Origin of the sequence: Novosphingobium lindaniclasticum LE124 (assembly GCF_000445125.1) — a bacterium.
In the GTDB taxonomy this organism is placed as follows: domain Bacteria; phylum Pseudomonadota; class Alphaproteobacteria; order Sphingomonadales; family Sphingomonadaceae; genus Novosphingobium; species Novosphingobium lindaniclasticum.
Genome location: NZ_ATHL01000087.1, coordinates 1 through 56,114 on the forward strand (window position 1 = coordinate 1; position 56,114 = coordinate 56,114).

58 protein-coding genes (1 of these 58 running past the window's edge) are annotated in these 56,114 nt (G+C 64.5%); 22 read left to right on the top strand and 36 right to left on the bottom strand.

Features of this window, described 5'->3' with window-relative positions; translation table 11 throughout:
• The first annotated feature begins 79 nt into the window (after positions 1-79).
• Together L284_RS37930 and L284_RS47980 are read left to right on the top strand one after the other, a co-directional pair.
• Positions 80-1,159: an IS5/IS1182 family transposase gene (locus L284_RS37930; protein WP_021233694.1), complete on the top strand. Its 1,080-nt coding sequence runs from the start codon at positions 80-82 to the stop codon at positions 1,157-1,159.
• A gap of 308 nt (positions 1,160-1,467) precedes the next feature.
• On the top strand, positions 1,468-1,722 hold the full coding sequence (locus L284_RS47980) for a hypothetical protein (RefSeq protein WP_152524685.1): 255 nt from the start codon (positions 1,468-1,470) through the stop codon (positions 1,720-1,722).
• A gap of 260 nt (positions 1,723-1,982) precedes the next feature.
• Here the strand turns inward: L284_RS47980 and L284_RS37935 are convergent, their stop codons facing one another.
• From L284_RS37935 to L284_RS38025, 19 genes are read right to left on the bottom strand one after another with little or no spacing between them, the layout of a single operon-like run.
• Positions 1,983-3,530 carry a FadD3 family acyl-CoA ligase gene (locus tag L284_RS37935; RefSeq protein ID WP_021234597.1) on the bottom strand — a complete coding sequence of 516 codons (1,548 nt, stop codon included), beginning with the start codon at positions 3,528-3,530 and terminating at the stop codon, positions 1,983-1,985.
• Positions 3,531-3,544: 14 nt separating this feature from the next.
• The gene (locus tag L284_RS37940) at positions 3,545-4,747 is read right to left on the bottom strand and encodes an acetyl-CoA C-acyltransferase (RefSeq protein WP_021234598.1); all 1,203 of its coding nucleotides are present in this window, start codon (positions 4,745-4,747) and stop codon (positions 3,545-3,547) included.
• Positions 4,748-4,762: 15 nt separating this feature from the next.
• Positions 4,763-5,140 (bottom strand): nuclear transport factor 2 family protein, encoded by a 378-nt coding sequence (locus L284_RS37945; RefSeq protein WP_031342471.1) that lies wholly within the window; start codon positions 5,138-5,140, stop codon positions 4,763-4,765.
• Positions 5,141-5,150: 10 nt separating this feature from the next.
• Positions 5,151-5,612, bottom strand: coding sequence for a MaoC family dehydratase (locus L284_RS37950; protein WP_021234600.1), 462 nt, complete (start codon positions 5,610-5,612; stop codon positions 5,151-5,153).
• Positions 5,609-6,394 (bottom strand): SDR family oxidoreductase, encoded by a 786-nt coding sequence (locus L284_RS37955; protein ID WP_021234601.1) that lies wholly within the window; start codon positions 6,392-6,394, stop codon positions 5,609-5,611. The genes L284_RS37950 and L284_RS37955 overlap by 4 nt, the downstream gene beginning before the upstream one ends.
• Entirely contained in the window at positions 6,391-7,569 is a 1,179-nt protein-coding gene (locus tag L284_RS37960; protein WP_021234602.1) for an acyl-CoA dehydrogenase family protein, read from the bottom strand. Before L284_RS37960 ends, L284_RS37955 begins: the two co-directional genes overlap by 4 nt.
• Positions 7,566-8,621, bottom strand: coding sequence for an acyl-CoA dehydrogenase family protein (locus tag L284_RS37965; RefSeq protein WP_021234603.1), 1,056 nt, complete (start codon positions 8,619-8,621; stop codon positions 7,566-7,568). Before L284_RS37965 ends, L284_RS37960 begins: the two co-directional genes overlap by 4 nt.
• A gap of 13 nt (positions 8,622-8,634) precedes the next feature.
• A complete protein-coding gene (locus tag L284_RS37970) occupies positions 8,635-9,549 on the bottom strand; it encodes an SDR family oxidoreductase (protein ID WP_235054399.1) in 915 nt (304 codons plus the stop codon).
• Positions 9,546-10,121, bottom strand: a complete 576-nt coding sequence (locus L284_RS37975; RefSeq protein ID WP_021234605.1) for a hypothetical protein — start codon at positions 10,119-10,121, stop codon at positions 9,546-9,548. The genes L284_RS37970 and L284_RS37975 overlap by 4 nt, the downstream gene beginning before the upstream one ends.
• A gap of 2 nt (positions 10,122-10,123) precedes the next feature.
• Positions 10,124-11,275, bottom strand: coding sequence for an acetyl-CoA C-acetyltransferase (locus L284_RS37980; RefSeq protein ID WP_021234606.1), 1,152 nt, complete (start codon positions 11,273-11,275; stop codon positions 10,124-10,126).
• On the bottom strand, positions 11,268-12,326 hold the full coding sequence (locus tag L284_RS37985; RefSeq protein ID WP_031342472.1) for an acyl-CoA dehydrogenase family protein: 1,059 nt from the start codon (positions 12,324-12,326) through the stop codon (positions 11,268-11,270). The genes L284_RS37980 and L284_RS37985 overlap by 8 nt, the downstream gene beginning before the upstream one ends.
• A 14-nt stretch (positions 12,327-12,340) precedes the next feature.
• Entirely contained in the window at positions 12,341-13,486 is a 1,146-nt protein-coding gene (locus tag L284_RS37990) for an acyl-CoA dehydrogenase (RefSeq protein ID WP_021234608.1), read from the bottom strand.
• Entirely contained in the window at positions 13,486-14,235 is a 750-nt protein-coding gene (locus L284_RS37995; RefSeq protein ID WP_021234609.1) for an enoyl-CoA hydratase family protein, read from the bottom strand. Before L284_RS37995 ends, L284_RS37990 begins: the two co-directional genes overlap by 1 nt.
• A 17-nt stretch (positions 14,236-14,252) precedes the next feature.
• Positions 14,253-15,338, bottom strand: coding sequence for an NAD(P)H-dependent flavin oxidoreductase (locus L284_RS38000; RefSeq protein ID WP_021234610.1), 1,086 nt, complete (start codon positions 15,336-15,338; stop codon positions 14,253-14,255).
• Positions 15,335-16,237, bottom strand: a complete 903-nt coding sequence (locus tag L284_RS38005) for an enoyl-CoA hydratase (protein WP_021234611.1) — start codon at positions 16,235-16,237, stop codon at positions 15,335-15,337. The genes L284_RS38000 and L284_RS38005 overlap by 4 nt, the downstream gene beginning before the upstream one ends.
• A gap of 20 nt (positions 16,238-16,257) precedes the next feature.
• Positions 16,258-17,067, bottom strand: coding sequence for a CoA-transferase subunit beta (locus L284_RS38010; RefSeq protein WP_021234612.1), 810 nt, complete (start codon positions 17,065-17,067; stop codon positions 16,258-16,260).
• The gene (locus L284_RS38015) at positions 17,067-17,948 is read right to left on the bottom strand and encodes a CoA transferase subunit A (protein WP_021234613.1); all 882 of its coding nucleotides are present in this window, start codon (positions 17,946-17,948) and stop codon (positions 17,067-17,069) included. The genes L284_RS38010 and L284_RS38015 overlap by 1 nt, the downstream gene beginning before the upstream one ends.
• A complete protein-coding gene (locus L284_RS38020) occupies positions 17,945-18,877 on the bottom strand; it encodes a VOC family protein (protein WP_021234614.1) in 933 nt (310 codons plus the stop codon). Before L284_RS38020 ends, L284_RS38015 begins: the two co-directional genes overlap by 4 nt.
• Positions 18,878-18,882: 5 nt before the next feature.
• Entirely contained in the window at positions 18,883-19,650 is a 768-nt protein-coding gene (locus L284_RS38025) for an SDR family oxidoreductase (RefSeq protein ID WP_021234615.1), read from the bottom strand.
• Between the two features lie 180 nt (positions 19,651-19,830).
• On the opposite strand from L284_RS38025, the gene L284_RS38030 reads away from it, so the two are divergent.
• The 7 genes from L284_RS38030 (at position 19,831) to L284_RS38060 (ending at position 26,856) form a co-directional block, all read left to right on the top strand.
• Complete coding sequence (locus L284_RS38030) at positions 19,831-21,042, top strand: acyl-CoA dehydrogenase family protein (protein WP_031342475.1); 1,212 nt, start codon at positions 19,831-19,833, stop codon at positions 21,040-21,042.
• Positions 21,043-21,056: 14 nt separating this feature from the next.
• A complete protein-coding gene (locus L284_RS38035; RefSeq protein WP_021234617.1) occupies positions 21,057-21,872 on the top strand; it encodes an alpha/beta fold hydrolase in 816 nt (271 codons plus the stop codon).
• On the top strand, positions 21,869-22,672 hold the full coding sequence (locus tag L284_RS38040; RefSeq protein ID WP_021234618.1) for a fumarylacetoacetate hydrolase family protein: 804 nt from the start codon (positions 21,869-21,871) through the stop codon (positions 22,670-22,672). The genes L284_RS38035 and L284_RS38040 overlap by 4 nt, the downstream gene beginning before the upstream one ends.
• Positions 22,673-22,705: 33 nt before the next feature.
• The gene (locus tag L284_RS38045; protein ID WP_021234619.1) at positions 22,706-23,647 is read left to right on the top strand and encodes an acetaldehyde dehydrogenase (acetylating); all 942 of its coding nucleotides are present in this window, start codon (positions 22,706-22,708) and stop codon (positions 23,645-23,647) included.
• A 19-nt stretch (positions 23,648-23,666) separates the two neighbouring features.
• Entirely contained in the window at positions 23,667-24,704 is a 1,038-nt protein-coding gene (dmpG, locus tag L284_RS38050; protein ID WP_021234620.1) for a 4-hydroxy-2-oxovalerate aldolase, read from the top strand.
• A 79-nt stretch (positions 24,705-24,783) separates the two neighbouring features.
• Positions 24,784-26,259, top strand: coding sequence for an FAD-dependent oxidoreductase (locus L284_RS38055; protein WP_235054400.1), 1,476 nt, complete (start codon positions 24,784-24,786; stop codon positions 26,257-26,259).
• 60 nt (positions 26,260-26,319) lie between these two features.
• Positions 26,320-26,856 carry a nuclear transport factor 2 family protein gene (locus L284_RS38060; protein WP_021234622.1) on the top strand — a complete coding sequence of 179 codons (537 nt, stop codon included), beginning with the start codon at positions 26,320-26,322 and terminating at the stop codon, positions 26,854-26,856.
• A 43-nt stretch (positions 26,857-26,899) separates the two neighbouring features.
• Here the strand turns inward: L284_RS38060 and L284_RS38065 are convergent, their stop codons facing one another.
• Entirely contained in the window at positions 26,900-27,712 is an 813-nt protein-coding gene (locus tag L284_RS38065; RefSeq protein WP_031342477.1) for a sugar phosphate isomerase/epimerase family protein, read from the bottom strand.
• A gap of 102 nt (positions 27,713-27,814) precedes the next feature.
• Here L284_RS38065 and L284_RS38070 point away from each other — a divergent pair, with 102 nt between their 5' ends.
• A complete protein-coding gene (locus L284_RS38070; protein WP_031342478.1) occupies positions 27,815-28,294 on the top strand; it encodes a nuclear transport factor 2 family protein in 480 nt (159 codons plus the stop codon).
• On the opposite strand, the gene L284_RS38075 is transcribed toward L284_RS38070, so the two are convergent.
• The 3 genes from L284_RS38075 to L284_RS38085 all read right to left on the bottom strand — a co-directional run bounded on the left by L284_RS38075 (position 28,279) and on the right by L284_RS38085 (position 33,021).
• On the bottom strand, positions 28,279-29,022 hold the full coding sequence (locus tag L284_RS38075; protein WP_021234625.1) for an SDR family NAD(P)-dependent oxidoreductase: 744 nt from the start codon (positions 29,020-29,022) through the stop codon (positions 28,279-28,281). The genes L284_RS38070 and L284_RS38075 overlap by 16 nt on opposite strands.
• Before the next feature lie 38 nt (positions 29,023-29,060).
• Positions 29,061-31,448: a TonB-dependent receptor gene (locus L284_RS38080; protein ID WP_031342479.1), complete on the bottom strand. Its 2,388-nt coding sequence runs from the start codon at positions 31,446-31,448 to the stop codon at positions 29,061-29,063.
• Between the two features lie 493 nt (positions 31,449-31,941).
• Positions 31,942-33,021, bottom strand: coding sequence for a Rieske 2Fe-2S domain-containing protein (locus tag L284_RS38085; RefSeq protein WP_031342480.1), 1,080 nt, complete (start codon positions 33,019-33,021; stop codon positions 31,942-31,944).
• A 122-nt stretch (positions 33,022-33,143) separates the two neighbouring features.
• Here L284_RS38085 and L284_RS38090 point away from each other — a divergent pair, with 122 nt between their 5' ends.
• Positions 33,144-34,010, top strand: a complete 867-nt coding sequence (locus L284_RS38090) for a LysR family transcriptional regulator (protein WP_021234628.1) — start codon at positions 33,144-33,146, stop codon at positions 34,008-34,010.
• A 75-nt stretch (positions 34,011-34,085) separates the two neighbouring features.
• On the opposite strand, the gene L284_RS38095 is transcribed toward L284_RS38090, so the two are convergent.
• Entirely contained in the window at positions 34,086-35,876 is a 1,791-nt protein-coding gene (locus L284_RS38095; protein WP_081674030.1) for an FAD-dependent oxidoreductase, read from the bottom strand.
• A 135-nt stretch (positions 35,877-36,011) separates the two neighbouring features.
• Here L284_RS38095 and L284_RS38100 point away from each other — a divergent pair, with 135 nt between their 5' ends.
• Genes L284_RS38100 through L284_RS38110 form a run of 3 tightly spaced genes read left to right on the top strand, consistent with a single transcriptional unit; the run spans position 36,012 to position 38,421 of the window.
• Positions 36,012-36,773, top strand: coding sequence for an SDR family NAD(P)-dependent oxidoreductase (locus L284_RS38100; protein ID WP_021234630.1), 762 nt, complete (start codon positions 36,012-36,014; stop codon positions 36,771-36,773).
• A gap of 15 nt (positions 36,774-36,788) precedes the next feature.
• The gene (locus L284_RS38105) at positions 36,789-37,496 is read left to right on the top strand and encodes an EthD domain-containing protein (protein WP_021234631.1); all 708 of its coding nucleotides are present in this window, start codon (positions 36,789-36,791) and stop codon (positions 37,494-37,496) included.
• A 46-nt stretch (positions 37,497-37,542) separates the two neighbouring features.
• On the top strand, positions 37,543-38,421 hold the full coding sequence (locus tag L284_RS38110; RefSeq protein WP_021234632.1) for an SDR family NAD(P)-dependent oxidoreductase: 879 nt from the start codon (positions 37,543-37,545) through the stop codon (positions 38,419-38,421).
• Between the two features lie 85 nt (positions 38,422-38,506).
• Here L284_RS38110 and L284_RS38115 read toward each other — a convergent pair whose 3' ends face one another.
• The gene (locus L284_RS38115) at positions 38,507-39,262 is read right to left on the bottom strand and encodes a glucose 1-dehydrogenase (RefSeq protein WP_021234633.1); all 756 of its coding nucleotides are present in this window, start codon (positions 39,260-39,262) and stop codon (positions 38,507-38,509) included.
• Between the two features lie 50 nt (positions 39,263-39,312).
• Positions 39,313-39,816: a nuclear transport factor 2 family protein gene (locus tag L284_RS38120; RefSeq protein WP_021234634.1), complete on the bottom strand. Its 504-nt coding sequence runs from the start codon at positions 39,814-39,816 to the stop codon at positions 39,313-39,315.
• Between the two features lie 544 nt (positions 39,817-40,360).
• On the opposite strand from L284_RS38120, the gene L284_RS38125 reads away from it, so the two are divergent.
• The 8 genes from L284_RS38125 to L284_RS38160 all read left to right on the top strand — a co-directional run bounded on the left by L284_RS38125 (position 40,361) and on the right by L284_RS38160 (position 47,796).
• A complete protein-coding gene (locus tag L284_RS38125; RefSeq protein ID WP_021234635.1) occupies positions 40,361-42,505 on the top strand; it encodes an oxidoreductase in 2,145 nt (714 codons plus the stop codon).
• A gap of 246 nt (positions 42,506-42,751) precedes the next feature.
• On the top strand, positions 42,752-43,228 hold the full coding sequence (locus L284_RS38130; protein WP_021234636.1) for an Lrp/AsnC family transcriptional regulator: 477 nt from the start codon (positions 42,752-42,754) through the stop codon (positions 43,226-43,228).
• Positions 43,229-43,231: 3 nt separating this feature from the next.
• The gene (locus L284_RS38135; RefSeq protein ID WP_021234637.1) at positions 43,232-43,720 is read left to right on the top strand and encodes an Lrp/AsnC family transcriptional regulator; all 489 of its coding nucleotides are present in this window, start codon (positions 43,232-43,234) and stop codon (positions 43,718-43,720) included.
• A gap of 145 nt (positions 43,721-43,865) precedes the next feature.
• Positions 43,866-44,399 carry a flavin reductase family protein gene (locus tag L284_RS38140; protein WP_021234638.1) on the top strand — a complete coding sequence of 178 codons (534 nt, stop codon included), beginning with the start codon at positions 43,866-43,868 and terminating at the stop codon, positions 44,397-44,399.
• Positions 44,400-44,424: 25 nt separating this feature from the next.
• Positions 44,425-45,057 carry a nuclear transport factor 2 family protein gene (locus L284_RS38145; protein ID WP_021234639.1) on the top strand — a complete coding sequence of 211 codons (633 nt, stop codon included), beginning with the start codon at positions 44,425-44,427 and terminating at the stop codon, positions 45,055-45,057.
• 8 nt (positions 45,058-45,065) lie between these two features.
• Positions 45,066-46,139: an alkene reductase gene (locus tag L284_RS38150; protein ID WP_021234640.1), complete on the top strand. Its 1,074-nt coding sequence runs from the start codon at positions 45,066-45,068 to the stop codon at positions 46,137-46,139.
• A 20-nt stretch (positions 46,140-46,159) separates the two neighbouring features.
• On the top strand, positions 46,160-46,612 hold the full coding sequence (locus L284_RS38155; protein ID WP_021234641.1) for a nuclear transport factor 2 family protein: 453 nt from the start codon (positions 46,160-46,162) through the stop codon (positions 46,610-46,612).
• Entirely contained in the window at positions 46,609-47,796 is a 1,188-nt protein-coding gene (locus tag L284_RS38160) for an MFS transporter (protein ID WP_021234642.1), read from the top strand. The genes L284_RS38155 and L284_RS38160 overlap by 4 nt, the downstream gene beginning before the upstream one ends.
• A 23-nt stretch (positions 47,797-47,819) precedes the next feature.
• Here L284_RS38160 and L284_RS38165 read toward each other — a convergent pair whose 3' ends face one another.
• The 10 genes from L284_RS38165 to L284_RS38210 all read right to left on the bottom strand — a co-directional run.
• Positions 47,820-48,206 carry a PaaI family thioesterase gene (locus L284_RS38165; protein ID WP_021234643.1) on the bottom strand — a complete coding sequence of 129 codons (387 nt, stop codon included), beginning with the start codon at positions 48,204-48,206 and terminating at the stop codon, positions 47,820-47,822.
• Positions 48,203-48,592, bottom strand: coding sequence for a PaaI family thioesterase (locus L284_RS38170; protein WP_235054401.1), 390 nt, complete (start codon positions 48,590-48,592; stop codon positions 48,203-48,205). The genes L284_RS38165 and L284_RS38170 overlap by 4 nt, the downstream gene beginning before the upstream one ends.
• A 43-nt stretch (positions 48,593-48,635) precedes the next feature.
• Positions 48,636-49,814 carry an acyl-CoA dehydrogenase family protein gene (locus L284_RS38175; protein ID WP_021234645.1) on the bottom strand — a complete coding sequence of 393 codons (1,179 nt, stop codon included), beginning with the start codon at positions 49,812-49,814 and terminating at the stop codon, positions 48,636-48,638.
• A complete protein-coding gene (locus tag L284_RS38180) occupies positions 49,811-50,869 on the bottom strand; it encodes an acyl-CoA dehydrogenase family protein (RefSeq protein WP_021234646.1) in 1,059 nt (352 codons plus the stop codon). Before L284_RS38180 ends, L284_RS38175 begins: the two co-directional genes overlap by 4 nt.
• A gap of 233 nt (positions 50,870-51,102) precedes the next feature.
• A complete protein-coding gene (locus tag L284_RS38185; RefSeq protein ID WP_021234647.1) occupies positions 51,103-51,579 on the bottom strand; it encodes an Lrp/AsnC family transcriptional regulator in 477 nt (158 codons plus the stop codon).
• The gene (locus tag L284_RS38190; RefSeq protein ID WP_040713553.1) at positions 51,576-52,043 is read right to left on the bottom strand and encodes an Lrp/AsnC family transcriptional regulator; all 468 of its coding nucleotides are present in this window, start codon (positions 52,041-52,043) and stop codon (positions 51,576-51,578) included. Before L284_RS38190 ends, L284_RS38185 begins: the two co-directional genes overlap by 4 nt.
• A gap of 108 nt (positions 52,044-52,151) precedes the next feature.
• On the bottom strand, positions 52,152-52,910 hold the full coding sequence (locus tag L284_RS38195; protein ID WP_021234649.1) for an SDR family NAD(P)-dependent oxidoreductase: 759 nt from the start codon (positions 52,908-52,910) through the stop codon (positions 52,152-52,154).
• Between the two features lie 40 nt (positions 52,911-52,950).
• Complete coding sequence (locus tag L284_RS38200; RefSeq protein ID WP_021234650.1) at positions 52,951-54,465, bottom strand: amidase; 1,515 nt, start codon at positions 54,463-54,465, stop codon at positions 52,951-52,953.
• A 32-nt stretch (positions 54,466-54,497) separates the two neighbouring features.
• Positions 54,498-55,586: a Rieske 2Fe-2S domain-containing protein gene (locus L284_RS38205; RefSeq protein ID WP_021234651.1), complete on the bottom strand. Its 1,089-nt coding sequence runs from the start codon at positions 55,584-55,586 to the stop codon at positions 54,498-54,500.
• 14 nt (positions 55,587-55,600) lie between these two features.
• Positions 55,601-56,114, bottom strand: the 3' portion of a protein-coding gene (locus tag L284_RS38210; protein WP_021234652.1) for an amidohydrolase family protein. Its footprint extends 359 nt past the window's final position; the window shows 514 of its 873 coding nt (coding positions 360-873); its start codon lies off the right edge, out of view — the gene reads right to left on this strand; the stop codon is at positions 55,601-55,603.

Consider the following 56,114-nt stretch of genomic DNA (forward strand, 5'->3'; position numbering starts at 1 on the left):
AGCTGGAGACCCGCAAAAACCGGTAGTGTTTGGACGGCTATGATGATTCATTGAGGGCGCGCGATCACGGAGGCCAGCCATGGATCCCAAGTCCCTGTTCAGTTTGAGCGATCACCTTGAGGCATTGAGCAAGGAGGGCGATCCGCTTGAGGTTTTGCAGGAGACGGTGGATTTCGAGTATTTCCGAGCGTGGCTGGTCGAAGGGCTTGGTTATGGCGATGGAGCCAAAGGCGGACGCCCACCCTTCGATCCGGTGATGATGTTCAAGGCCCTGATCCTGCAGGCGCAGCATAATCTGTCAGACGCCCGGATGGAGTTCATGATCCGCGATCGGCTGAGTTGGCTGCGGTTTCTGGGACTGTCGCTTGGGGACCGCACGCCGGATGAGAACACGATCCGGCATTTTCGCAATCGCCTGACCGAGACGGGAACGCTCAAGCGGGTGATGAAGGCCTTTGACTGGCAACTCCAGAAGAAGGGCTACATTCCAATGTCCGGGCAACTCGTGGACGCCTCGCTGGTGCCTGCACCAAGACAGCGGAACACCGAGGGCGAACGCGAAGCGATCAAGTCGGGCAAGAGCGCCAGAGATATCTGGCCGAACGAGCCGAACAAGGCAGCACAAAAGGATACCGACGCGCGCTGGACCCTCAAGATCGGCGGGAAAGTTCGGTATCGAGCGGATGGAACGCCGCTCCCCATGATCGCCCTGCCGGTCTTCGGCTACAAATCCCACATCAGCATCGATCGACGCTTCGGCTTCATCCGAGGCATGGCGGTGACTTCGGCGTCAGCGGCGGACGGGCGTCTTCTCCGGCAGGTCGTCAGCACGGACAATACCAGTTCCGAGGTCTGGGCAGACAGTGCCTATCGCTCCAGGCGCAACGAGAAGTGGTTGTCGGATCAGATGCTCACGTCCCGCATTCATCGGCGCAAACCTATGGGCAAGCCGATGTCGAAGGCCACCTCGCGGGCCAATGCAGCCAAATCCTCGATCCGGGCCCATGTCGAACATGTCTTCGCCCATCAGAAGAACCGGTTCAACCTGTTCATCCGCACCATCGGCCTCGCCCGCGCTGAGGCAAAACTGACGCTTTGCAACTTGGCCTACAACTTCAACCGCCTGATTTTCCACGAACGCCGGGAATGCAGGGGCTGACTCTGTCTGCAAGCCAGCCAAACCGGCGAAATCAACGCTAGGCATCGTGGAAATCGGTCCGAACGATGCCGTTCGTGCGCTCCGAAGCCTCGACGTCTGTCAAGCCAGGCCGAAATTACCCGGTTTTTGCGGGTCTCCAGCTCATATAAAACGTAGCCGAGACGAACAGAGCAAAATTTCTGCTCCGCGAAGACGCATAGAAGTTATTCTTTGCGATGGCGCCGACGCCCTGTTCGCTCGGGAACAACGGCGCTGGAGGGCTAGTTGCGACGATACACGGCTTCTTCGTCCTTTGAGCGCAGGGCGAAATGACCCCAAAAACTCTTGACCGCTATGAGCTAACCTTTGCCAGTCTTTCAGGAAACGGTTCATATCCGAGCCTGATTTATCGACTATCGCAGCGTCGCAATGCAAAGGCCATTGCCAAGGAACATCATGTTGCAATGCTTGCCAACGATATCACGGGAGAGCCGTTGGATACATCGACCAATTCGATGTACATCCAGCACATCGGAACGATGATGGGAGCAATCGCCGCGTTACCCGAAACGTCGCGACCTTAAGGCGTAGCGGGCGAGACGCTTGCCCGACACGCGACCTGTTCTTGCTGCGGAGGCATCGGCTTAATTGATTCCGCCATCAACCGCTGCCTAGGAGCAGGCGTCATCACGTGACATCTACCGACAAGATCGCAAAGACGAAGCCTTTCAATGAAGTCGTCAGTAGCGGCCGTGTCCCCCGACTGCCTACACTCTAAAATTCAGATCCTGCGGTCGGATCGGCAATGACGCAATATTTTGAAGCCACATGGATGGGCCCCGCGTCACGCCCGCAGGTCGGTTTTCAGTACCTTCCCCGCGGCATTGCGCGGCAAGTCCGGCACCAGCACGAAGCTGCGCGGCACTTTGTAGTTCGCCATGTTCGCCTTCGCCCATGAGGCAAGGTCGTCTGCGGTCAGCGCCGCCCCGCTGCGGGCGATCACATAGGCACGGCCCACTTCGCCCATGCGCTCGTCCGCCACACCAACGACGGCCGCCTGCGCGACTGCCGGGTGGGCGTTGAGCAGCTTCTCCACCTCGGCCGGATAGACGTTGAACCCGCCCGAGATGAACATGTCCTTCTTGCGGTCGGTGATCGCGAGATAGCCGCGCGCATCGATGGTTCCGATATCGCCGGTGTGCAGCCAACCCTCGGCATCGATGGCCTCTGCCGTGGCGGCAGGATCGTCCAGATAGCCGCGCATCACCGCATGGCCACGCACCAGAATCTCCCCCGCCTCACCCGGCGGCAGATCGCGGCCCGCGCCGTCCACGCAGCGCACTTCGATCCCCGGCAGCGGATAGCCGCAAGTGTGGGCGATCGTATCGGCATCGTCGCCCTGCCGCGTCATCGCGATGGCGCCGCACTCTGTCATGCCATAGCCGTTGACCACGTTAGACATGCCCAGTTCGCCGCGCATCCGCTCGACAAGGACCGGCGGCACCGGCGCCGCCCCAGTCACCGCCACGCGCAGCGAGCAAAAGTCGCGCGGCCTGTCACCCGCCAGTTCCTGCAGCAACGACTGGTAGATCGTCGGCGGGCCGGGAATGAAACTGATCTTCGCCGTTTCGATCAGGCGGACCATCTCACCCACGTCGAACATGGCCATCGGCACGATGGTCGCGCCGCGCAGCAGGCAGGGCACCCAGCCCGCCTTGTAGCCGAAGGTATGGAAGAACGGGTTGACGATCAGGTAGCGATCACCCTCCCGCAGATCGACGCGGACCGACCAGTCGCCGAAAATCTGGATCGCCTGCCGATGTGCGGTCAGCGCACCCTTGGGCCGCCCGGTCGTGCCGGAGGTGAAGATCACATCGCTGAGGTCGTCCCCGGTCAGGCGCGCCATGGCGGCATCGACGGCGGGATCGTCCGATCCCTTACCGCGTGCCACGAAAGCATCCCAGCCGCTGTCGATCCGGATCGTTTCGGCCAGATCGGGAAGGTCCTCCCCGGCGATCAGGTCCGCAAAGTCCTGGCCCAGGAAATCGCCCGGCGCGAACAGCATCCGCACTTTCGCGCGGCGCAGGATATCGCCCGCCTCCGCGCCCTTGAAGCGGGTGTTGAGCGGCACGACGGTCGCCCCGGCCACATGCGTGGCCAGCGCGGCAAGGATCCATTCGCGAGTATTCGGTGCCCAGATCGCCACCCGGTCGCCGTGGCCCACGCCGCTGGCCAGGATCGCCGAAGCCGCCGCCCGCGCATCGGCCCAGAGCTGGGCAAAGGTCCACTGCCTTTCGCCCACGATCAGGCCCACTCGATCCGGCCAGCGTTCGGCCGCCGCCGCCGCCGCACCGGGGATCGTCGCTGGCCAGGTTCCCATCGCTTCCGTCATGCCACTCATGCCCTTCAGGCGACTTCGAACAGGCCGGCGGCGCCCATGCCGCCCGCCACGCACATGGAGATGACGACGTACTTCACGCCGCGCCGCTTGCCCTCGATCAGCGCATGGCCGACCAGCCGCGAACCGGTCATCGCGAAAGGATGACCGATGGCGATGCCGCCGCCGTTGACGTTCAGCCTGTCAGGGTCGATGCCCAGTTCCCGCTGGCAATAGATCGCCTGGCTGGCGAAGGCCTCGTTGATTTCCCAGAGGCCGATGTCGTCGATCTTCAGTCCATTGCGCTCCAGCAGCTTGGGGATCGCGAAGACCGGGCCGATGCCCATCTCATCCGCGCCGCAGCCCGCAACCTGAAAGCCGCGATAGACGCCCAGCACCGGCAATCCTTCCTTCTGCGCGGTGGCAAGGTCCATGACCACTTGCGCTGATGCGCCGTCCGAAAGCTGGCTGGCATTGCCCGCCGTCACGTGGCGGCCTTCCTTGACGACCTGCCCGTTCTTGAACACCGGCTTCAGCTCGCTCAATTTCTCGAACGTCGTGCCCGCGCGGATGCCTTCGTCCTTGGCGAGCGTCAGGTCTTCCTTGCCGGTCTCGTTCCCTTCCTTGTCGAACAGCGCCTTGGTGAGCGCGATCGGCACGATCTCGTCATCGAAGCGGCCCGCTTCCTGTGCGGCGGCGGCACGCTGCTGGCTGAGCGCGGCGAAACGGTCCTGATCCTCGCGGCTGACGCCGTAGCGCTCGGCCACGATCTCCGCCGTCTCGATCATCGCCATATAGGCATAGGGATCGTGCTGCTTCACCCATTCCGAACGGTTGCGGAAGTTGGGATAATGCTTGTCGATCGTCAGCGAGACGTTCTCGGTCCCGCCAGAAAGCGCGACGTCGATCTCATTGGCGATGATGCCCCGCGCCGCGAACGCCAGCGCGTTCAGGCCGGAGGAACACTTGCGGTCCATCGCGAAACCGGCAGTGGTATCGGGCAAGACCGAACCGTGCACGGCAAGGCGGCCGATGTTGTAGCTTTGCGTGTTCCACTGGTTCGCGCAGCCCATGTAGACGTCGTCGACGCGGGCGGGATCGATCCCGGCGCGGGCGATGGCGGCGTCCACGACATGGGCGGCCATGCGCGGCGCCTCGGTATCGTTGAACGCGCCCCGATAGGCCTTGCCGACGCCGGTGCGGGCAGTGGAGATGATAGCGGCTTCGCGCATTTCAGGCAGTTCCTCTCAGGTAAATCCGTGCATGTTCTCAGGGCCCCAGAAGGCCCGCATTTCGGCGACATTTCCGCCCTCGTCGAAGCGGAAGCTGTCGATCACGTCGATCCGCTTGGCCCCGCCTTCCCATTGGAGGTGGACGGAAAAGGCGAAGACCGCATAGTCGGCCACCACGCGCACCGGTCCTTCCAAGGTCAGTTTCGCGCCGGTCGCCATCGATCCTTCGTAGAAGGCGCGGATCGCGGCCAATCCTTCATGGAGCGGCGATCCGACCGGGTCTTCGACAGTCGCATTCTCGCCAAAGAGGGCGGCCACGCGGTCCGCGCTGCCAGCGGAGAAGGCCGCCACGTATTCGTGCACGGCGGCTTCCATAACCTTCGGATCAGACATCCTTCTCTCCTTACGGGTAGTATCGGCTGATGGTGTCGATAACGAGCGCGGGCTTTTCACTGCCTTCGACCTCCACGGTGACGCGCACAGTCGACTGGATCGCGCCCTTGATTTCCTCGGCCGCAACGATCTCGCCGCGCGCACGCAGGCGCGATCCGACGAGCACCGGGGCAAGGAAGCGCGTGCGGTCCATCCCCACGTTCACCCCGGCCGAGAACCCGCGCACCTCGATCATCTGCGGCAGGAACATGTTGACCAGGCTGAGCGTCAGGTAGCCATGGACGATGGTGCCCCCGAACGGCCCGGCCTTCGCCCGTTCGACATCGACGTGGATCCACTGGTCGTCGCCTGTCACTTCGGCGAAGCGATCGACCCGGTCCTGATCGACGGCGAACCAGTCCGTCGGCCCCAGCTGCGTCCCTTCCGCGCCCATGAGCGCGGCGGGCGTTGCGAAGACGATCGGCCCGCTCATGCTTGCTGGCTCGATACCGGCACGATTTCTCCGGTCATGTAGGAAGACAGGTCGCTGGCCAGGAACAGCATGACATTGGCCACTTCCCACACTTCCGCCGGGCGGCCGTAGGCTTCGCGCTTCACCAGTTCGGCCAGCGTTTCCTCGGTCGTCACTTTGGCAAGGAAGGGGTGCATGGCCAGGCTGGGCGCCACGGCATTAATGCGCACGCCGTTGTCTGCCGCTTCCATCGCGGTGCAGCGGGTAAAGGCCATGACACCGGCCTTGGCGGCGGCATAGTGCGCCTGCCCCTTCTGCGCACGCCAGCCGAGCACGGAAGCGTTGTTGACCATCACGCCCCGCTTCGCCGCATACATCACCGGCAGGAAGGCGCGGGTCATGCGGAACAGCGAGGTGAGCGTGACGTCCAGCACGCGGCTCCACTGGTCGTCGGTCATGTCGACGACATCGACCTCTCCGCCCAGACCCGCGTTGTTGATCAGCACATCGACGCCGCCGAGGTGGGCCACCGCCGCATCGCGCAGCGCCTGCACCTGATCCTCGACCGTCACGTCGCAAACGAAGGTTTCCGGCCGCGCACAGCCCACTTCGGCGGCGATGCGATCGGCCGCTTCGCCCAGCCGGCGTTCATGGAAATCGCTGATCAGCAGGCGGGCGCCTTCTTCGACCGCACGCTTGGCGACGGCGAAGCCGATGCCGGTGCCGGCAGCGGCGGTAACCACCACGCTGCGGTCCTTCAGAAGGCCGAGGGGGGTGGGATAGGCGGGTACGGGAACGGTCACAGGTCACCTCTAGGTTCTTTGGGCAAGCCGAGGCCACGCTCGGCAATCAGGTTGCGCTGGATCTGGTTGGTGCCGCCGTAGATCGTGTCGGAACGGCTGAAGAGAAACAGGTTGGGCAGCATCGGCCATTCGTACTCGGCGCCCGGCGCGATCTCGCCGTCCTGCCCCAGCACGTCCATGGCGAGTTCGCCCAGATTGCGGCGCCATGTCGCCCACTGGATCTTATACGTGAGCGCGGCACCGTCGATGGCGGAATGATCGGCGTTGGACAGCATCCGCAGCGCGCCGTAGCGCATCAAGCGCAGGCCGATCTCCGCCTCCGCCACGCGCTGGCGGATCACCGGATCGCGGTCCTTCCCATTGGCGCGGGCGGCGGCGAGGATGCCGTCCAACTCGTTTCGGAACCCCATCTGCTGGGCCAGCGTCGAAACCCCGCGTTCGAAGGCGAGCAGCCCCATGGCCACGCGCCAGCCATCGCCGGGGGTGCCGATCAGACTGTCCGCCGGGCAGCGCGCATCGGTCAGGAACGTCTCGTTGAACTCCGCCTCTCCGTTCATCTGGCGGATCGGGCGGACTTCGATGCCGGGCTGGTCCATTTCCATCATCAGGAAGGTCAGCCCCTTGGGGCCCTTGGAGCCTTCCTGACTGCGGGCGATGACGAAGATCCAGTCGGAAAAGTGGGCAAGGCTGGTCCAGACCTTCTGGCCGTTGACCACCCATTCCTCCCCTTCCAGCCGCGCCTTGGTGCGCACGTTGGCAAGGTCGGACCCGGCATTGGGTTCCGAATAGCCCTGGCACCAGATCGCGGTTCCCGCCGCGATACCGGGAAGGAAGCGCGCCTTCTGCTCCTCGGTCCCGAAAGCAAGGATGGTCGGCCCGGCGAGTTCAACACCGATGTGGTTGATCCGGCCGGGAGCCCCGGCGCGGGCATATTCCTCGGCAAAGATCACCTGCTGCGCCAAGGTCGCGCCGCGTCCGCCCCATTGTTCGGGCCAGCCGATGCACGACCACTTGTGCGCGGCCAGTTCCTGTTCCCATTCCCGCCGGCGCTCGATCTTCGAGACCAGATTGGGGATGCCGCGAATATCGGCAAAAGGCCCGGCCATCTGCGCCTGCAGCCATGCGGCGCATTCGCTGCGGAAGGCCTCGTCCGCCTTCGAAAAGCCCAGTTTCATGCCGGGTCTCCCATGACGAGGCGCGCAACTTGCTCACGGTGCCACTGGCTGTCGCCATAGAGCGTCGCGATCGAGCGGGCGCGCTTGAAGAAGAGGTGCGAGTCATGCTCCCAGGTGAAGCCGATCCCGCCGTGAAGCTGGATCATGTTGCCCGCGCACATGCGATAGGTATCGGCGCAGAACGCCTTGGCGGCATGAAGCGCCAGCGCGGCCTCTTCCGCCTGTTCGTCCACCGCGCAGGCTGCCCAGTAGACGGCGGATCGGGCCTGCTCGATCTCCACCATCATGTCGGCCAGCCGGTGCTTGTAGGCCTGGAACGATCCGATCGGGCGGCCGAACTGCACGCGCTCCTTTGCGTATTCGACAGTGCGGTCGAGGCTGGCCTGCGCGCCGCCCAGCGCTTCGGCGGCAAGGCAGATCCAGCCCGCCGCGTGCAGGCCACCGATTGCGGTCGCGCCGTTTTCCAGCTTTTCGGCTGGCGTGCCATCCAGCGTGACGGTCGCCAGCGGACGGGTCTGATCCATGGTGACATGGGCCCTGCGGCGCACGCCCTCACCCGCCAGATCGACCAGCCAGGCCTGCCCGGCCGCATGAAGCAGCAGAACGTCGGCAATCGCGCCGTGTGGCAGATGGGCGATCGTGCCGCTGACCGCGCCGTCGTGCACCTCGAAAGCCGCGTTCCAGCTGACGGTCGCGATCACCTCGCCAGCGGCAAGGCGGGGCAGCCAATGCTCCTTCTGCGCCTGCGAGCCGCCGCGCGCCAGCGCCTGCGCCAGCATGGCATGGCCCAGCAACGGCAGCGCGGCAACTTGCGCGCCGGCCGCCTCTGCAACCACCGCCAGTTCCACCATGCCAAGGCCGGCACCGCCGAAATCCTCCGGGATGCCGATGCCGGCAAGGCCCAGTTCTCCGGCAAAGGCGGCCCAGAGATCGCGGTCGATCCCCGCACCTTCCATCGCCGCGCGGGTGCGCTCGCTGGTGGCGTTTTCGGCGAAGAAGGCGCGGACGGTGTCCGCGATCATCGCCTGTTCGTCGGTCAGGGCGAATTCCATCGCGCCGTCTCCCTCAGGCCGTGCCCCAGACCTTGCGCGGCGGGGCGCGCTCGGCCAGCAGGCGCTCGACTTGCGCGCCGACTTCGGCGGGCTGCCAGCGGGCCGCCTGATCGACGAACGGCCCCTCGCGCCAGCCCTGCTCCAGCATGATCTTGCCGCCTTCCAGTTCGAAGACGCAGCCGGTGACATGGGCGCTTTCGCCCGATCCCAGCCAGACCACGGTGGAGGCGACGTTGGCCGGGTCCATCACGTCGAACGCGGCTTCCTGCGTGGCCATCTTGTCGGCAAAGGCCTGCTCCGTCATGCGCGTGCGGGCCGAAGGGGCCAGCGCATTGGCGGTGATGCCATAGCGGCCGAGTTCGGCGGCCTGCACCAGGGTCAGCGCCGCAATCCCGCCTTTCGCGGTCGAATAGGCGGCCTGCGCGATGGAGCCCTGTAGCCCCGCGCCGGAGGAAGTATTGATGATCCGCGCGTCCACCGGCTTGCCTGCCTTCTGCTGCCCGCGCCAATAGTCCACCGCGTGGCGAGAGAGGCAGAAATGGCCGCGCAAGTGGACGTGCATGGTCGCGTCCCACTCTTCCAGAGTGGCCGAAACGAACATGCGATCGCGCACGATCCCGGCATTGTTGACCACGACATTAAGGTCCCCGAAAGCGTCCAGAGCGGCACCTACGATGCGCTGAGCCGCGTCCCAGTCGGTAATGTCCTCGTAATTGGCCACGGCCTTGCCGCCGGCGGCGCGAATTTCCTCCACCACGCCGTCGGCCGCGCTGGTATCACGCCCGTCACCACCCAGCGACGTGCCGATGTCGTTGACGACGACGTTGGCCCCTTCGGCCGCGAAGGCGAGTGCGTAAGCCCGGCCCAACCCGCGCGCGGCGCCGGTGATGATGACGGTACGGTTGTCGCAGATTCCCACGAAAGTCACTCCTGTTCGTTGGTTTGGGCCGCGCGGGCTTCGCGCGCGGCAGCGGTGCGGCCGGACAGGCGCACGGCAATGGCTTCCGACGCCAGTCGGCGGCGGTCGGGTTCGGGGGTGGGCAGCGGCGTTACTTCGACGATCCCGGTCAGTGCCTCTCTCGCAAGGCGCTGGTATTCGCCCTGCCCGTCGTTGCGCCATGTCACCTGATGCGGTTCGAAGCTGCGCACGACTTTGGCGGGGTTTTCCGCGCCGATCACGGCATCGTCCAGCACCACGGCGTTCATGCCGATCAGGCTGTTCTCGCCGATCTCGCAGCCGTGGATGATCGCCCCGTGCGCGATGGTCGCGCCCCGGCGGATCACCGTGTCCCGGTTGGAATTGGCGTGGACGGTGACGCTGTCCTGGATCGAGCTGTCACCCTCCACCACGATGCGCCCGAAATCGCCGCGCAGCGAAGCGCCCGGCGCGATGAAGCAGCCGGGGCCGACGATCACGTCCCCGATCAGCGAGGCCAGCGGGTGGACGTAGCTGCTCGGATCGACGACCGGCACGATCCCCTGATAGGCGTAGCAAGGCATCGTCAGAGCCGCTCGATAATCGTGACGTTGGCCTGCCCGCCGCCTTCGCACATGGTCTGCAGGCCATAGCGGCCGCCCGTGCGCTCCAGCGCGCCCAGCAGCGTCGTCATCAGCCGTACGCCGGTCGCGCCGATGGGGTGGCCGAGCGCGATCGCCCCGCCCTGCACGTTCACCTTTTCATGCGGGATGTTCAGTTCCTTCATCCACGCGAGCGGGATCGAGGCGAAAGCCTCGTTGCATTCGAACAGGTCGATGTCCTCCACCCGCATTCCCGCCTTGGCGAGCGCGTGCTGCGTTGCGGGGATCGGGCCGGTCAGCATCCACACCGGGTTCGCCGCGCGGACCGAGATGTGGTGGATGCGCGCGCGGGGCTTCAACCCGAACTCCTTCACCGCGCGTTCGCCGGCGATCAGCATGGCGGCGGCGGCATCGCAGTTCTGGCTGGCGACGCCCGCCGTGATCGCCCCGCCCTCACGCACCGGATTGAGCGCGGCGAGCTCTTCCAGCGTGGTGCCGGCGCGGATCGTCTCGTCCCGCGCCAATCCCTCGAACGGGGAAACTTCGGCATCGAACCAGCCCGCGTCCCAGGCCGCCTGCGCGCGCTGGTGGCTGGCGAGGCTGAATTCCTCCATCGCCGCGCGCGAGATGCCCCACTTCCCGGCGATCATCTCGGCCGCGCGGATCTGGTTCACCTCCTCATCGCCATAGCGCGCGTCCCAGCCCTTCGAGCCCTGAAACGGGCTGTCGAAGCCATAGGCAGCGCCCGCGAACATCGCGGCCGAGATCGGGATGGCGTTCATGGCCTGACTGCCGCCCGCGACGACAAGGTCCTGCGTGCCCGACATCACCCCCTGCGCGGCGAAATGAACCGCCTGCTGGGAGGATCCGCACTGGCGGTCGATGGTCACGCCCGGAACATGTTCGGGCATTCCCGCCGCCAGCCAGGCGGTGCGGCCGATATCGCCGGCCTGCGGGCCGATGGTGTCGCAGCACCCCCAGACGACATCGTCCACCAGCCCCGCATCGATGCCGGTGCGTTCGACCAGCGCCTTGATCGGATGCGCGCCCAGATCGGCGGGGTGGACATGGGCAAGGCTGCCCTTCTTGCGGCCCACGGGCGAGCGGACGGCGTCGACGATATAGGCTTCAGGCATGGATGATCTCTCTGGTGGCCGCAGCGGCATGGGTTTCGCGGGCGAAAGTCTGGTCGGGGCCGGCCGGCTGGGTGAACAGGCGGGCGGCGATGCGCGCGCGGTGGAAGGCCGGCGTCCCCCAGCTTTGGGTCAGCGCCAGTGTGCGCTTTAGGAACAAGTGCGCGTCGACTTCCCAGGAATAGCCCATGGCGCCGTGCACCTGGATCGAGGCGCGGGTCGCCTTGTCCGCCGCTTCCAGCGCAGCGATCTTGGCATGGCTGACGCGCGAGCGGGCCTGCACGTCGCGGTGGCCGATCTCTGCCGCGGCAGCCCGCACCACCGGCCGCGCGAATTCGATGGCGACTTGTGCGGAGGCAAGGTGGTGCTTTACCGCCTGATAGGAGCCGATCGGCTTGCCGAACTGCTGACGCTCTTTCGCATAGTCCACCGCCATATCGACCGCGCGCTGGGCAAGGCCAAGGCCCTGCGCGGCGGCGAACAGCGCCGCCCGGTCGAGCGCGAGATCCCAATCGGCAGGACCAAGGTCTTCCGCATCGGCTGCATCCCATTCCACGCGGAACAGGCGGCGCAGCGGGTCGATGGTTTGGGCAGGCGTCAGGCGTACCTGATCGGCGCGCGCCAGGAAGGCATGGCCGTCACGCTCCAGCAGGATCGCGGCCGCCCGGTCGGCATCGGCCACCACCGGATTCAGCGGATGGGCCAGGGCGATGGTCGCCTCCGGATCGGCCAGCAACGGATGCGCGGGCGCCAGCGCCCCAAGCATCGGCGCGGCCACGCCCGCGCTTTCGATCAGCGGTTCGGGCAGCGCGACATAGCCCGCTTCCTCGGCAATCAAAGCGAAGTCCAGTTCGCCAAGGCCCATGCCGCCCGCCTCTTCCGGCAGCAGAACCAAGGTGAACCCGTTCTCGACAATCGCCGCCCAGCGTTCGGGATCGGTGTTGTCCCCGCGCTCCATCATCTTGCGCCAGTGGTCGGGCGTGCAGGTATCGCCCAGCAGGGTGCGTGCGGTTTCGGCGAACATCTGCTGTTCGTCGCTCAGGGTGAAATCCATGGCCATGCCCTCCCTCAGCGCGGCAGGCCGAGCATGCGCTCGGCGATGATGTTGCGCTGGATCTCGTTCGATCCGGCGTAGATCGGCCCGGCCAGGGCGAAGATGTAATCGTCCAGCCAGTCATGCTCGCCCGGCTGGACGACCAGTTCGGCCTTGGGGCCGAGGATCGACAGCGCGGTCTGGTGCAAGTGGATGTCCAGTTCCGACCAGAAGATCTTGTTGGTCGATGCCTCCGGCCCGATCTTCGCGCCCGCCATCAGCCGCGATGCGGTCTGGTAGATCGACAGCGCATAGGCATCGGCATTCATGAAGGCGCGCACGACATCGGCTTCCAGAACCGGATCGGCATCCTGCTTGTGATCCTGCCACAGTCCCGCCAGCGCCGCGGCGGCAACCTGATAGCGTGCCGGGCTGCGCAGCATCAGCCCGCGTTCGAACCCGGCGGTTGCCATGCAGATGTGCCACCCCTGCCCTTCGTCCCCCAGCCGGTTGAAGGCGGGAACGCGCACGTCCTCCAGGAAGATTTCGGCAAAGCCGACATGGCCGTTGATCTTGCGGATCGCGTTGACGGTGACGCCCGGCGCATCGAGGGGGAAGAAGATCAGGCTCATCCCCTTGTGCCGCTCAGTCCCCGGTTCGCGGAACAGGCCGAAGGCCCAGTCGGCAAAGACCGCGCGGCTCGACCAGATCTTGTGGCCGTTCAGCACGTATTCGTCGCCGTCCCGCACGGCCGTCGCGCGCACGCCGGCAAGGTCGGACCCCGCCTGCGGTTCGGACCAGGCCTGCGCCCAGATCTCCTCACCCGATGCCATCGGCGGCAGGAAGCGCTGCTTCTGTTCGGGCGTGCCGAACTCGATCAGGGTGGGGCCCAGGAGGAAGATGCCGTTCTGGTTGACCCGGCCGGGCGCGCCGGCGCGGTAGTATTCCTCCTCGAAGATCAGCCATTCGATCAGGTCCAGCCCGCGCCCGCCGTATTCCTTGGGCCAGGTGACCATGCCCCAGTCGCCGGATTTCAGCGTGCGTTCCCATTCGCGGTGCGCTTCGAACCCTCCGCGCGTGGCGTCGAAGTGCTCCAGCGGTTCGGCCGGTACGTGCGCCTCAAGCCATGCGCGCACTTCGGCGCGGAAGGCCTGCTGTTCGGGGGTGTAGGACAGGTCCATCAGAACGAGGCCGCCTTGCCGGTTTCGACGAAGGCATCGCGCGATTTCTGGCTATCCTCATGCATGTACATTTCGAGCGTGAAGCCCTGCTCCCAGCGGTAGCCGCGATCGACATCGCGCGCTTCCAGCCCGTTCAGCGCTTCCTTGGCGATCACCAGTGCCTTGCGGGACTTGCCGGCGATGCGCGCAGCGAAAACGCGGGCCTCGGTCTCCAGCTGATCGCGGGGGACTACCATCTCCACCGCGCCAAGGCGATAGGCTTCCTGCGCCGGGATATTGCCGCCGGTGAAGAAGGCCGCGCGCACTTTGTGCAGCGGCAGCATGCGCGACATGTGGCTGGCGCCGCCCATGGCGCCGCGATCGATCTCCGGCAGCGAGAAATAGGCATCGTCCGCCGCGATGATCGTATCCGATGCGCCGCAGATGCCGATGCCGCCGCCGATCACGAACTTGTGCACGGCAACCACTACCGGCACTTCTGCCTCGTGAATGGCCTTGAAGGTCAGGTAGTTGCCGCGATTGAGCAGCGGGATGCGTTCGGGGTGCGCCTGCATCTCCTTGATGTCCACGCCGCCGCAGAAGCCGCGCCCTTCCGCGCGGATCAACACGCAGTGGACTTCGGGATTGCGCGCCGCTTCGCTGATGATCGCGGGCAGGCTGTTCCAGGTTTCGCTGTCGAAAGCGTTGACCGGCGCCACGTCGAAGACGATTTCGGCGATCCGGTCCTGAATGGTGCAAGTAATCGGCATGGGGTGTCCTCTTCCGTTCAGGCCGTAATCGGCTCGGCCGCGGGTACGCCGAGCGCGGCAAGCCTTTCGCGCGCCTCGGCCATGATGCTGTCGACAAGCTGCTGGCAGCTCGGCACTTCGCGGATGCGCCCGCCGACGACGCCGGTGGCCATCACGCCGTTCTCGATATCGCCTTCCACCATCGCCTTCTGGATCAGCATGGGCATGGTCGCGGCCATCATCGCCTGCTTCAGCGGCATCGCGCCGTGCGCGGTCATGCCGCGTGCGCTGCCGATGAAATCGCCCCACGATGCGCCGGTCTGGCGCTTCATCGCGCGGCCCGCCTCAAGCGCGCGCAGCCACATGGCCAGCGGGCCGGACTTTTCGATCCGGTCCATCAGCCGCGTGCGCACCATGCGCTGGGGAATGCCGTCCAGCTTGGTGGTGACGACGATGCCGTCGGTGGAGGCCGCGAGGTAGGCGGCCTTGGCGCTGTCCGGCACCGGGCTTTCCTGCGTCAGCAGAAAGCGCGTGCCCATGGCGATGCCCACCGCGCCGTAAGCCAGCGCCGCCACCAGCCCGCGCCCGTCGGCAAAGCCGCCGCTGGCGATCACCGGCACCTGCACGGCGTCCAGCACTTGCGGCAGCAGCACCGTGGTCGGCACCGATCCGGTGTGGCCGCCGCCCTCGCCGCCCTGCACGTTGACCATGTCCACGCCCAGTTCGACCATCTTCTGCGCATGCTTCAGCGCGCCGACGGTGGGGATGCAGAGGATGCCGGCGTCCTTGAAAGCGCCGATCATCTTCGCGTTCGGACCGCGCCCGAAAGAGACGGCGCCCACCTGTTCGCGGTTCTCCAAGATCAGCTCGACGATCTTGTCCGCGCCGGGCTGGAAGCTGTGGAAGTTGACACCGAAAGGCCGATCGGTGCCGCGGCGGACTTCCAGCAGTTTCGCCCGCGCCTCGTCCGGCGTCATCACCGCCGCGCCCAGAAAGCCGAAGGCCCCGGCATTCGAACTGGCGATGACCAGCGAGGGTTCGGCCACCCAGCCCATCGCGGTCTGGATCACCGGCACCTTGCAGCCCAGCCGCTCGACAAGGATGGTGCGGAGAGGGTCGGTCATTCGCCTTCTCCCGCCTGCTTCTTGTTCGCCGCAGCCATGGCGCGGCCGTCGAGGCCAGCGATGGAATTGCCCTGCACCAGATCGTTCTGGGCATGGGCGAAGTGGTGCATGTGGAACACCGCATCCATCGCCGTGCGCTTGCCGCGCAGTTCCTCGACATGGTTGACCGCCTGCTTGGTCAGCCAGTTGCCCATGCGCGGCTGCGCAGCCAGTCTCGCCGCCATCGCCGCCGCTTCCTCGCGCAGTTTCTCACGCGGGACGATCTTGTTGACCATGCCGAACTGCTCGGCACGCTGCGCGCTCATCCGCTCGCCCAGCAGCAGGAATTCCTTGGCGACGCGCGGCGGCAGTTCGAAGGCGTGGGCGAAGTATTCGACGCCGGGAATGCCCATGCGGTTGACCGGGTCCTGAAAGAACGCGTCTTCCGACGCGACGATCAGATCGCAGACCCAGGCCAGCATCAGCCCGCCGGCGATGCAAGCGCCCTGCACCATGGCGACGGTCGGCTTGGGAATATCCCGCCAGCGGCGGCACATGCCCAGATACTGCTCCTGCTCGCGCGTATAGAGCAGCTCCGCCGCCGGCTTGTTGACATGGCCCGGCACCATCAGCCGGTTGTCGAACGCCTTGTGGAGATCGCGCCCCGGCGTGCCGATGTCATGCCCAGCGGAGAAGTGCTTGCCATTGCCCGCCAGCACGATGACCTTCACCGCATCGTCCTGCACGGCGCGGTTGAAGGCATCGTCCAGCGCATAAGTCATCTGGCCGTTCTGCGCGTTGTTGAAGTCCGGCCGGTTGAGCGTCACCCAGGCGACCGGCACGTCCACTGCATAGAGCACGGGGCTGTCGGTCTCGTAGGTGATCTCGACCTTTTTCGGTTCGACCAGATCGTCGCTCATGGTGCCTCTCCCGATCCCGCTCAGGCCCTGACGGCCGGCGGGTTGTCCTTGATGACGGTGGCGCGGATGTCGTGCGGATCGAGCGCGGCGATCACCGCCAGCGCCTCTGCATCGGGCAGCGGCGTAACGGTGATTTCCGGCGCCTTTTCGAGCGGAAAGCCGGTCGCTTCCTGCACGTCCTCGAACGTGACGCCGGGGTGCAGGGAGACGACGCGGATCGCGTTGTTCTCACCCCCGAAGTCCATCACGCAAAGGTTGGTGACGATGCTCTTGAGGTCCACGCCGGAGTAATTGCCGCCCGCCACGCGCTTGGCCGGATTGTAACCGACGCCGGAGATCATATCGACTTCGCCCGGCACGAAGACACGCGGGCCATGCGCGGGGAAGAAGAACGAATTGGCGTGGTAGATCGTGTTGCCCGGAAAGCCGCGCACGCCCAGCATCTGCGTCTTGGGCTGGCGATAGGTGCCGCCCATGTACGAGAGGTTGATCTGGCCGAAGCGGTCCAGCTGCGTCGGCGTGACCATCGCGTGGCGGCGGCCGGTCCACACCGCGCTGTCGAAGAAGCGCGAGAACGGCAGGTAGCCAGCCGGCTTGCGATCGTCATAGGCGCGCGGGCCGATCGGCACCGGCTGTTCCACCAGATAGGCCTCGCCATCGGTCATCATCAGTTCGGGGCTATGCGTCAGCTTGGCGAGCCCGGCGGCAAGGCGCGGCACCGGGCCGACGCCGGTGGCGATCACTTCGCCATTGCCCCGGAAAGCCTCCGAGGCGGCGAAAATGCAGAGTTCTGCCAGTGTGATCGTGCTGATCGTTGTTATCTGGTTCATCAGAATATCGGGAGCGGGAGAGCCGCCACCGCCTCCTTTCCGCCAATGCTGTTGAGATAGTCGGCCTCGTTCGCGCCGACGAAACGGTCCTGCACCGCGCTCCAGTCGCCCGGATCCTTCGCGGCAGCGGCGTAGGCCTTGAACGCCTTCATGTCCCAGCCGTAGTGCGGGGGCATCGAGCTGGGATGCGCGCCGCCCGGCATTTCGATCACGCCGCTGACGAAGCAGCGCTCGAACAGGTTGTCCCGCGCCTGCTCCGGGTAGTGGTCCTCCATCCGGTCGACCAGTTCCTCGCACGAAACGAAGGTCTTCGCGGCCGCCTTGGCGAACCACTCGTCATAGTAGGAATCCGGGCCGAAGACCTGCACGTTGCCGCGCCGGTCGCTGCGGTTGACGTGGAGCAGCGCGACATCGAGCTTGAGCGCGGGCATCGCGATCAGCGTCTCGCCATCGTCATAGGGGCTCTGCACCGTCTTCAGCCCGCCCAGCGCGGCCAGATCAGTGCCGAGGCCCACGCGGGTGGGCAGGAACGGCAGCCCGAACGCGGCGGCCTTCAGGCCCCACTGGAACATGCCCTCATCCAGTTCGAGCACTTCGAGTGCGCCGCTTTCACGGCTCTTGCGGAACCACGGTTCCAGCGGGATCGCGTCGAGTGAGACGAAGGCGAAAACCAGCTTCCTGACCTTTCCCGCCGCGCAGAGCATGCCGACGTCGGCGCCGCCATAGGCGACCACGGTCAGGTCCTTCACGTCCGAACGCAGCAGTTCGCGCACCAGCGCCATCGGCTTGCGGCGCGGCCCCCAGCCGCCGATCCCGACGGTCATCCCGTCCTTTATCTGCGCGGCGATTTCCGCCGCGCTCATGCGCTTGTCGAGCATCATGCTCCCTCTTCCCGTTCTTTCTGGTCCTGTTCCTCAAGAGCCTTCTGCCAGGCCCAGACATGCCCCCATTCGCTGGGCACGAGATGGGCGGTCGGCTCCCAGCTGGCGGGGTCGATCACCAGCGGATCGGCGCCGATCTCGAAATCGAAGCCGCCAGGGCACTGCATGTAAAAGCCGAAGGTCTGATCGTTGACGTGGCGGCCGATCGAGGCGCTTTCGGGCACTTTGGCCAGCCGCATCCGGTCGTGGCACTTGCCCACGTCCGCCTGCGCCTTCATTTCGAGCATGAGGTGGACGCAGCCCGAAGGCGGCATCGGCATCTCGCCCAGCGCGACCGAGTGGTGGCGGCCGTTGTCCGCGTGCATGAAGGCAAAGCCCATGCCCGGATCGTCCGCCGCGTCGCTGAAGTGGAAGCGCGGAATGTCTGTGTCGTGGAACCCGATGTTGCGATAGAATTCGTGGCATTCGGTGAAGTTCGGCGCGGCGAAGACCGTGTGGCCCATGCCCATGTCGCCGGTGACGAAACCGCTCACCCCCGCAGGCGAGACGAAAGCCACGTCATCACGCACGTCCCCGTGGAAGAATTCCAGCCCGTTGCCGGCCGGATCGCTGGTGCGGAAGAAGGCGGCAACGCCGCGCTCGCGCGCTTCGTCGGTAGTGCCTTCCTCGATCGGACGGCCGGCTGCCGCCACCTTTTCGCAAACTTCGGCCAGTTCCTGCGCATCGCCCACTTCGTAGGCGGCGGCGCGGAAGTGTTCCCGCTTTCCGGTTTCGATGCGGAAGCGGAACGGGCGATCGTCGATCCGGTAGAGCGCAACGCCGTCGCTGCTTCCCGCCCTCATCGTTCCCACGATGTCGGCAAGAAAGGCATCCCATTCGGCGGGCTTGGCCGTTTCGATCACTACGTAACCGAGCGCCTTGATACCCATGGCTGTCAGTTTCCTTTCACGAGGTCGAGGAAGTACGGCCGCTCGCCGCCCCCATCGACGTTGATGCGGGCGCCGCTCACCCAGCTCGCCAGATCGGAGCAGAGCCAGAGAACCGCGCCGGCGATATCCTCGCCGCGCCCCATCCGACGCAGCGGCAGCGAATTGCCGACCGCCGCCTGCGCTTCGGCACCGCCGTAAGTCGCGTCGGTCGTTTCGGTCTGCATCAGGCCCACGATCACCGCGTTCACGCGGATGCCGTCCGGGCCCCATTCCTGGGCAAGGCTCTGCGTCAGGTTGAGCAGGCCCGCCTTGGCCGCGCCGTAAGCGGCCGTCTGCGGTGACGGGCGAATGCCCGAAACGCTGGCGATATTGACCACGCTGCCGCCGCCTACCGCGCGCATCGGCGCGTGCGCGGCCTGCGCCATGTACATGGCGGCGTGCAGGTTCAGCCGCACGATGGCATCGAAGAAACGCGGGCTGGCGGTGGCGGCATCGGCCTGCGGCGATCCGCCGGCATTGTTGACCAGAATATCGAGTCGCCCGTGATCGGCGACTACGCCTTCCACCAGTGCGCGCGCCTGATCGGCCTCGCGAATGTCGGCGGCGCGGAACTCCAGCCCGGCCGGCAGCGCGTCGGGCTGATTGCGGCCGCAGACCACGACAGGCGCGCCGCTATCCGCCAGCATCCGAGCCATCGCCAGCCCAAGGCCGCGCGTACCGCCAGTGACGATCGCCACGCGCCCGGAAAGATCGATCTCTTGCCTGCCCTTCACGGGGCCTCTCTCCCTTCATTGTCCGATTGCAGGATTCGTTCCTGCATCAGATTCGAATTTGGCAATATCGAAAGCGGAATGGGTTTTCAATTGACGATTTGCGTATCGAGTGCCATTTTAAATTACGAATGTAGCGCCAAAGGGCGTAAATTGATTCGAATGAAGGGAGAGATCGCAAAGATGGCCAGCGCAGCCTCCGCGCCGTCCGACGCCGCCGTGCCCAGTCCCGAGGATCTGGTTGCCCGTGCACGCGCCATGGTGCCCACGTTAAAGGAACGCACCCGCCGCTGCGTCGCAGAGCGCGACGTTCCGGCAGAAACGATTGCCGAGCTTCACGAAGCCGGGTTCTTCCGCATCCTGCAGCCGCGCCGCTGGGGCGGCTATGAAATGCATCCCAATGTCTTCTTCGATGTGCAGAAGACTCTGGCCGAGGGCTGCATGTCCACCGGCTGGATGTATGGCGTGGTCGGGTGCCACCCTTACGAGATCGCGCTGTTCCACGAAGAGGCACAGGTCGAGATCTGGGGGGAGGACACCTCCGCCCTCGCTTCGTCCAGCTATCAGCCGGTGGGCAAAGTCACGCCGGTGGACGGCGGTTTCCGCCTGTCGGGCTGCTGGGGCTTCTCCACCGGATCGGTTCACTGCCAATGGGTGATCCTGGGCGCGCTGGTGCCGCCCAGCGAGCCGGGTGGCGCGCCGGACATGCGCGCGTTCCTGCTGCCACGCAGCGATTACACCATCGATACCGACGCCTGGCACGTCTTCGGCCTTCAGGGCACCGGCAGCCATGACGTGATCGTCGACGATGTCTTCGTGCCCGCATACCGCACGCACCGCGCCATGGACGGGTTTCTTTGCGCCAACCCCGGTCAGGAAACCAATCCGGGGCCGCTCTACACGCTGCCCTGGGCGCAAGTCTTCACCCGTTCGGTCTCCACCGCGGCCTTCGGCGGCGCGCGCGCGGCGATCAATGCGGCGATGGACATCGCGCAGAGCCGCGTTTCCACCAACACCGGCAAGGCATCCAAGCACGACCCCTTCCTGCTCGCCGCGATCTCCCGCGCCGAAGCGGAAGTGACCGAGATGGAACAGACCCTGCGCCTGACGTTCGATGACCTGATGGGCCATGCGCAACGCGGCGAGGCCATCCCGATGGAGAAGCGCAGCCGCTACGCCTACAACTCCTCCTCGGTCGTGCGGCGCATGGCCGAACTGGTGGACGACATGGTCAAGCTGCTGGGTGGCCGCGCGGTCTATATGTCCAGCGAGATCATCCAGCCCTGGCTCGATCTCCACGCCGGCCGCGCCCACGTCGCCAACGATCCGAACAACCGCACGACCGATTTCGTCGGCGGGATGCTGGGTCAGGCGCCCACTTTCACGTTCCTTTGAGGGGAGGCGGCACGATGGCCAGGTTGAAAACGGCCCGTCACCGCGTAAGCGGCGGCCACGAAATCCAGATCCAGGAGGCAGGCGAAGGCCCCGCCGTGGTGTTCATCCACGGCAGCGGGCCGGGCGCATCGGGCGCATCCAATTTCCGCGGCAATATCGACGCCTTCGTGGCGGCGGGCTTCCGCGTGATCCTGCCCGACCTGATCGGCTACGGCGCCTCATCCAAGCCGGAGGGGATCGACTACACGCTGCAACTGTTCACCGACACGCTGCACGAGGCGCTGGTGGCGCACGGCATCGAACGCGCGGTGCTGGTGGGCAATTCGCTGGGCGGCGGCATCGCCCTGCAGATGACGCTGGACCATCCCGCCTTCGCCGAGAAGCTGGTGCTGATGGCCCCCGGCTGCGTTGCCGAGCGGGAAGCCTATTTCGTGATGCCCGGCATCGCCAAGATGGTCTCCAACTTCGGTGGGCCGGACTTCAATCTGGATGAGCAGCGCCGGCTGATCGGCAACCTGCTCCACGCCGAAGCGCATCACCTCATTACCGAGGAGCTGGTGGCCGAACGCTTCGAAGTGGCCCGCACCCAGCCCAAGGACGTGATCGTGCGGATGCGCACGCCCGACCTCAGCCCGCACCTCGGCAAGATTGCGCAGCCGGTCTTCGTGCTCTGGGGCCTGAACGACGAGTTCTGCCCGGAAAGCCATGCCCGCCTCTTCCTCGAACGCTGCCCGAACGTGCGGGCAATCACGTTCGCCCACACCGGCCACTGGGTGCAGGTGGAGCGCGCGGCGGAGTTCAACCGCTATGTCGTGGAGTTCCTGCGATGACGGCCGCGACACGCCATGGGCAGGAACTTTATGAGGCGCTGCGCGAACGCCGCACCCTCTCCCCGCTGATTGCCCGCGATCCGGCGCTGACGGTGGACGATGCCTATGCCATCAGCCTCGATTTCCTGAGGCGGAGGCTGGCCGATGGCGAAAAGGTCGTCGGCAAGAAGATCGGCGTTACCAGCAAGGCGGTGCAGGACATGCTGGGCGTGCACCAGCCGGACTTCGGCTTCCTGACCGACTGGATGCATGTCGAAGGCGATATCGACGTGGACGCCAAGGCGCTGATCGCCCCGCGCGCGGAAGCGGAGATCGCCTTCATCCTGAAGGAGGGCCTCTCCGGCCCCGGCGTCACCGCCGAGCAGGTCTTGGCCGCGACCGAGAGCGTGGTTCCCTGCTTCGAGATCGTCGACAGCCGCATTACCGACTGGAAGATCGGCATCGTCGATACCGTATCCGACAATGCCTCCTGCGGCGTCTACGTGCTGGGCAAGGAGCGGCTCGATCCCCGCGCGTTCGATCTGCCGGGCCTGCACGTGGCCGTCACCAAGAATGGGGAGCCGCTTTCGGAAGGCTATGGCCATGCCGTGCAAGGCGATCCCGCGCAGGCGGTGGCCTGGCTGGCCAATACGCTGGGCGCTTACGGCGTCACGCTGGATGCGGGCGACGTGATCCTGTCCGGATCGCTCGTCCCCCTCGCGCCCGCCGTGAAGGGCGACAGCTTCGAAATGATCCTCTCCGACAGGAACCCCGCGGCGGGCGGCCAGGCCATCGGCCGCTGCCAGGCTCGATTTGTTTGAGAATTACCCGCTTTGTGTAAGGATACCGGAACCATGGCACGCGTGAAGGCCGCCATCATCGGCTCGGGCAATATCGGCACCGACCTGATGATGAAGATGATCAAGTACCCCCAGAACATGGAACTCGCCGCCGTGGTCGGCATCGATGCCGCTTCGGAAGGCCTTGCCATGGCCCGCCAGCACGGCATCGCCACCACGCATGAGGGGATAGAGGGGCTGAAGAAGCTGCCCTGCTATCCCGAAATCGGCATCGCCTTCGACGCGACCAGCGCCTACGCCCACAAAGTGCATGACGAGGCGCTGCGCGCCGACGGCATCCAGGTGGTGGACCTGACCCCCGCCGCCATCGGGCCGTTCATCGTGCCCCCGGTCAACATGCAGGCCAATCTGGACGCGCCCAACGTCAACATGGTGACCTGCGGCGGGCAGGCCACGATCCCGATGGTCGCCGCCGTCAGCCGCGTGGGCAAAGTGCACTATGCCGAAATCGTCGCATCGGTCTCCTCCCGCTCCGCCGGGCCGGGCACGCGCGCCAACATCGATGAGTTCACCCGCACCACCTCCCGCGCGATCGAAGCCGTGGGCGGCGCCACCAAGGGCAAGGCGATCATCATCCTGAACCCGGCCGAACCGCCGATGATTATGCGCGATACCGTCTTCACCCTGTCCGAAGGCGGGGACGAGGACGCCATCCGCCAGTCGGTGCAGGACATGGTGGCCGAAGTGCAGAAATACGTGCCTGGCTACCGGCTGAAGCAGGAAGTGCAGTTCGAACGCTTCGGCGACAACAATCCGCTGAAAATCCCCGGCATGGGCGTGTTCACGGGGATCAAGACGATGATCCTGCTCGAAGTGGAAGGCGCAGGCGATTACCTGCCCAGCTATTCCGGCAATCTCGACATCATGACCGCCGCCGCCAAGGCCACCGGCGAACTTCTCGCCGAACGCCGCATGGCCGCCGCTACCCCGGCCTGATCCGCAGGAGTTTACGACAATGGGCAAGTTCAACGTCGATGCGGGCGAAAAGCTCTACATCCAGGACGTGACGCTGCGTGACGGGATGCACGCCATCCGCCACATGTACGGTATCGACCACGTGCGCGCGATCGCCTCCGCGCTCGACAAGGCGGGCGTGGACGCGATCGAGGTGGCGCATGGCGACGGCCTCAGCGGCACCAGCTTCAACTACGGCTTCGGCGCGCATACGGACTGGGAATGGCTGGAAGCCGTGGCCGACGTGCTGGAAAACAGCGTGCTCACCACCTTGATCCTGCCGGGGCTCGGCACCGTGGAGGAACTGCGCCGCGCCTACGACATCGGCGTGCGCTCGGTCCGCGTCGCCACCCACTGCACCGAGGCGGACGTTTCGAAGCAGCACATCGGCATCGCCCGCGATCTGGGCATGGACGTGTCCGGCTTCCTGATGATGAGCCACATGATCGAGCCCGAGGCGCTGGCCGCGCAGGCCCTGCTGATGGAAAGCTACGGCGCGCACTGCGTCTATGTTACCGACAGCGGCGGCGCGCTGGACATGGACGGCGTGGCCGCGCGCCTTGCCGCCTATGACCGGGTGCTGAAGCCGGAAACCCAGCGCGGCATGCACGCGCACCACAACCTTTCGCTCGGCGTCGCCAACTCGATCGTCGCCGCGCAGGAAGGCGCAGTGCGCATCGACGCCTCGCTGGCGGGCATGGGCGCGGGCGCGGGCAATGCGCCGCTGGAAGTCTTCGTTGCCGCCGCCGACCGCAAGGGCTGGAACCACGGCTGCGACGTCATGGCGCTGATGGATGCGGCCGAGGACCTCGTGCGGCCGCTGCAGGACCGCCCGGTCCGCGTCGACCGAGAGACGCTCGCGCTCGGCTATGCCGGGGTCTACTCCTCGTTCCTGCGCCATGCGGAAAAGGCGGCGGAGACTTACGGCCTCGATACCCGCACGATTCTGGTCGAACTGGGCCGCCGCAAGATGGTGGGCGGTCAGGAGGACATGATCGTCGATGTCGCGCTGGACATGCTGAAAGCCCAGACGGCCTGAAAGTCCAAGAGGTGCAGCCCCCGCATAAAGACGGGGGCGCACTGCCGAGAGAGGATGCCGGGGGAGAACCATGGCGGAAATGTCGTTGCACAAGCCCTTCCCGGCAGCGGACGTGCCGCGCTGGGATCATGAGACGGACGTCGCCGTCGTCGGCTTCGGCGCGGCCGGCGCCTGCGCCGCGATCGAGGCCCGCAGTGCCGGGGCCGAAGTGCTGCTGTTCGAACGCAATTCGGGCAGCGGCGGCGCTTCGGCGCTGTCCGGCGGGGAAATCTACATCGGCGGCAGCGGCGGCACCGATGCCCAGCGCAGCGCCGGGTTCGAGGACGCGACCGAGGATTTCGCCCGCTATCTGAAGATGGCCGGCGGCCCCTGCGCGGATGAGGCGAAGTGCGATCTCTATGCCCGCGAGTCCCTGGCGCACTACGAATGGCTAAAGGCGCAGGGCGTGCCCTATCGCGGCAACTTCCTGCCCGGAAAGCATATCGAGCCGGTGGACGATTCCACCCTGATCTGGTCAGGCAGCGAAGCGGCGGCACCATTTCGCGATCACGCCAAACCGGCCCCGCGCGGCCATGTGATCCAGCACATGGGCTGGGGCGGCGGACGGCCACTGGTGGACATTCTGGAAGCCCGCGCGCGCGATGCCGGTGTGCGCGTGATGACCGACGCCCGCGTCGTGGCGTTGATCGAAGACGGCGGACATATCATCGGCCTGATCGCCCGGATCGACAATGCCAGCCGCTTCATCCGCGCGCATCAGGGCGTGGTGCTGGCAACCGGCGGCTTCGCGATGAACCCCGACATGCTGCGCCGCTATGCGCCGCTGACCAGCAAGATTCACGATCCCATTGGTGAGAAGGACGACGGCACCGGCATCCTGCTCGGCATGGGCGCGGGCGGGGACGCGATCCACATGGACCAGTTCTTCACCACCTGCCCCTGGACGATGCCGGAAAGCCACGCCTACGGCGTCTTCGTCAACGAGCAGGGCCAGCGCTTCATCAACGAGGATTGCTACCACGGCCGGGTCAGCCGCACGATGCTCGACCAGCCGGGCAGCAAGGTCTTCCTCCTGCTGGACATGGCGCATTTCGTGCAGCCGCTGGAAATCGCGCGCATTGCCATCGCCGCGACAGGTGAGACCTGGGAAGAGGTCGAAGCCGAACTGGAGATGCCCACGGGCACGCTGGCGGCCACGATGGCCTTCTACAATCGCCATGCGCACGAAGGGCGCGATCCGCTGTTCGACAAACAGGCGCCGATCCTGACGCCGCTCGATCAGGGGCCTTTCGTGGCGCTCGAACTGAATTTCGACAGTTCGTACTTCTCGTTTTTCACGCTCGGAGGTCTGCGCACCGACGTGGACGGCCGCGTGCTGGACCGTGCGGGTGCGTCGGTTCCCGGCCTTTACGCGGCGGGACGCTGTACATCGGGTCTGCCGGCATGGGGCCATGGCTATAGCTCGGGCCTTAGCCTTGCCGACTGCACGTTCTTTGGACGACAGGCGGGCCGCACCGTCGCAGCAGTAACGATAACGGCAGCAGAATTGGCATGACCCGCGCCCCGAAAACCCGCGCCGGCGCAATCCGAACCGCCTGACAAGGAAACAGAAATCATGGCCATGACGCTTCAGCAACTGACCGATCTCGAAGAAATCCGCATGCTCAAATATCGCTATTTCCGCGGCATCGACACGGCCGATATGGCATTGCTCGAAGGCCTGTTCACGGACGATATTACCGTGGGCTATCGCGGCGGCACCTACCGCGTAGCCCTTTCTGGCAAGTCTGAAATGATGACTTTCCTTGCCAACTCGTTCCATTCCGGTGCGCTGGCGATGCATCATGGGCATAGCCCGGAAATCATCCTTAACGGCGATAATTCGGCCGAAGGTGTATGGTATCTGGAAGATGTGTTCATCGATACCGAGCGCGGCGACCACACTTTCGGCACGGCCATCTATCGCGACCGCTACCGCCGCGAAGGTGGGCAGTGGAAGGTGGCCAGCACCGAATACGACCGGGTGATCGAAGTCGTACAGCCAATCGCGGCCGGGATGCAGTTCACCGCACGAAGACTCGAACAAACCGGCCTGAAGCCATCGGAGCGTACCGACATCAGCCATCTCATCCAATGGGACGAAGTAGCCTGACCTCGTTTCCCGCGACACGAGGCAGCGCGACGCGCCGCTGTTCTCAGAAAGGGTTGGCCAGCGCCGCACGCACGCTTTCGATCGCTTCGGTTACCCGAAGCGCGCGTGGCAGCGCAAGGCCGCGATCACGGGGAATTTCCACGCTGATCGGCACATGCGGTGGAAGCGCTGCGACGAAACCCGCGACGTCGAACGTCCCCTCTCCCGCCAGCAGACGCGCGCACGAAGCCTCGAATGCGGGGTCCTCGGGCGCCGTATCAGGTCCGTCGCACACCTGGGCGTAGAGAATATGACCAGGTGGCGCTGCTGCCACTTCGGCGATCGTTCCACCCGACCGCATGAGGTGCAGGATATCCGTGTTCACGCCCACGAGGCCGGGACGGTCGATCCGCGCCGCCAGTTCAAGCGCCGCCGCCAGCGACGGCACTTGCGATGGCGGGTAGAACTCCACGGCGACGCGCAGATCGAAGCGTGCGGCCTGATCACAGAACCCGCCGAACAGATCGAGACGGCGCTCAGGGTCCCGGTCGTAAAGCAGTACGTTGACCAGCCCCGCACCCAGTTCCGCTGCGGCTTCCAGCATGCCGGTGAAGTCGGCGAGCCGACTGCGCCCGCCCAGCGTGAAAGGATAGGCGAGGTCCAGGGCTATATCCAGATCGGCAAGGCAGGCCGTCAGGTCCCGGCACTCCGCACGGGTAAGCGCGAAATGGGGCATCGACGGCAACTGTTGCATCGACTTCAGGAACATGCAGACCCCGGCACATCCGGCCGCCGAAGCGGCTTCGGCAAGCTGGCGAGGCGTCGCATCGACGGCAGTGAGATGATCGAGGGCGAGGCGTCGTCTGTGCTGGCTCATCATTCACCCCAATGAGGTCGCTCGCAGGACATCCGATCGCTCCGTTCGAATGCGACAACGCCGCCCTGCATGGCCGCAAACTTCTTTCCGATAGGAGCAATGATGCCTGAACTGCTTGAAGCGCTGGCGGCGCGACTGCGCATACTGGAAGATCGCGAGGCGATCCGCGATCTGATCGCCAGCTACGGACCGCTGGCCGATGCTGGGGAGGCCAGGGCATTGGCCGCGCTCTGGACCGAGGATGGCATCTACGAAGTGGTCGGCTTCGCGCAGGCGGAAGGCCATTCCGCGATCGCCGCTCTGATCGAGGGGGAAGCGCATCGCACGCTGATGGCCGATGGCTGTGCACACCTGCTGGGTCCGGTAGCGGTGGAAGTCGATGGCGATACCGCTATCGCACGCGGCCATAGCGTGGTGTTCCGCCATAGCCCCGCGGGATACGCGCCCTATCGCGTGGCTGCCAATCGCTGGACGCTCAAGCGTCGCCCCGAAGGATGGCGCGTGGCTCACCGCCGCAACGCGCTGCTGGACGGTAACGAGACAGCGCGCATCCTGCTGGCTCCCGGTCACCCCGCAAGCTGACCGCCATCCACGGTGAAAAGCGCACCGGTCACCTTGCCGGCGCGGTCGCTGGCAAGGAACACGAACATCTCCGCCACATCCTCCGGCGAGCAGATACCGTCGCGCAGTTTCGGCGCATTGCGCATCACCAGCGACCAGTCGATTTCTCCCTCGAGCGCAGGCGTGTCGCGCGTCATCGGGGTTTCGACATGGCCGGGGCAGATCGCGTTCACGCGTACGCCCTTCGCCGCGTATTCTATGGCCAGCCCCTTGGTGATCGCCGCCACGCCGTGCTTCGACGCCGAATAGGCGATCGTATAGGCAATGCCCTGAAGTGCGGCGGTGCTGGCGGTATTGACGATGTTCCCCCCGCTTTTCACCAGGTGCGGCAGCGCGGCCTGGCACAGTGCAAAGACGCTGGTGGTATTGACCTTCAGCAGCAGCTCGAAGTCTTCGAGCGAGAAGGTTTCCGACGATCCCCACTTCAGCACTCCTGCAATGTTGCACAGCACGTCGAGTCCGTTGCCAGCCGCCATGTCCACCAGAGCGCGGCAGGACGCGAGGTCGGCGGCGTCGTACGTCTGGATCGAAGGTGCGCTTGCCATCAGCGCGGCAGTCTCTGCCAGACCTGCCGCATTGCGATCACCGATGGTGACATGTGCCCCTTCCGCCGCAAAGCGGATCGCAGTGGCGCGGCCGATGCCCGACGCCGCGCCGGTAACCAGAACCTTTCTGCCTGCAAAGAGCATGGCCGTCTCCCGTCATGTCCTTCGTGGTCGGCCCCGTGTCAGAACTTCACGCCGACCGTGACGCCGAAAGTGCGTGGTTCGGGAAAATACCCCGCCACCATGCCGCCGAAGCTGGGACCGAAGTCGATGAAGTTCGTCGGGCTGGCTTCCCTGGTCAGGTTGCGCACGAACAAAGAAAGTTCCGTCTCCGCGCCCAGCAGTGGCAGCTGCGTGAGGCTCGCGCGCAAGTTGACGATGGTGCGGCCCTTCGACTGGGAGGTATGCGCATTCTGGTCCGAAGGCGCGGCAGTCGCCAGCGCATAAGGGTAAGTGTAGTACTTCGCCACATAGCTGACATCGGCATAGAGGTTCAGCTTGCCCCAATCGCCTTGTGCAACCTTCAGGTCTGCCCCGCCCGATGCCGTCACTTTGGGCGCATGAGGGAAGGCGCGGTTGTCGGCCACGTTGGTCTCGACGCCGTTCACCAGGTCCATGAAGCGCTTGTACTTGGGATCGAGCAGCGCCAGCGACCCGTTCAGCGTCAGCGCATCGAAGGGATGGAACACCGTCTCGAACTCAAGCCCCTGGATGCGCGCCGCACCGGCATTACGCACGATGGAAGCGGCGCCGGTGCCGGCGGTAAAGATCGCCAGTTGCATGTTCTTGTGCTCGTCCCGGAATGCGGAAACGTTGAAGATCAGACGATTGCCGAAGGTCTTGGTTTTGATGCCCAGTTCGTAGCTGTCGACCGTTTCGGGCTTGTAAGGGTTGCACAGTTCCGTCGCGCCAGAGGGACAATCCGCAGTCGGCGCGACGAAGACATTGGTCTCGCCGTTGAAACCGCCCGACTTGAAGCCCTTGGCATAGCGGGCATAGACGTTGACCTGATCGGTCAATTCATAGCCCAGCGTTACGGCCGGCGTGAAGCTGTTGTACTTGGCATCGGGCACGTCGCCATAACCGATATCGGCGACCACCAGAGGTGAAGTAATCCCGCTTGCCGCATCGTAGTTGATGCGGAAGAAGCGGCGAATGTCCTTCCTCTCATGCGTATAGCGCGCGCCAAGAGTCAGTTTGAGGCCTTGCAGGAACTCGTAGTCCAGCTGGGTGTAGAGCGCCAAGGCCTTGGTATGCGATCCGTACTCGGAATCGAGATCGGTAGCCCCGCCGAAGTAGCTCTGCGGGTTCGCGGTTTCGGCCTTTTCGGTGAAATAGAAAGCGCCCGCAGCATAGGATAGCTTGTCGGAAATGGCCTTTCCGGTGACCTGCAATTCCTGACTGAAGGCATGATAATCGGTAATGCGCTGGGTATAGGCGACCGGAAGCGGCGATCCATCGAGATCAAGGCCGTCTGAATACTTGAGGTTACGATAAGCCGTGGTTGACTTGACCGTTGCGCCGCCGAAATCCCCGGTCAACGTCAGTGCATGGCCGTAGCTACGCGTCTTTTCATAGACATCGGCATCGATCGAGGCCGTCGTGACGCGCTTGGGATCGGTGTAAAGATTAAGCGGGAAATAGGCGCCGCCGCTGGCATAACCCGGCGAATTGGGATCGAAAATATCGCGCGGATCGCCGTTTTCATTGACTTGCAGAAGCTGCGAAAGCTGCGGCTGCTGTTTGCTGCGGCTGTAGTCGAAGGTGTAATCGGCAGTAATGTTCTCCGCCAACTCAGCGCGAACCTGCACCATGAAGCTGCCGGAATTGATCGTGTCGGCCTCATCCACCTTCGGCGCCTGAGCCGCCGGTACGTTGGGCACCGGATTGGGCACGATATCGATCAGTCCGCCGCGGCTGCGATACTGGCCGGACAGCTTGACCGAAAAAATTCCCAACTTCGGCAAGTCCAGCACACCGCGGAACTTCACTTCGTCGAAGCTGCCATAGGTAAATTCGGCAGTGCCGCCCAGTTCGCCGCTGGGCTTGCGCGTGATCAGGTTGACTGCCCCTGCCAGTGCGTTGCGTCCGTAAAGCGTGCCTTGCGGGCCGCGCAGCACTTCCACGCGCTCAAGATCGGCAATGTCGAAGATCGAACCTTGCGCCTTGGCGATATAGACACCGTCCATGTAGAGACCGACCGCCGGTTCCCAGGTGATGGCCGGATTGATGGTGACCGAGCCACGGATCGAAATCTGCGACACCGTCTTCGATCCCGGTGCGCGCTCGATCTTCATGTTAGGCGCAATCGTGCCCAGCTTGTCGATGGAATCCACGCCGCGACTTTCGAGATAGGCGCTGCTCACCGCAGATATGGCGATGGGTACGTTCTGTACGTTTTCCGAACGTTTCTGCGCGGTAACGACGATATCGCCGATGCCGATTTCAAGATCCTGCTTGGATGGAGGCGTTGCAGCCACTTCCTGAGCAAAAGCCGGAGCGGCAACGATCGTCATACTGGCGGCGGACATACCGGACGCCAGGGCCGAAGCGGCCCGAAATCTGCTCATGGTTTTCTCTCCCGTGACCCTCTTGCATCTTCGCGCATAAAAATCGGACTTTTTTATAAAATTCACCGCATCATATGGCAATAAATTTATTATTTGCACTGCATTTTATGTTTCTATCTACGCAAATCGCCACTTTAGGCATCAAGCAAGATACCGAAAGTCGCTCCGTCTGTGATGCAAGGTGATGGCAAAAGTGCATTACTGCGCGAGGCATGCCGCCCCGGCAGGTCGGCACAGCCTTCGGACGCGCCAATCCGTCACGGCCAGATCATGTTGTGCGGCAAGTGTACTGGAATTCTCAGTCCAGTTTCGCATCGCTGGTCAATGGAGCGAGCGAACGAATGATCGCTGTAATTCGATCGATGGAAACCTCACCGTATTCCATGGGAGGCGTTTCCACGAGCGAGACGGACGGATATTTGCATTGCCACTCGAACGAATGCGCGACCTGCCTGTCAATGGCAGACAGGTCGCCAAGCTCACATCGTTCGCGTCAGGCCGCTACGCTGCCGGGTCGCTTGTCCAGCGTGACCACCAGTCCGTTCACGCGGCCCTGGATTTCCGGGGCCTTAGCGCGGGGATTGAAGAACTGGCGATACCAGCTGCGCACTTTGCCGTAAGGTCCGTCCGCCGGCACGGCCATAGGGTTGATGCAGGCGCGCTTGTTCGCCCAGATCTCCACGTCTTGCGCAAAAGCAAGGCGGCTGCCTTCCTGATACATCGCGGCATTGGCGCGATCCTCATCCGTCGTCTCTCGCAAACCATCGTGCACTTTCACCATCAGGGCGTGCCATGCCCGCGAACGGCCATCCTCGATCGGCGTATTGGCGATCATGATGAAGCTGTCGAACGCGCCCGCCATTTCGGACTGGAGGAAGCCCGGCCCTTCGTACCAGGTATCCAGCACCAGCTGATCCTCGGCCGAAGCCGTCAACGTGCGGTGCCCCGCGCTGTAGTACTGGTGGACGACGTGGTTCTGGAACTCGTTGGCGAAGTACTGGAAGTCCTTGGCGCCGTGGATCGGCACGAAGTGGCCATAATCCGCCATGTTGTCGACGATCTCGACACCGTGGACGTTCAGATCGCCCATGAAGTCGATCTTCCATTCCACCCAGCCCGGCTCGCCGTAATGGCCGCCGAATTGGGGCAGATCATAGTCCGGGTCCTGCCCTTCCTCGTCATGCCACATCCAGAGGATGCCGGCGCGCTCGATCACTCTGTAGGTACCCAGCTTCGCCGCCTTGGGCACGAAGTCCGAATAGGGGATGTGGTTGCACGCGCCGTCCGGGCCGTAGCGCCAGCCGTGGAACGGGCAGCGGATCGATTCGCCTTCGACATGTTCGGCGTCGCGCACGATGTAGGACGTGCTGTTCTTCGCCAGATGCGCACCCATGTGCGGGCAATAGGCATCGACGACATAGGCCGTTCCCGATTCCCCGCGATAAAGCACCAGATCCTTGCCGAAATAGCGGATCGCGGCGGGTGTGCGCGTCGCCTCCTCTGCCGCTCCGATCATGAACCAGCCACGCGGAAATGCGTGAGGCCCAAGGCCATAGTCGCTGGTAGTGGCCATTTGCATCGACTCCTTGTGCTGCGCCTGTTTATGGCGGCGCATTCTTTGCCTATCTAGCCTTTCAATTGGCGATTTGCGAAGGGAATTGACCTGCACATATGTTGTGCAAATATGCACGCCTTATGGAATGGAGCGATCTTCAGGTCTTTTTGGCCGCCGTGCGCGCCGGTTCGTACACCGCCGCGGGGCGCCAACTGGGCATCAACCGTACGACGGTCGGTCGCCGGGTCGACGCGCTGGAGGCGGCGCTGGGCATCGCGCTGTTCGAGGAAGGGCCACTGGGCCCCGCACCCAACCGGGCGGGCAAGCGGCTGCTGGCCGCCGCCGAAGTGATGGAGCGCGAAGTCGCCCGGATGCGCAGCGATCTGTCCCTGCCCAATCTGCCACAAGGCCCAGTGCGCGTGGCGGGCAGCGGGGGCATCGTCAGCGAGTTTCTGCCCGAATTCGCCGAATTCCGCCGCCGCCATCCGGAAGTCTCCATCGAACTTCTGGGCGAACTCGATCCCATCGACGCGGTGACCTACCGCCGCGCCGATCTGGCCATCGCGCTTGTGCGCAAGCCGCCGCTGCGGCTCTGGGGCGTGGAATTGGCGACTCTGGCGCAGGCCCCTTACGCCCGGCGGCACGGGACCGCGCAGCCTGCACAATTAGGTTGGGGTTTCGAACTCGATGCCGCCCTGCCCGGCAGCCAGTGGACGGCCAGCAATCCAGCCGGTGAGGCGGCGGAAAAAGCCGGGCTGACCACTTTCAACGCCTGGCCCCAGATGAAGCAAGCCGTCCTGGCCGGGCTGGGCAGTGCAACGCTCTGGTGCTTCGCGGCCGATGCCGAGCCCGATCTGAAACGCTTGGCCCCACCTGATCCGCGCCACGCCTGCCCATTATGGCTTCTCCATCGCGCCAAGGCACCGCCCAGTCCAAATCTGGCTGCCCTGATTGCCTTCCTGACCGACGCAATCAAATCACGCGTGACGGGCCTGCCAACGCGCTGAACTTGCCGATGTGTTTGCGGCCTTCGGCGCGGACATGGCTAGTTTCCGCCCCTGTTCTGCCGCTTGTAGGTTCGTTTACAGAGCAGACTGCGAGGCCATCGTGCACGAGTGGGCGGCAGCGAAATTCCGAGATGTCGCCTCATCGTTCGCGCCGGTCAGGTCCCGCGCGGCGATGTAGCCGAAAGTCATGGCCGGGCCGATGGTGACGCCGGCGCCCGGATAGCTCTCCCCCATGGCCGATGCGGCATTGTTGCCCACGGCATAGAGGCCGGGGATGGCGGCGTCGTGATTGTCCAGCACTTGAGCGCGCGCATTGGTGCGCAGGCCGCCGTTCGTCCCGATGTCGCCCGGATAGATCGGCAGGGCATAGAAGGGCCCTTCCGTCAGCGGGCGCAGGCAGGGGTTCGGGCCATGGCGGTAATCGCCGTACATCTTGTCATAGGCCGCCTCCCCGCGATGGAAGACGGGATCGCGGCCTTCCGCCGCATGGACGTTGAACTGCGCCACGGTGCCAGCCAGTGCGGCCGGATCGACGCCGATCTTTGCCGCCAGTTCCTCCACGTTCTGTCCCTTGCGCAGGATCTGGCGCACCCCGCGCGATTGCAGCCAGTCCGGCACCAGCGGCAGCAGCGGGCCCATCGGGAACTGGTGGCGATAGCGATGGTCGAAGATCATCCAGCTGGGGCTGGCATCGCCATGGTCGCGCTGGCGGCGCGCCATCTCCTGACCAGTGACGTGGTAGGAGGCCGCCTCGTTCAGATAGCGCTCGCCATTCTGGCTGACCATGATGCAGCCCGGCAAAGCCCGCTCGATCGTGCAGAGCCGGCCGCGATCCTCACCCGGAACGTAGAACACCGGCGCGGCCCAGGCCGATTGCAGGTTCATCGTGCCCGCCCCGATCGCCACGCCCGCGCGGATGGAATCGCCGGTATTGCTGGTGACGCCGCCGGACAGTTTCGCCTGCGGATAAAGCGGCGCATTGGCATCGCGCATCTGCTGGTTCTTGTCGAACCCGCCCGCCGCCAGCACCACGCCCTTGCGCACGCCGATCCGCAGCGGCTTGCCGTCGCGCTCCACCACGATGCCGGTGACACGCCCGTCCCCGTGCTCATCCTCGCGAACGATCTCCCGCATCGGGCAGCCCAGCCAGACCGGCACACCCGCCTCGTCCAGCGCCAGCCGAAGCGCACCGGTCAGCGCACCTCCCAAAGTCAGGCGGCGATCCTTACGCGAGGTAAAGCGGAACGGCAGGTCCAGCCAGTACTTGCCCATGTTGCAGGCAAGGTGCGTGAACCAGCCCTTGGTGCGGTAGAGCAGTTCGTACGTCTCGGCAAACGTCCACTGGAGGTAGCCGAACAGACTGGCCGCTGGAGAAGGAAAGCGCTGCGTGCGGATCGCTGCGCCGAGCAACTTGCCGTCGAACTCTAACGGCAGATGGGTGCGAAATCCGGTGGGCGAGCCGCCCGGATTCTCCGCATGATAGTCGGGATAGGGCTGCGCCTGATAGCGCACGCGCGTATTGGCGGTGACCCATCGAAGCATCGGTGCGGCATTGTCCACAAAGGCGCGGATGTTCTCATCGGGCACATTGTCGGCCGAAAGCTCGCGCACATAGCGGAAGGCTTCGTCCAAATCGTCCACGAACCCGGCCTCGCGCGCCTGATCGCTGCCCGGAATCCAGATGCCGCCGCCCGATGTGGCAGAAGTGCCGCCCCACAGCGGGTCCTTTTCAACGATCAGCACATCGGCTCGGTCATGCGCCGCGACCAGCGCGGACAGCATCCCTCCCGCCCCTGATCCGACGACGACGACATCAACGACCATGTCCCACTGTGAGTCCCATTGCGCGCTCGAATTCCCGGTCATGCCTCTCACCCGGCCGGTAGCCCGGCCTCTTTATAGGATCTTGTGACGCATGTTGCGATTGATATTGCGCTCCTGTCAACTCCATGCGTAAAATGATCTGTCATTTTCTACGAGTCATTCGGGTAAAAGAACATAATGGTGGAGATGAAAGGCAAAGTGGCGCTGATTACCGGCGCGGGACAGGGGATCGGCCATGGTGTGGCGCGTGCCATGGCGCAGGCTGGCGCGAAAGTGATGCTGGCAGGCCGCACTTATGACAAAGTGGCGCTAGCGGCGCAGGCCATTGTCGCGGAGGGCGGGGAGGCGCAGGCGCTGGCCTGCGACGTCTGCAATGCCGAGCAGATCGACGCTGCGGTAGAGGCTACCTGCTCCGCGTTCGGTGGGATCGACATACTGGTCAACAACGCGCAGCAAGTACCGCTTGGGAAGCTGGACGATGTGACGGACGAGGCTTTCACTGCCGGCTTCGAATCTGGTCCGCTGGCCACTTTCCGCCTGATGAAGCGCGTGCAGCCGGTGATGGCCGCGCGCGGCGGCGGTACGATCTTCAACTTCACCTCCTCGGCCGGGATCCGCTGGGACATGACCGGATATGGCGCCTATGCCGCCGTGAAGCAGGCCACGCGCGCGCTAACCCGCGCCGCGGCGGCCGAGTGGGGCCGCGCTGGCGTACGCGTGCTGACCATCGCACCGCACGGGGAATCGCCCGGCCTCAAGGGCTGGATCGAGCACAATCCCGCTGAGGCGGAAGCCTTCTTCCGCACCATCCCGCTCGGCCGGATCGGCCGACTGGAGGAAGACATCGGTCGTGCACTTGTGGCCTTGTGCGGCACCGATCTTGGCTATCTGACCGGCGCCACCATCCCCCTCGACGGCGGGCAGGCCAATTTCGACTGAAGGACGGCCGGACTCGTGGAAAAGATTGTCGCCGCCCTCTGGGCACCTCTGGACGAAAATTGTTGCGCCTATGCGGACCGGCTGCTGGCCGGATTGCCTGCCGCGCTACAGGCGGCGGGCGCTTGCCGCGTGCGCCTGAACCTGCGCGATGCGGCGGTGTCTCCGGCCGACCAGATGGTGCAGCGCTGGCAGGCCCCGCAGCAGGATGCGATCGTGCAGTGCTGGATGGAATCGGCCAATGGCCGGTTTCGCACCGCGGTGGACGCCGTGCTGGCGAATTACTCGGGCCGTTTCGCGGCCTACTTGGTCTGCGAATCGACCATCATCGCCAATGACGCACATCCGCCCCGGCCCGACACGCGAACCTGGGGCTGGAGCCAGTCCACCTTCCTGACCTTCCGCCGCGACATGAGCCGCGATGCCGCGCTCGCCCACTGGCTGGGCGAGCACACCCGCGTCGCCATCGAGACGCAGTCTAACTTCGAATACGTGCAGAACATCGTGGTGCGCCCGCTCACCTACGACGCGCCGGCATACGATGCCTTCGTGGAAGAGTGCTTCCCGGCTGAGGCGATGTCCGCGCCGGAAGTGTTTTTCGACGCGGCCGGCGATCCTGCCAAGTTCGAGGCGAACGCCCGCATCATGATGGACAGCTGCATGCGCTTCATCGACTTTTCGCGGATCGACGTGATCCCCACCAGCCAATTCCAGTTCGCGGACTAATACGCGAGCTGACCGACCCACAGATAAAGCCAACGGGAGAGAGTAAATGGCGCAAGAAAACGGACAGGTCGCGCTCGTCACCGGCGCAAGCCGGGGCGCCGGCGCGGGCATTGCGCGCGGCTTCGGCGAAATGGGCTATACTGTCTATGTTACTGGCCGCACGACGGTTCCGGGCGATGCCAAGGGGTGGGACGGATCGGTGTTGCCGGGCACAGTGGCGGAAACCGCCGCCCGCGTGAACGAACTTGGCGGCACCGGCATCCCGGTGGTTTGCGACCATGCGGACGATGCACAGGTCGCCGCGCTGTTTGACCGCATCCGGCAGGAATCCGGGCGGCTGGACGTGCTCGTCAACAATGCCGCCTACATGCATCACCAGCTGATCGCCAAGATGCCGTTTTGGGAGAAAGAACTGGACGCGCAGAAGATTCTCGATGTTGGTTTACGCTCGGCCTACGTCGCCAGCTGGCACGCGGCTCGGATGATGGTGCCGCAGGGATCAGGCTGCATCGCCATGACCTCTTCGTTCGGTGCCTCCTGCTACATGCACGGCCCGGCCTATGGCGCGCAGAAGGCCGGCCTCGACAAGCTGGTACACGACATGGAGCACGACTTGCGCGGCACCGGCGTGATCGCCGTCTCGCTTTGGCTGGGGCCCCAAGTCACCGAACGGGCCGAGATCGCCCGCCGCACCAACCCCGAACAGTATGAGGCTTTCGCGGAAACGGCGGAGAACCCGGAATTTTCCGCGCATGTGCTGGAAGCGATCCAGCACGCGCCCGACCGGACGGACCTTTCCGGCCAGACGCTGATCGTCGCCGAAGTGGCCCGCGATCTCGGCGTGACCGACCGAGGCCGCGAACGCCCCTCGTACCGCGAGATGCTCGGCAGCCCGCATCCCAAGAATCCGGCTGCAGTCTATTGATCCGGGCGGTCAGCATGTCGGACTGACACTCCGCACCGATGAAGTGGAAGCGCTCGCCCGATCCTTCAGGCGAGCGCCTTTCCTATCAGATCGCAGTGGCTCCGCCATCGATCACCAGCGGATGGCCGGTGACGAATGCCGATGCGTCAGAGCAGAGCCAGACGACCGCCTCGGCGATCTCCTCCGCCTTGCCCATGCGCCCCATCGGCGTCATCCCTTCGATCACCTGCTTCATCTGCGGATTGGCGATCAATGGCGCCGTCATCGGCGTCTCGATCACGCCGGGGCACACGGCATTGACGCGAATTCCCGCCTTGGCCCACCGCAGCGCACCATGCCGGGTAAGACCCACGACACCATGTTTGGTCGCCGTATAGCCGGGCTGACTGGGGTTGCCGACAAGACCGTTAATCGATGCGGTATTGACGATCGCGCCGCCGCCCTGCGCCAGCATCACTTCCGCTTCCTCGCGCATGCACAGCATCACGCCAGTCAGGTTGATGCTCAGACTACGCGCCCAGACCTCGTCCTCATATTCATTGGCAGCGATGGAGTTGATCCCTGCATTGTTGAATGCACAGTCGAGGCGACCGAATGCAGCGACCGCAGCTGCCACCATCGCCTTCACCTCGTCACCCCTGCTTACGTCGCAGCGCTGCCAGACCGCCTTGCCGCCCGCTTTCTCGATCAAGGACACGGTTTCCCGCCCTCCTTCCTCGTTGACGTCGCTGACAAGCACGCTGGCCCCGGAGCGCGAGAACGCGAGCGCGGCAGCACGGCCGATGCCGCCGCTGGCACCGGTGACCAGCGCAACCTTGTCGGCCAATCCGTAATCAATCATTCCCTTGTCCTCTCTTGCATGTCCGTTTGGGCGGCGGTTAGAATCGCCATTCAGGCAAACTCCGGTGCTTCACCGTAAGCGACGACCCGCAGTGCACCGTCCTCGGCGATCTCCTCGGTAATCAGCGACGTGATCCGGCTCACCGTTTCGGCGATGAACCATTGCCCCGCCTGACGGCGATAGACATCTTCATATTCCACGGCGAGGCGACTCACATGCCGTGCGTTCATCAGAATTGTGCGAAAATTGAGCGACCAGAGCCCGCGCGCCTCATCCGGCCCGACTAGATCGATTTCCCAGTTAGTAGCGTGATGGATGTCATACACGCCGGGCTGGCAAGCCATCTGGCGGAATACCTCGATGAAAGCATCCCGGTCGCCGAACTCCGGAAATCCATCGTAGGCAATGCGCGCAGTGGGGATGAAGCAGTCCCGCACCACTTCAGGTTGCTTTAGATCGCAGGCGCGCAAGTAGCGTGCCTTGAGCGAGCGGATCGCCTCCTTGTCCTCCAGTGTAGCAAGGCGTGCGGCGACCTCCTCCAGGCTAATAGGCATTCGCATCTCTCCACCTTCATCGCAGAAATTTTCAATTTGCGTTTTATGTTTAAATTTTAATTACGCAAACAAATATCAGCGTGGGGACATTCCTGCAACGATGCGAATTCGAAATTGCTCGCGGTTTACGCTTGGCCAGTGCATCAGCCGATAGTCCATCGACCTACACGACAGTGCAGGACTTGGGTGAATTGCAGACAGCGCGCTTTCGAGATCGTTTAAAAATCCGTCGCAGGCAGATTTTGAAGGGCGTGGGGTCGATGACGCAGGAAAATGCCTAGTTTCGCACTTTCCAAACGGACTCTTGGATCAAACTCAGGGGTAAGGAGGCCAGACGGACCATGCATGAAAACGAGACCGATCAATCATCGGGTTCAGCAAGTTTTCCTTGCTTTTCGTAAAATTTTTAGCAACAAATTACGCAATAATAATTTGAAGAGAAATTAGAGAGGAAAAATGCGATGTCGAGCAGGCATTATCCTGCCCATCGCAAACGGCCATCTCCCACACGATTGCAGCGCCTCGCCGCCGGAGAGTTCCGCCCATGACATCGAATGCCTACCCGCACCTGCTTTCCCCGCTCCGTATCGGCACCATGGAGATCCGCAACCGTATTGCCGTGACCGCGATGGGCGTCAGCCTTTCCGAACAAGACGGCACCGTGGGCGAACGGCTGATAGCATATCATGAGGAACAAGCGCGCGGGGGCGCAGGGCTGATTGTATCGGGAGTGACTGGTGTCGCCTGGCCGGTCGGCGCAGTTTTGACAGGTCAGACGGCGATTTCGGAAGACCGCTTCATACCCGGCCTGCGCCAGCTGACAGACCGCGTTCATGCACATGGCGCGAAGATCGCCGCGCAGCTACACCATGGCGGCCTCGTCGCCAATTACAGCCACGCGCGCTGGGGTCATCCGCTCTGGGCGCCGGCTTATCCCAAGGCGCCCAAGAGCAATTTCACCGACTACTTCCTGATGGAGGAAATGGCCCCGCTGGCCGGCATGACGCCGCCCACGATCAAGCCTCTGGAACAGGCGGATATCGACCTTGCCGTAAGCCAATTCGCCGCCGGTGCCCGCCGCGCGAAAGAAGCCGGCTTCGACGGCGTCGAGATCCACGCCGGGCACGGCTATCTGCTGTCCTCCTTCATCTCGCCCTACACTAACACCCGCACCGACGCTTATGGCGGGCCGCTGGAGAACCGCGCGCGGCTTGCGCTGGATGTGCTGAAAGCTATCCGCGCCGAAGTGGGGCCGGACTTCCCGGTCTGGATGAAGATTGATTCGCGCGATGTCGGAAAGCCGGGCGGCATCACCATCGATCATGCCCGCGATCTTGCGAAGCTCGTCGAAGCGGCCGGTGCGGATGCGATCACCGTCACCGCCTATCACGACAGCGACCAAGGCAAGCTCCACTCTGAATCGCACACACCGCAAACGCCTGGCTGGAACCTCGAATCCGTGGCGGCCATTCGCGAAGTGGTGTCGATCCCCGTGCTCGGTTCGGGACGGGTCGGGGCCGACGTGGCGGACCGGGCGATCGGGCGCGGCGAACTGGATGTCATCGCCATGGGCCGCAAGCTATTGGCCGACCCGCACCTGCCGCGCAAGCTGACCGAACGCGTGGAAGATACAGTGCGCCCCTGCATCTATTGCTACACCTGCATCAGCGCAATCTACATGGGAGAAGCCGTGCGCTGTGCGGTCAATCCCGCTCTGGGGCGCGAGTATGAGGGCGAACCGCAGGCTGGGGCGCTACGCCCTGTGGCGGTGATCGGCGGCGGACCTGGCGGCATGGAATCGGCACGCCGGCTTGCTGCGCTGGACTACAAAGTGACATTGATCGAAAAGTCGGACCGGCTGGGAGGCACCCTGCGCTTCGCCAGCCTCGCCTACGAACCCAATGAAAAAATACTCAACTGGCTACGCCGCGAAGTGCGCGATGCGGGTGTGGACGTGCGGCTATCGACGGTAGCGACGCCTGAATTGCTCCGTGAGCTGGGCGTCAAGGATGTTATCGTCGCCACCGGTGCGGTTCGTGGGATGCCGCCGATCCCCGGCGGCGATCTGCCCCACGTTTTCTCGGGTGACGACATGCGCCGGATGATGCTGGGCGAAAGCTCTGACGAGTTGAAGCGCAAGACCGGCCTGTTCACCCGCCTCGCCACCAAGGTCGGCGCGGCGACAGGCGCCACCGCCAACCTCGCGCTGGTGCGCAAGGCTACGCATACATGGATGCCGCTGGGAGACCGCGTGGTCATCGTCGGCGGAGAACTGGTCGGGCTGGAACTGGCCGAATTCCTCAGCGAACGCGGCCGCAAGGTCCATGTGATCGACGAAGCCCCCCGGCTGGGGCGCGGATTGATGCTAGTGCGCCGAATGCGCATTCTGGCCGAACTGGCCGAGCACGGCGTCGGCCTCCATGCCGGGGCAAGCGACATCGTCATCGGTAAGGACGCAGTGGCCTTTATCGATCGCGACGGCACCCCGCAAAGCGTCCCCGCCGACAATGTCATCGTCGCCAAGGGGGCCGAGGGAGACCTTTCTCTGGCGCGAGAAATCGAGGCTGCGGGCTTTATCGTTCACGTCGTAGGAGATGCCAATGGTGTCGGCTACATCGAGGGCGCGATGCGGGGAGCGGTTGAAGCGGTTCGGGACATCGCCTTCGACCAGCTTCCTCAGCCCGCCTGAGCACCGTACGAGACGAGCGTGGAACAGGGGAGGGGTGATGAACGGCGCCGATTGTCATCGCGTAAATACAGGATATAAAATCTACGCACATATAAGGATTGCATCTCAAATAAGCGACTTTGGCGTTCCCAATTTCCCTGCCACCGCGCGTTTCCTTTCGGCACTATGAGGTTGACGGGCAAGCGCACGATGCGCAAACCGGCCCCTCGTTCCACGCTCCCTCCAGGGGCCAGGTTGCCGGAAGACATGACGCAGACGTTCCAATTCGATGCGACGGACGCCAAGATCGTCGAGCTGCTGCGCCTCAACGGCCGCGCAAACAACCAGCAGATCGCCGAGACTCTGGGGCTCACCGCCACTACCGTCTCCACCCGCATCAAGCGGCTGGAGGACGCCAACCAGCTGCGCGTCGTCGCGGTGTCCGACTTTTCGGCACACGGCTTCAACGTGCTGCTCAAGATCGCGGTGGAAGTGGACGGTCGCCCGGTGAACGATGTGGCGCAAGATCTCGCCGCACTGCCGGAAGTCTTTGCGGTGCATCTTGTAACCGGTCGCTATGATATCGACATGCTCATCGCGCTTCAGGGCTTCGACGACCTTTCCGGTTTCCTTCTGAACGACCTGTCCACGGTACGCGGCATCCGCTCACTGACGCCCGCCGTCGTCGTCGATATCATCAAGTACCAGTTCGATGTCGCCCCCATCGAAGCAAGGGATCGCTGAACAATGTCCTCTCCCGTGCTCGACGCACTCGACCACCAGCTGATCGACCTGCTGGCGCGCGACGCCCGCGTTTCCAACCGCAAGATCGCCGCCGAACTCGGCGTGACCGAAGGCACCGTGCGCGGCCGCATCAAGCGCTTGCAGCAGGACGGCCTGATCGCCTTCACCGCGATCACCGGCTTCGAGATGGGCAAGAAATCGCGCCTTGCCTTCATCAACGTGCAGGCCGAAGTAGACCGCCTGCGCGAAGTGGCCGATGCCATTGCCGCCCTGCCCGAAGTCAATGCCGTGCTGGTGACGATGGGCCAGTTCAACATCGCCGCGCTCTGCCTGTTCGACGAACTGGAAACCCTCCAGCACATCGCCTCCGACCTCGTGCTGATGATCGACGGCGTGCATCATGTCGAAACCTCCATCGCGGTCAGCACCGTGAAGTACGAGGCGCGCATGGCCAAAATCACCCCGCCGGACCATGTTGCGGATGAGGACTAACGCGGCGCTTCGCGAATTGCCAAATTTCACGCCAATGATATTTGCATTTGCGTAGTTCAATAGGTACAAGATGACGCAAATCTAAAGCGTCATCGTTGAGTCGCGCTTTCCTGCGCAACTCCCGGTGGCAAACGGGAGCAGGCACATGAACGATGCCCAGGCAGCGGCGAACCGCATGCTGGAGCAACCGGCGCTCGACGCGCGGCTGAAGCAGGTGCTGCGACACCTGCCCGCGCCGGTCGGCGTCGTCACCAGCTTCGATCCCGAGAGCGGCGATCCGGTCGGCCTTGCAATGTCGGCGATAATGCCCGTCTCGCTGGAGCCCTGCTCGATGGCGATCGCGGTCAACCGTTCGGGTTCCAGCCACGATGCCCTGGTGCGCAGCGGCGAATTCTGCATCAACCTGCTGGACAGCGAGCGGCACGGCCACATGGAGCCTTTCGCCCGGCCGGAAGCGCGCGCGCTGCGCTTCACCCAGCCCGAATGGCAGCGCCGGGGCCACGTCTGGTTCATCGAGGGCGCGCCCGCCAACATCTTCTGCCACATCCGCGAGCGCGTTTCCTACGGCACGCATGACCTGCTGATCGGTGATGTCGACGAACTCGTCGCCACCGGGGGCGAGGACATCCTGGGCTGGGCCAATGGCCGCCTTGGCCGTCTGGCCCCGCTCGCCGCCTGACCCCACCCTTTTGCAAGAGAGTGTAATGCCCGAAAACGACGCCTTGCTGGCGCGGATAGACCGCCTTGAATCGCTGGACGCCATCCGCCAGCTTCCCGCCAAGTACGCCCTCGCACTGGACATGCGCGACAGCGATGCCTGGGTGAACCTGTTTCCCGAAGACGTGAAGGTCGGCGGCGGCAAATCCGGCCGCAAGGCGCTGCGCGACTGGTTCGACGAGACGCATTCGCGCCAGTTCACCGGCACCTCGCACCACATCGGCGGCCATGTGATCGACTTCGACGATGCCGACAATGCGCAAGGCGTCGTCTACTCCAAGAACGAGCATGAGGCCGGCGGCGACTGGGTGGTCATGCAGATGATGTATTTCGACCGGTACGAGCGGATCGACGGCCGCTGGTTCTTCCGCCGCCGCCTGCCGCTCTACTGGTACGCAAGCGACCTGAACCGCCCGCCCATCGGCGAGCGCAAGATGCGCTGGCCCGGCGAGCCGCCTTACGAAGGCAGCTTCCACGACCTGTTCCCCAGCTGGAAAACCTACTGGGACCGCCATGGCATGGCGCACGACGGCCCGGTAGAAGCGCCCGCGCCGCTGGAAAAATTCATCGAAACGATGCGACGCGGCGCCCCGCTGCCCCGTCCGCGTGTGCGGAGCTGAGGGGCTCCATGGATCCGCTTTTCACACCCGTCTGCCTTGGCGCCTTCGAGCTGGCCAACCGCGTGGTCATGGCCCCGATGACGCGCGACCGCGCCGGGCCGCAGGACGAGCCAACCGACCTCATGGTGGAATACTACCGCCAGCGCGCATCGGCCGGCCTGATCGTTACCGAAGGCACGCAGCCCTCCCCCAACGGCAAGGGCTACTGGCGCACACCGGGCATCCATTCGCCCGTGCAAGTCGAAGGCTGGCGCAAGGTGGCGGAAGCGGTTCACGGCGAAGGCGGCCGCATCGTCGTGCAACTGATGCATGTCGGCCGCGCATCGGTGCGCGCGAACAAGGCCGCCGACGCCGAAACCGTCGCCCCTTCCGCGCTGCCCTGCCCGGACCCGATCCCCGGTCCGGACGGCGTGCCAGCGGCCACCGAAATGCCGCGCGCGCTGGAAACCGGCGAGATCGACAGCGTCATCGCCGAATACGTGGCAGCGGCGCGCAATGCCCGCGCGGCGGGGATCGACGGCGTGGAACTCCACTGCGCCAGCGGCTACCTGCCGATGCAATTCCTCTCCTCCAACAGCAACCAGCGCACCGACCGTTACGGCGGCTCGGCGCAGAACCGCGTGCGGTTCGTGGTGGAAGTGCTGGAATCGTTAGCGAAGGCCATCGGCGCGGACCGCGTGGGCCTACGCATCTGCCCCGGCGTCACCTTCAACGGCATGGCCGACGCCGACCCGGCCGAGACGTGCGCCACGCTGCTCGACGCCATTGACCCGCTGGGGCTGGCCTATTGCCACCTGATCCATATCCCCAACACCGGGTTCGACGCGCTGGAACTGGTGCGCGCGCACTGGTCCGGCCCGGTGATCGAAAACTGCGCGCTCACGCCCGAAAAGGCGCGGGCCGTGCTGGCAGAGGGCAAGGCCGATGCCGTCTCTTTCGGGTTCGCCTTCATTGCCAATCCCGATCTTGCGCAGCGGCTGCGCGTGGGCGCGCCGCTCGCCAAGGCGGACCGCGCGACCTTCTACACCGGCATGGGCGACGACCGGCGCGGTTACACCGACTACCCCGCTCTCAACGACTGAGCCACGAGAAGGATGTAGCGATGAGCGAGATACAGATATTGCTCGACGAGAGGGAGATCAGCAGAGGTCTTTCCCGCTTCGCGAGAGTTCTGGACCGGAAACAATGGGAAGAACTCTCCGACGTCTTCGCGCATGACCTCGCCTTCAACTACGGCATGGGCGAAGAAGTCGGCATTGCCGCGCTGGAACGCAACATGCGCCGCTATCTCGATCGGTGCGGCCCCACACAGCATTTGATCGGCAGCGTGGTCATCGATCTCGACGGCGATGCGGCCGTCAGCCGCGCCTATGTGCAAGCAAGGCACCAGCGGAACGACGATCCACTTGGCGCGATATTCGATTCTACCGGCGAATATCTCGATCACTGGCAACGGAACGCCGAAGGCTGGCGCATCGTTCGGCGCGATGCGGAATGGTTCCTGCACGCCGGCGATCCCGCCGTGATTTTCGCCGAAAGCGCGGGTCTCAGATGAAAGCGCCCACCACCCCCTCCTCCCCTCTGGGCCTCACTGGCCGCGCCGCGCTGATCGCCTTTGCGACGATGAGCGGCGCCGCCAACAGCACACTTTCTCCCATCCTGCCGCAGATCGAGCGCGAGTTCGGCGCGTCAAGCGGGCACGTTACCGTGACCATGATGCTGACCGTATTGGGCTTGGGCGTACTGATCGGATCGCCGCTGGGCGGCTGGCTCAGCGATCGCCTCGGCCATCGCCAGGTCATGTTCGTTTCCGCCGTTCTCTACGGCCTTGCCGGTTGCAGCATCCTGTTCGTGGGAACGTTGGAGCAGGCGATCCTCGGCCGCTTCGTCGTCGGCATCGCGCTGGGAGCGATGGGCGCGGCAGCCTTCTCGGTCATCGGCGATTACTGGGACGAGCCAGGGCGCAATTTCTGGTCTGGTATGATCCCCTCGGTCGGTGCACTGGCAGGTATGGCACTGTCGATCGTCGCAGGAATGCTGGCCGATACCGCTTGGCGATCCTCGTTTCTGATCTACGCGGTTGGGTTCGTAGCGGCGACCCTGGCACTGGCAGGCATTCCTGGAAAACCGGCTGCCGGGCGAGGGCGAGCGCATCCGATCACGGGTATTCCTGCAGGGGCGCTACCCTCCATTCTCGGCTTCGGGCTGATCGTAGGCAGCATCGCCACCGGAACTTCAGCCTATCTCCCGCACCGGCTAGTCGATCTCGGTGTGGTCAGCAGTTCAGGGCGCGCGATAGCCGCGCTGTCCGGGGCGGCAACCGTGGTGCTGACCGGATTCGCCTATGGCCGGATAAGGAGGCTGGTCTCGCTGGACCTGGCGTTCGTTTTCGGCGCGACGTGCAGCGCCTTCGGTCTGCTCATCATGGCCTATGCACCGACTGCCCCGATAGTGGCTTGCGGCATGGCCATTGAGGGCGTGGGCATCGGCGCGCTGATGCCCAGCCTTATGGTCTATGCCATCGGCCTGTCGGACGAGAACAATCGCGGCCGCGTTATCGGCTTGATGAAAGGAGCGATCTTCGGCGGCCCATTCCTGGTACAGTTCGCGCTCGACCCGATCCGCCTCCATGCCGGGGCCTCAGCCACCCTGGCAATCCTTTCCGCATCGGGCGGTCTGCTGGCATTGTGGTTCGCAGTCCGCTGGTTGGATCGCAAGACGCGAACCCAACCAGCCTGACCGGGACGACGCGGAGCTTTCGTTCAAGCTCCAGGCGGGCGCAGGATATGCATTCGGCCGGTGGCGATGGGGTTGTCCCGGTCGGTCTGCCAGCAGAAGGCATCCACATTCACTACCCTCTTGCCCAGTCGCACGATCCGCGCCTGGGCATAGCTTTCGACCATCAATCCGCCGCGCAGGAAGTCGATTGTAATGTTGATAGGCCGTGGGCGCTCTTCCTTCGCTTCGCCCTCACCGGCCAGCGCGGCAAGGCAGGCGAGTTCCAGCAGACTGCCGATCACGCCTCCATAAAGAAACCCCTGCCTCCCTTCCAAGGCCGGCGATGCGGGCATGGCGAGGCCGACATTACCGTCCGCGTCGGTCCATTCGCACACGCCCAGCAACTGCGCGTAGGGAGCCCGTTCGATCACGGTTCGCTCGTGAAGAAGAAGCTGGCGGCCGCGAAAGCGACCGGATTGGCAGGTTCGCCGTCATTCACTTCGCACCGGGTAAAGGCTACGCGGCGCGTCACCCGGTGGCAGGTGGCGCGGGCGTGGAGCGTGCATTCGGGGCGCGCCGCCCGCAAGTAGTCTACCCTCAGGTCCAGCGTCGCCATCGGCTCCCACCGCCGCGTGCGCGCGATGATCGCCGCCCCTGCTGCAGCATCGATCAGCGAGATGACCGGGCCGGAGGAGACGAGGCCGGAACCCGCATCTAGCAGGAACTCCGCAGAGAACGGACAGGCGAGTTCCGCCCAATCCGCCCCGGCTGCAACGTGATAGATACCCAGCAACGCATGGTGCCCGCGAGGGGGCATGGATTTCAGCCGCTCAAACGGATCCTCCGCCTCCATCGCCGCGTCAGGCCGTCCAGCGCGGTTCGCGCGGCAGACCGAGGCCGCGCTCGGCAATCAGATTGCGCTGGATCTGGTTGGTGCCACCGTAAATCGTGTCCGCCCGGCTGAACAGGAAGAGATTGGGCAGCGTATCCCATTCGTAATCCCGATGTGCCGTAACTTCGCCCGCCTGCCCGAGCACGTCCATGCCCAGTTCGCCAAGGTCACGGCGCCATGTCGCCCACTGGATCTTGTAGGTCAGCGCAGCGCCATCCATGCGTGAATGATCGGTGTTGGAAAGCATCCGCAGCGCGCCGTAACGCATCAGGCGCAGTCCGATCTCGGCCCGGGCGATGCGCTGGCGAATCAGCGGATCATTCGCCGCACCGTTCGCCTTGGCGGCGGCGACGATCTCGTCCAACTCGTTGCGGAAGCCCATCTGCTGACCCAGCGTAGAAACCCCGCGCTCGAACGCCAGTAGCCCCATCGCGATCTTCCAACCTTCTCCCACACCGCCGATATAGCTGTCCGCCGGGCAGCGGGCGTCGGTGAAGAAGGTCTCGTTGAATTCGGCATCGCCGTTGATCTGGCGGATGCCGCGAATCTCGATGCCGGGCTGGTCGATCGGCATCATCAGGAACGTCAGCCCACGCGGGCCCTGACTGCCCTCTTCTGTGCGCGTGACCACGAAGATCCAGTCCGAGATATGGGCTAGGCTGGTCCAGATCTTCTGGCCGTTGACCACCCATTCCCCATCTTCCAGCCGCCCCTTGGTACGCACACCCGCAAGGTCCGACCCGGCATTGGGCTCCGAAAAGCCTTGGCAGAAAATCGTCTCGCCCGCCGCGATGCCCGGCAGGAAGCGTTGCTTCTGCTCTTCGGTGCCGAACGTCAGTATCGTCGGCCCGGCGAGTTCGATGCCGATGTGGTTGACGCGGCCCGGCACCCCGGCGCGGGCATATTCCTCGGCAAAGATCACCTGCTCCGCCAGCGTGGCATTGCGGCCGCCCCATTGCTCCGGCCAACCGATGCAAGACCAGCGATGTGCAGCCAGCTGCTTTTCCCATTCCTTGCGACGTTCTGGACTGCCGGTCAGCTTGGTGATGCCCTTAATGTCGCGGAATTCGCCCGCCATCTGGCCGTTCAGCCAATCGGCGCATTCCTGGCGAAAATGCTCGTCCGCCTGCGAAAATCCAAGCTTCATGCCGCTTCTCCTAGGATCATCGTGGCAATCTTCTCACGGTGCCAGTCCCCCTTGCCCAGCAAGGTCTGGATCGATCGCGCGCGCTTGAAAAACAAGTGCGCGTCATGCTCCCAGGTGAAGCCGATGCCGCCGTGGAGCTGGATCATGTCCGCCGCGCAGCGGAAAGCGGTATCCGCGGCGAAGGACTTGGCGGCATGGAGTGCCAGCGGCGCTTCCTCGCTGCCCTCGTCCACCGCGCAGGCTGCCCAGTAGACGGCCGAGCGGGCCTGCTCGATCTCCACCATCATGTCGGCAAGGCGGTGCTTATAGGCCTGGAAGGAGCCGATCGGCCGGCCGAACTGCACACGCTCGCGTGCATAGTCCGCTGTACGCTCGAGACTGGCCTGCGCACCGCCCAAAGCCTCTGCAGCAAGTCCGACCAGCGCCGCGCGATTGGCCGCGGCCAGCCCTTCCGCCGGGGCGGCCAGAGCTTCTGTCGATGCGCCGTCGAAACGTACTTCGGCCAGAGGGCGCGTCTGATCCATGGTCATCTGCGGCGTGACGAAAACGCTCTCCGCATCGCGCCGCACTAGCCACGCACCGCTGCCGTCGGTCACCACGAAGAGTTCCGCCTGTGCGCCATGTGCAACGAAACCCGAACCGCCGGTGAGCTTCCCGTCACGGACTTCCAGCATGGCATCCTCAACGAAAGCGGCAATCGTCTCCCCGGACAGAAGCCCGGACAGCCAAGCCGTACGCTGTGCCGCGCTGCCACCTGCGGCAATTGCCTGCGCGGCCAACATCAGGCTGCCCAGCATCGGCAGCGCCGCCACATGCGCGCCCGCCGCCTCGGCCAAGATCGCCAGCTCGACAAGCCCAAGGCCCGCGCCGCCCGCCGATTCCGGAATCGCAATGCCGGAAAAGCCCAGTTCCACACAGAAATCGCGCCACAGGACGACGTCGATCCCATCGTGCTCCATTGCCGCACGAGTGCGTGCGCTGGTGGCATTTTCCGCGAAGAAGGCGCGCGCCGTCTCCGCAATCATCTGCTGCTCGTCGGTAAACGCGAATTCCATTTCAGCCCGCCTTCACGATCGCTGCGCCTGCACAGACCGTTCGGCGCAAGCCCCGGCGACATGCCGAGCCTTGCGGAACCGCCACCGACACGGCGCCCGCACCCCTCCCTTGTGCAATCGACCATGCGGCAAATTGCGTGATACAACTCACGCTATATTACGCACATTGCCTTTTCAAGCTGCAATTTGCGTATTTTCTAAATTCAAAATATCCGCGTTTACCGGGTAGGCGTTCAACGATTCGTCACCGCACTCACCCCGACAACGCCGTTTGTAAACTTCACCGTCTTCACTGCGATCGAAGTTTCGACATGTTGCACCCCGTCGACTGCCAGAATCTGGCGCACGGTCACTTCGTGCAGATCCTCGATTGCGCGATAGTAACAGGTGGTCATGATGTTGAACGGGCCAAGCATCGTCATGATTGAATGGATCGTTGGAATCTGGCGCAGTTCACGGGCGATCTGCTTGAACCGCGTCATATCCGCCTGGATCGAGACAAACGCAGTCCTGGTGCTGCGGTCCAACCGGGGGCTGATCAGCGCGGTGAAAGCGATCAGCCCTTCCTGTTGCAGCCGCTTCAACCGCAAGCGGATAGTGCCTTCGTTGACGCCCAGGTCGGCGGCAATGCTGCGGTTGGACACTCGCGCATCCTTGGACAGGATGGCAATGATGCGGTGATCGAGATCGTCGAGATCGGGGCGGTTCATTCCGCATCCTCCACCGAATCCAGACCGAACTTGATGATATCGAGCCCGATCGATTGTGTGATCGAACGGATGCCGGCGACTTTCGAGAACTTCCTGGTAACGAACTGCGAAAGGTCGTCGACATCAGGAAGCGCCAGCAGCACGCTCACTTCGTAGCGGCCAGTCACCAGATAGGCGGCGAAGACTTCCTCGAACTGCGCCAGTTCCTCGGCCACGTCACCCGGCGCGCGTCCGCTGACTTCGATGCCGATGTAGATCAGCACGTGATAGCCATGCACCGCGAAGTCCGAGACGGCGACCACTCGGAGCGTTCCGGATTCCTCCATGCGCCGCATCCGCGCGGAAACGGTGGTGGGAGCGATGTCCAGCGCCTTGGCGATCTGCTGGTGCGTGGCACGGCCATTACGCCGCAGCTGCTCCACGATCTTCAGGTCGGTGTCATCGAAGTCCGCCAGATCGTCCATGCCTTCGCCCGGTCCTTTCCCATCATTCCCGATCAGCGGGCGATCTTGCCAGCATGGAAAGGACAGGTCGATTCTCCGCATTGGGAAATCCCCGGGCTTGATCGGCGCTCAATCGCGTAGCAGCGAGCCGCCATTGACGTGCCAGAGCTGCCCGTTGACCCATTCCCCGTCGTCGGAGGCAAGGAACGCGACCGCAGCGGCAATATCATCCGGCTGGCCAAGGCGGCGGTGCGGGATCGCCTCCAGCATTCCGGCCACGTAGTCGTCGGTCAGGTGCTGAGCCACCGCCTCGGTCATCACCACGCCGGGGCAGATGCCGTTGGCGCGCACCCCCTGCTTGCCGAACTTGCGCGCGACATGGCGGACCAGCGCGTGGAGCGCGTTCTTGCTCATCGGATAGGCGACCTGCAGCGGATTGCCCGAAATCGCCGCGCCGGACGAAGTATAGATCATCGCCCCCCCGCCGCGTTCCAGCAGCACCGGCAGCGCCGCCTGGGTGGCGAGAAAATGGCTTTTCGCATTGATCGCGAAGGACCGGTCCAGCACCTCCTCCGTGCAGTTGAGCACGTCGATATCACCCTCCGTCCCGCCCGCGAGGTTGGAATGGTAGAAGTCCAGCCCGCCGAATTCCGCCAGAGCCGCCGCCACGATCGCGGCCTGAGAGGCGGCACTGGTGCCGTCCAACCGCATGCCGATGACCTTGCAGCCCGCCGCGCGCAAGGTCTGCGCGGTATCCAACGCCCATTCTTCGACGATATCGCCGATCACTACCGTAGCCCCCTCGGCCGCAAGGCGGCGCGCCGTTGCCGCACCGATGCCTCGCCCGCCGCCGGCAACGATGCCGACCTTGCTGCTCAATCCGCGCATTACTCGTACTCCTGAATTGTCTTTGGCCGGCCGAGGCCGGTCACACCTGCGGGCGCCGGTCCTTCCACGGCGCGGCCTGTTCCAGCTGCCCCGCAAGGCGCAGCAGTCCGGCTTCGTCGCCATAGCGGCCGACGAACATCACCCCGATCGGCAGTCCCGCCTTCGACATGCCCAGCGGCACCGACATGGCCGGTTGGCCGGTCATGTTCTCCACTTGCGTAAAGGGCGAGAACGCCGCCGCGCGCGCGCCCCATGCGGCAAAGTCGACACCCGGAGTCAGATTGATCTTGCCCAGTTCCAGCGGCGGCGCGGCCAGCGTGGGGGAAAGGATCATGTCGTAATCGGCCATGAACTGCGCCATCGTCAGAGCCGCCGCCTGCAGCGCATTGTTGGCCCGCACATAGTCCATGCCGGTGACGTGCTGGCCCATCTCGACGAAGGCCAGCGTGATCGGTTCCAGCACATCGGGGCCCACCGGAATGCCTGTGGCCTTGGCCCGGTCCAGCATGTCCGCCGCCACGGAAGAGGCGATCAGGGCGAAACCGGCCGCGCCAAGGGCAGCGACGTCCAGCTTCGGCGCCGCTTCGACGACCGTGTGGCCAAGGCTTTCGCACAGCCGCGCGGCAGCCAGCGCCGCGTCGCGGCACTCGGGATCGATCGGCGCGCGGGAAGGTGCATCCAGCATCAGCGCGATGCGCAGCTTGCCAGGTGCCTTGGTCACTTGCGCCAGGAACGTCTCATACGGGGTGGGCGCGGAATAGCGGCTACCGGGCTCTACGCCGTGCGTAACGTCCAAGATCGCGGCGGAATCGCGCACGCTACGCGTTACCGCGTGGTGGACCGAAAGGCCGCCCCACCCTTCCGTGCGCGGCGGGCCCATCGGCACCCGTCCGCGACTGGGCTTGAGGCCGAAAAGCCCGCAGCACGATGCCGGAATGCGGATCGATCCGCCGCCATCGGTGGCGTGCGCCGCCGGGATCACGCCCGATGCCACCGCAACCGCCGCCCCGCCCGACGAACCACCTGCGATATGCGCCAGGTTCCACGGATTGCGGGTAGCGCCGGTCACCTGGTTTTCGGTCGTGCCGGTCAGACCCAGTTCGGGCACCACGGTCTTGCCGAAGACGACGAAGCCCGCCTTCTCGATCCGGCGCACCAGTTCGGAGGTTACACCGGGGCGATAGTCCTTGAAGAACCGGCTGCCGTTCCCGGTCGGCAATCCGGCGATATAGGTATTCAGGTCCTTGAGCAGCCACGGCACGCCACGGAACGGCCCTTGGGGAAGGCCATTGTCAATCGCCGTGCGGCCATAGTCGTAATGCCGCTGCGCCATGAAGTGGAAACGCGGGTCGAGCGCCTCCGTCCGGCCAATCGCCGCTTCCAGCAGTTCAAGTGGCGAAACCTGACGCGTCCGGACAAGCTCCGCCAGCCCCAGCGCATCGTGCGTATCGAGCGGATGGCCAGCCCCGGTCGCGGCCTTCGGGGCCGCAAGGGCAGGTGCGGCGGCAAGCCCCCCGGCCGCCGCCGCACCTGCGATCATCGTGCGACGGGTCATCGACGTTCCTTCTCCCGGTATGTCCCCCATGTTCAATCCTGCTGTGCGTAGAAGCGGGAATAGAACTTGCGGAACTGCGGGATCGGACCGTCACCGTCGCAGATGATCGGAGAGCGCTCGAATTTCTGGCGGTCCCACACCACCTTGTCCTGATCGAACTGCTTGCAGATGTCGCGGATCAGGCCCTTGGCCAGCCGCCCCATCGGCCCTTCGGCCTGCGCCTTGGGCTGGGTGAAGCAGAAACGCGCATGGACGTGATCCTCGCTCACCGGCGTAAGACAGGCGATCATCAGCGTCTCGGAAATGCCGGTAAAGCGCGTCCAGCTCTGGCCCGGCCCCATCGTGTCATAGCTGATAAGGCCGTCCACCTCGCCCATCGGCGTGCCCATCTTCGCCTTCACGTCCGCACCGCGGCCCCATTCGCCCCAGCGCAGATCGCCCTGCGGCACATCGGCGGTGCCGTGGATGTACTTGAAGTGGGCGAAGTCCACGCCGTTTTCGGCCATGTTCTGCAGCGAACCCCAGACGTTCCATTCGTGAACCTCGTAATCGGTCCAGTCGGGATCGGTCGCCTCCGGCAGTGCCGCCACTTCCCACAGCGGATCGGCGTCCTCAGGGTGATACCAGACCCAAATCCAGCGGTTCACCTCCACCACGTGCCAGGTTCGCACGCACTTGCGCTTTACCTGCGGCGGGATCGCGCGGGCATAGGGAATCTCCTTCACCACGCCCTCGTTCCCGTCATAGCGCCAGGCGTGGAACGGGCATTCCAGCAGGTTGCCGTTGACCTTGCCGCCATGGCCCATGTGGGCGCCAAGGTGGCGGCAATAAGCATCGACCACGCGCACCTGCCCATCCTCGCCCCGCCACATCGCCAGATCCTTGGCGAAATAATGCAGCGGCTTCACCTCGCCCTTGGCAAGGTCGGCGGACAAGTCGATCGGATACCAGCCGAACGGGATCCCGTTGTTCAGGTTGCGCGCTTCTACCGAGGCGCGGCCTTTCACTTCGGCAAGGCGCCAGTCGGTCAGATCCCGACCGCGCAGCTTTTCAAGAATCTGCCACACGGCAACGGGCGGGGTGCGCGCATCGCTGGCGGCGCGCGGATCGGCTTCGGACATGGGTACCTCTCCGGTCATGACTTGAGATCGAAAACCCTGATCGCGTTTTCGCGCAGGAACTTGGGCCAGACGTGATCCTTGAACGGCACGTTCTCCATGTCGGAAAAGATGCGTTCCAAGCTGAGGCCCATCGGGAAATAGCCGGCGTAGAGAATCTTCTCCGCGCCGCGCGTATTGGCGTAATCGACGATCGCCTTGGGGTAGTGCTTGGGCGCGAAGGCGCTGGTGGAATAATAGAGGTTTGGCCACTTCAGCATCAGCTTCACGGCCAGCGCCTCCCACGGCTCCGCCCCGTGGCGCATGACGATCTTCAGGTCCGGGAAGAACCAGCAGACCTCGTCCAGATGCTCGACCTTCTGCGTTTCCATCGGGATGCGCGGGCCGGGAATGCCGACGTTGAGCAGCACCGGCAGGCCCAGTTCCTCTGCGCAGGCGTAGATCGGGAACATGTACTTGTGATTGATCGCCACTTGCGGCAGCGTTCCCGCAGGAAAGCAGCTGATCGCCGACAGGCCGACTTCGGCATGG

Bases quoted from the DNA above. Each gene is read 5' to 3' on its own strand.
- L284_RS37930 (WP_021233694.1), top strand. From the start codon at position 80: ATGGATCCCAAGTCCCTGTTCAGTTTGAGCGATCACCTTGAGGCATTG.
- L284_RS47980 (WP_152524685.1), top strand. From the start codon at position 1,468: ATGACCCCAAAAACTCTTGACCGCTATGAGCTAACCTTTGCCAGTCTT.
- L284_RS37935 (WP_021234597.1), bottom strand. From the start codon at position 3,530: ATGACGGAAGCGATGGGAACCTGGCCAGCGACGATCCCCGGTGCGGCG.
- L284_RS37940 (WP_021234598.1), bottom strand. From the start codon at position 4,747: ATGCGCGAAGCCGCTATCATCTCCACTGCCCGCACCGGCGTCGGCAAG.
- L284_RS37945 (WP_031342471.1), bottom strand. From the start codon at position 5,140: ATGTCTGATCCGAAGGTTATGGAAGCCGCCGTGCACGAATACGTGGCG.
- L284_RS37950 (WP_021234600.1), bottom strand. From the start codon at position 5,612: ATGAGCGGGCCGATCGTCTTCGCAACGCCCGCCGCGCTCATGGGCGCG.
- L284_RS37960 (WP_021234602.1), bottom strand. From the start codon at position 7,569: ATGAAACTGGGCTTTTCGAAGGCGGACGAGGCCTTCCGCAGCGAATGC.
- L284_RS37965 (WP_021234603.1), bottom strand. From the start codon at position 8,621: ATGGAATTCGCCCTGACCGACGAACAGGCGATGATCGCGGACACCGTC.
- L284_RS37975 (WP_021234605.1), bottom strand. From the start codon at position 10,121: ATGCCTTGCTACGCCTATCAGGGGATCGTGCCGGTCGTCGATCCGAGC.
- L284_RS37980 (WP_021234606.1), bottom strand. From the start codon at position 11,275: ATGCCTGAAGCCTATATCGTCGACGCCGTCCGCTCGCCCGTGGGCCGC.
- L284_RS37985 (WP_031342472.1), bottom strand. From the start codon at position 12,326: ATGGATTTCACCCTGAGCGACGAACAGCAGATGTTCGCCGAAACCGCA.
- L284_RS37990 (WP_021234608.1), bottom strand. From the start codon at position 13,486: ATGGACCTGTCCTACACCCCCGAACAGCAGGCCTTCCGCGCCGAAGTG.
- L284_RS37995 (WP_021234609.1), bottom strand. From the start codon at position 14,235: ATGCCGATTACTTGCACCATTCAGGACCGGATCGCCGAAATCGTCTTC.
- L284_RS38000 (WP_021234610.1), bottom strand. From the start codon at position 15,338: ATGACCGACCCTCTCCGCACCATCCTTGTCGAGCGGCTGGGCTGCAAG.
- L284_RS38005 (WP_021234611.1), bottom strand. From the start codon at position 16,237: ATGAGCGACGATCTGGTCGAACCGAAAAAGGTCGAGATCACCTACGAG.
- L284_RS38010 (WP_021234612.1), bottom strand. From the start codon at position 17,067: ATGAACCAGATAACAACGATCAGCACGATCACACTGGCAGAACTCTGC.
- L284_RS38015 (WP_021234613.1), bottom strand. From the start codon at position 17,948: ATGATGCTCGACAAGCGCATGAGCGCGGCGGAAATCGCCGCGCAGATA.
- L284_RS38020 (WP_021234614.1), bottom strand. From the start codon at position 18,877: ATGGGTATCAAGGCGCTCGGTTACGTAGTGATCGAAACGGCCAAGCCC.
- L284_RS38030 (WP_031342475.1), top strand. From the start codon at position 19,831: ATGGCCAGCGCAGCCTCCGCGCCGTCCGACGCCGCCGTGCCCAGTCCC.
- L284_RS38035 (WP_021234617.1), top strand. From the start codon at position 21,057: ATGGCCAGGTTGAAAACGGCCCGTCACCGCGTAAGCGGCGGCCACGAA.
- L284_RS38040 (WP_021234618.1), top strand. From the start codon at position 21,869: ATGACGGCCGCGACACGCCATGGGCAGGAACTTTATGAGGCGCTGCGC.
- L284_RS38045 (WP_021234619.1), top strand. From the start codon at position 22,706: ATGGCACGCGTGAAGGCCGCCATCATCGGCTCGGGCAATATCGGCACC.
- dmpG (WP_021234620.1), top strand. From the start codon at position 23,667: ATGGGCAAGTTCAACGTCGATGCGGGCGAAAAGCTCTACATCCAGGAC.
- L284_RS38055 (WP_235054400.1), top strand. From the start codon at position 24,784: ATGTCGTTGCACAAGCCCTTCCCGGCAGCGGACGTGCCGCGCTGGGAT.
- L284_RS38060 (WP_021234622.1), top strand. From the start codon at position 26,320: ATGGCCATGACGCTTCAGCAACTGACCGATCTCGAAGAAATCCGCATG.
- L284_RS38065 (WP_031342477.1), bottom strand. From the start codon at position 27,712: ATGAGCCAGCACAGACGACGCCTCGCCCTCGATCATCTCACTGCCGTC.
- L284_RS38070 (WP_031342478.1), top strand. From the start codon at position 27,815: ATGCCTGAACTGCTTGAAGCGCTGGCGGCGCGACTGCGCATACTGGAA.
- L284_RS38075 (WP_021234625.1), bottom strand. From the start codon at position 29,022: ATGCTCTTTGCAGGCAGAAAGGTTCTGGTTACCGGCGCGGCGTCGGGC.
- L284_RS38080 (WP_031342479.1), bottom strand. From the start codon at position 31,448: ATGAGCAGATTTCGGGCCGCTTCGGCCCTGGCGTCCGGTATGTCCGCC.
- L284_RS38085 (WP_031342480.1), bottom strand. From the start codon at position 33,021: ATGGCCACTACCAGCGACTATGGCCTTGGGCCTCACGCATTTCCGCGT.
- L284_RS38090 (WP_021234628.1), top strand. From the start codon at position 33,144: ATGGAATGGAGCGATCTTCAGGTCTTTTTGGCCGCCGTGCGCGCCGGT.
- L284_RS38095 (WP_081674030.1), bottom strand. From the start codon at position 35,876: ATGACCGGGAATTCGAGCGCGCAATGGGACTCACAGTGGGACATGGTC.
- L284_RS38100 (WP_021234630.1), top strand. From the start codon at position 36,012: ATGGTGGAGATGAAAGGCAAAGTGGCGCTGATTACCGGCGCGGGACAG.
- L284_RS38110 (WP_021234632.1), top strand. From the start codon at position 37,543: ATGGCGCAAGAAAACGGACAGGTCGCGCTCGTCACCGGCGCAAGCCGG.
- L284_RS38115 (WP_021234633.1), bottom strand. From the start codon at position 39,262: ATGATTGATTACGGATTGGCCGACAAGGTTGCGCTGGTCACCGGTGCC.
- L284_RS38120 (WP_021234634.1), bottom strand. From the start codon at position 39,816: ATGCCTATTAGCCTGGAGGAGGTCGCCGCACGCCTTGCTACACTGGAG.
- L284_RS38125 (WP_021234635.1), top strand. From the start codon at position 40,361: ATGACATCGAATGCCTACCCGCACCTGCTTTCCCCGCTCCGTATCGGC.
- L284_RS38130 (WP_021234636.1), top strand. From the start codon at position 42,752: ATGACGCAGACGTTCCAATTCGATGCGACGGACGCCAAGATCGTCGAG.
- L284_RS38135 (WP_021234637.1), top strand. From the start codon at position 43,232: ATGTCCTCTCCCGTGCTCGACGCACTCGACCACCAGCTGATCGACCTG.
- L284_RS38140 (WP_021234638.1), top strand. From the start codon at position 43,866: ATGAACGATGCCCAGGCAGCGGCGAACCGCATGCTGGAGCAACCGGCG.
- L284_RS38145 (WP_021234639.1), top strand. From the start codon at position 44,425: ATGCCCGAAAACGACGCCTTGCTGGCGCGGATAGACCGCCTTGAATCG.
- L284_RS38150 (WP_021234640.1), top strand. From the start codon at position 45,066: ATGGATCCGCTTTTCACACCCGTCTGCCTTGGCGCCTTCGAGCTGGCC.
- L284_RS38155 (WP_021234641.1), top strand. From the start codon at position 46,160: ATGAGCGAGATACAGATATTGCTCGACGAGAGGGAGATCAGCAGAGGT.
- L284_RS38160 (WP_021234642.1), top strand. From the start codon at position 46,609: ATGAAAGCGCCCACCACCCCCTCCTCCCCTCTGGGCCTCACTGGCCGC.
- L284_RS38170 (WP_235054401.1), bottom strand. From the start codon at position 48,592: ATGCCCCCTCGCGGGCACCATGCGTTGCTGGGTATCTATCACGTTGCA.
- L284_RS38175 (WP_021234645.1), bottom strand. From the start codon at position 49,814: ATGAAGCTTGGATTTTCGCAGGCGGACGAGCATTTTCGCCAGGAATGC.
- L284_RS38180 (WP_021234646.1), bottom strand. From the start codon at position 50,869: ATGGAATTCGCGTTTACCGACGAGCAGCAGATGATTGCGGAGACGGCG.
- L284_RS38185 (WP_021234647.1), bottom strand. From the start codon at position 51,579: ATGAACCGCCCCGATCTCGACGATCTCGATCACCGCATCATTGCCATC.
- L284_RS38190 (WP_040713553.1), bottom strand. From the start codon at position 52,043: ATGGACGATCTGGCGGACTTCGATGACACCGACCTGAAGATCGTGGAG.
- L284_RS38195 (WP_021234649.1), bottom strand. From the start codon at position 52,910: ATGCGCGGATTGAGCAGCAAGGTCGGCATCGTTGCCGGCGGCGGGCGA.
- L284_RS38200 (WP_021234650.1), bottom strand. From the start codon at position 54,465: ATGACCCGTCGCACGATGATCGCAGGTGCGGCGGCGGCCGGGGGGCTT.
- L284_RS38205 (WP_021234651.1), bottom strand. From the start codon at position 55,586: ATGTCCGAAGCCGATCCGCGCGCCGCCAGCGATGCGCGCACCCCGCCC.